This window comes from Rhizobium sp. RU35A (assembly GCF_900156005.1).
Lineage (GTDB): Bacteria > Pseudomonadota > Alphaproteobacteria > Rhizobiales > Rhizobiaceae > Neorhizobium > Neorhizobium straminoryzae.
In genome coordinates, this window is sequence record NZ_FTMR01000008.1 from 115,344 (window position 1) to 172,429 (window position 57,086).

Below are 57,086 nucleotides of genomic sequence, written 5' to 3' on the forward strand. Positions count from 1 at the left end.
CGCAGCGCTGCGATGGCAAAATCTACTCGCTTCGTCGGGCGGCAGCAATCGAATTTTCCACGCTATGTCACGTATTTGATGTAAAATAACGGTAATTTTGACTGTGACTATGCCATTCTGTCAGCTGTTTGTCGAAAAGCAGATTGGGCATTGCATTTATCAATCGTAGCGCTATGATCCGCGCCATCGGAATGCGGCAGGGGGAAGTTTGCCCTTTGCGTAGGGGAGGAACGAATGGCGTCTGTCAGCCTTCGCAAACTTGAAAAGAGCTACGGCTCGCTGAAAATCGTCAAGGGCATCGACCTGGAGATCCAGGATGGCGAATTCGTCGTGTTCGTCGGCCCGTCCGGCTGCGGCAAGTCCACGACGCTGCGCATGGTCGCAGGCCTCGAATCGATCAGCGGCGGCGAAATCCGCATCGGCGAGCGCGTCGTCAACAAGCTTGCCCCGCGCGAGCGCGACATTGCCATGGTGTTCCAGGATTATGCGCTCTATCCGCACAAGACCGTGCGCGAGAACATGGGGTTCAGCCTGAAGGTGCGCGGCGTCTCGATGAAGGATGCGGAAGGCCGCATCAACGAGGCGGCCGACATGCTCGGCATCGGCCACCTGCTCGACCGTCGTCCCGGCCAGCTCTCCGGCGGCCAGCGCCAGCGCGTGGCCATGGGGCGCGCGATCGTGCGTCGCCCGCAGGTTTTCCTCTTCGATGAGCCGCTGTCCAACCTCGATGCCAAGCTGCGCGGCCAGGTGCGCACCGAAATCAAGCGCCTGCATCAGCAGATCGGTACCACCATCATCTATGTCACGCATGACCAGGTCGAGGCCATGACGCTGGCGGACCGCATCGTCATCCTGCGCGGCGGCGATATCGAACAGGTCGGCACGCCGGATGAGGTCTACAACCAGCCGCAGAGCGTGTTTGTCGGCGGTTTCGTCGGTTCGCCGGCGATGAATTTCGCCAGGGCCAGGGTCGAGGGCGATGCGCTCTCCTTCGCCAATGGCGATCGCCTGCCGCTGGCGAAGCTTGCGCGCGGCCGGCAGGGCGCCATGGACGGTCGCGACCTGATCGTCGGCATCCGCCCGGAGCATTTCGTCACCGTGGCGGATCCGGCCATGACGCTGACCGCCAAGGTTCAGGTCGTCGAGCCGCTGGGCTCCGATACGCTCGTGCATTTCCTGATCGGTTCGGACATGCTGACGGCGCGCCTGCCGCCGGACATGCGCCCCGAGCCGGGCGCGGTTCTGCATCTCGGTCTTGATCCGTCGAAGGTTCACCTGTTCGATGCCGCGACCGAACGCGCCATCCACTGAAATCACGTCAGGCCGGGCGTCAAGTGCCCGGCCTGCACCTGATCTCGTCAATGCTCCGCACGCGGGGGAGTTGGAGCCCGCGCCAAGGCTGCCAAATCTGGGAGGTACCATGAAAAAGACAATGATCACCGGCCTGCTGCTGTCCGCCAGCATGCTTGCCCTGTCGGCTCCGGCTTTTGCCGAAGAACTGAAGGTCTATATTTCCAGCCAGCATCAGCCGCAGGTCTGGCGCCAGGTGCTTGACAAGTACGAAGCGGCCAATCCCGGCACCAAGGTGACCATCGAAACCGGCGGCAATACCTCTGAAGCGCAGGCCCAGTATCTGAACACCATCATGTCGGCGAAGGATTCCTCGCTCGACGTGCTGATCCTCGACGTCATCCGCCCGGCCCAGTTCGCGGCGGCCGGCTGGACGAGCCCGTTCGAGGGCAAGGACATGTCGGTCTACCTGCCTGCCTATGCCGAAGCCAATACGGTGGATGGCAAGGTCGTGGCGCTGCCGGCCTTCGCCGACTCCATGTTCCTGTACTACCGCAAGGATCTCCTGGAAAAATACGGCATCCAGCCGCCCAAAACCTGGGACGAGCTGAAGGCTGCCGTCAAGAAGATCAATGGCGGCGAGAACAATGCCGACCTGCAGGGTCTCTCCTTCCAGGGCAAGGCGATCGAAGGCGCGGTCTGCACCTTCCTGCTGCCCTACTGGAGCCAGGGCAAGTCACTCGTCCAGAACGGCAAGCTGACCTTCGACAAGGATGCCGCCGTCAAGTCGCTGAAGCTGTGGAAGAGCTTCGTCGACGAAGGCGTTTCCAAGAAGAACATTGCGGAAGTGGCGACCGACGATACCCGCAAGGAATTCCAGGCCGGCAACGTCGTCTTCGCCGTCAACTGGTCCTATGCCTGGGCACAGTCGCAGGGCAAGGATTCCGCCGTGGTCGGCAAGGTCGGCGTGACGCGTCTGCCCGCGATGACCGGCGGTGATCAGGCGACCTGCCTCGGCGGCTGGGAGTGGGGCGTGTCGGCCTATTCCAAGAACCAGGATGCCGCCAAGAAGCTGGTGCAGTTCCTCTCCAGCCCGGAAAGCTCCAAGTTCATGGCGATCAACGGTTCGCTGCTGCCGACCTATGCCTCGCTCTATCAGGATGCCGATGTGGTAAAGGCCGCGCCGTGGTTCGCCGATGCCAAGCAGGTCGTCGAAACCGCCAAGCCGCGCCCGGTCACGCCGCGCTACAACGAGGTCAGCGAAACGATCCGCACCACGGTCAATGCCGTTCTCGCCGGTGTCATGACCCCGGAAGATGGCGCGACGCAGATCGAAAGCCGCCTAAAGCGCATCCTGCGCTGATTGCCGCTGCCTGAACCATAACCGGAAGGGGCGCGGATAACTCCCTGCCCTTTCTCTCCTGGACATCGGACGACGCGGCGTTTTCGGCCGCGGCGGCGGATGTTTGTTGACTGATGACTCTAGCGCCGGAGTTGCGACGGTGACCACCTCCACCCTCACCACCACCCAACGGATCGAAAAAGAACCGCCCGCCTGGACCAGGATGCTGGACCTGAGCGACCGGGCGCTGGCCGTGCTGCTTCTCGCGCCTGCCGCGATCCTGCTGTCGCTGATCATCGTCTATCCCGTGGCGCGGCTGGCCTATACCAGCTTCTTCTCGCTGTCCCTGACGTCTGGCCTGCCGGCCGAATTCGTCGGTCTCGAGAACTACAAGCTGATGATCGACGATCCGATTTTCTGGGAAACCACCTGGAATACGGTGTTGATCACCTTGATCACGGTTCCCGGCGCGCTGGTGGTCGGCATGGCTCTGGCGCTGCTTGCCAACCTGCCCTTCCGCACGCAATGGCCGGTGCGACTGTCGCTGCTGATCCCCTGGGCGCTGCCGCTCTCATTCGCGGGCCTGATCTTCGCCTGGTTCTTCCACTCCGAATACGGCGTGGTGAACGATGTTCTGAACCGCTTCGGGATTCCGGGCGTCATCTGGTTCAACTCGCCCAATCTCGCCTTTGCCGCGATCTGTCTCACCATCATCTGGAAGACCTCGTCCTTCATGGCGCTGATCATTCTGGCCGGCCTGCAGACCATTCCCCGCTCGCTTTACGAGGCGGCCGACGTGGATGGTGCGGGGCGCCTGCGACAGTTCTTCGAGATCACGCTGCCGCTTTTGAAGCCGGCCATCGTCGTGGCGCTCATCTTCCGCACCATCACCGCGCTGCAGACCTTCGACATTCCCTACATGATGACCGGCGGTGGGCCCGGTACCTCGACGTCGACGCTTGCCATGTACATCCACCAGAACACGGTGTCCTTCCTCGACCTCGGCTACGGTTCGGCACTCGCGGTGGTGATGTTCCTGCTCTCCATGTGCGTCACCGTCGTCTATCTGCGCATCATCCGGACCAAGGGGTAAGCCATGAGCCACGTTACTGCAGAAGGTCCCGCCTCCTTCTTTGCCGGCAAGCCGCTGCGCTTCATCGCCGCCACCATTCTTCTGGTCAATGGCATGTTCCCGGCGCTGTGGATCCTGTTCACCTCGCTGAAGACCGAAGCCGAACTGACGGTGAAGCCGATCACCTGGTTCCCCCATGCGCCGACGGTTGCCAATTACATGCAGGCCTTTTCCGATCAGCCGCTGCATGTCTTCCTGTTCAACAGCTTCATGGTGGCGCTTCTCTCCACCTGCATGACCCTGCTGGTTTCGGTGCTTGCGGCTTACGCTCTCGCGCGCCTCAACCTGAAATATCGCGGCCTGATCCTGTCCGCCATCATCGCGGTGTCCACCTTCCCGCTGGTCACGCTGCTGGTGCCGCTGTTCGAGATCATGCGGGCGCTGAACCTGCTCAACACCTGGATTGCGCTGATCCTGCCCTATACGGTGCTGTCGCTGCCGGTCTGCACGCTGATGCTCGTCTCCTTCTTCGAGGGCATTCCGCGCGATCTCGAAAATGCCGCCATGATCGATGGCTGCACGCGGCTTGGCGCGCTGTTCAAGGTGGTCGTGCCGCTCTGCGCACCGGGCGTCTTCACCGCCGGCATTCTCGCCTTCGTCAATGCCTGGGACGAGTTCCTGCTGGCATTGTCCTTCAATTCCAATCCGGCGCTGCGCACGCTTCCCGTTGGCATCCAGCTCTATCAGGGCGAGTTCGCCTTCCCGTGGCCGGTGATTTCCGCAGCGCTCGTCGTCGGCATCGTGCCCGTCGCGATCCTGATCGTGATCTTCCAGGAGCGCGTGGTTTCCGGCCTCACCGCAGGCGGCATCAAGGGATAATCCAGATGACCAAGCGAAAAGAACTGTCCGAACTGCGCAGCCAGCGCTGGTTCGCTTCCGATGATATGCGCGGTTTCGCGCACCGCCAGCGCACCCAGCAGATGGGCATGCGGCGCGAGGAGTTCATGGGCCGGCCGGTGATCGGCATCATCAACACCTGGAGCGAGATGAGCCCCTGCCACGCGCATCTGCGCGACCGCGCCGAAGCGGTGAAGCGCGGCGTCTGGCAGGCGGGCGGCTATCCGGTGGAAATGCCCGCACTGTCCGTCGGCGAAGTCATGGTGAAGCCCACCACCATGCTCTACCGCAACTTCCTCGCCATGGAATGCGAGGAACTGTTGCGCTCGCATCCGATTGACGGTGCCGTGCTGCTCGGCGGCTGCGACAAGTCGACCCCCGGCCTGCTGATGGGCGCGTTTTCGATGGATATTCCGGTCATCTATTGCCCGGCAGGCCCGATGGCGAACGGCCAGTGGCGTGGCATCAAGACCGGTGCCGGCACGCACACCAAGAAATACTGGGACGAACTGCGCGCCGGCAACATCACCAAGGATGACTGGGTGGATCTCGAAAGCCGGATGACCCGCTCCGCCGGCACCTGCAACACCATCGGCACCGCCTCGACGATGACCTCGATTGCGGACGCCATGGGCATGACGCTGCCCGGCGCCTCCTCCATTCCGGCGGTCGATTCCGGCCATCCGCGCATGGCGTCCGCCTGCGGCGTGCGGATTGTCGAGATGGTCTGGGAAGATCTGAAGCCGTCGGACATTCTCAACAAGGCAAGCTTCGAAAACGGCCTCGTCGCCTATATGGCGATGGGCGGTTCCACCAATGCGGCCGTGCATCTGATCGCCATGGCCCGCCGCGCGGGCGTCGAGCTTTCGCTGGACGACATGTCGGCCATGGCAGCAAAAATCCCGGTGGCGGCCAATGTCTTCCCCTCCGGCGAATACCTGATGGAAGATTTTTACTTCGCCGGCGGCCTCAACGCGCTTCTGCGGAAGTTCTCGCACCATCTGGACCTCACGCGGCCCACGGTCAACGGCAAGACGATCGGCGAGAATATCGCCGGTGCCGAATGCTGGAACGACGAGATCATTCGCGACGAGAGCAATCCGGTCGTGCCGCTGTCGAAGGGCAAGACGCTGGAAGTGCTGCGTGGCAATCTCGCCCCCAATGGCGCGGTGATGAAATCCTCTGCCGCCAACCCGAAATTCCTGAAGCATGTCGGCCCGGCCATCGTCTTCGACGACCCGGCGACGATGAACAAGACGCTCGACAACCCGGATCTCGATATTACCGAGGATACGGTGATCATCCTGCGCAATGCAGGTCCCGTCGGCGCACCCGGCATGCCGGAATGGGGCAACCTGCCGATCCCGAAAAAGCTTCTCAAACAGGGCGTGCGCGACATGGTGCGCATTTCCGACGCGCGCATGAGCGGCACGCATTACGGCACCTGCATTCTGCATGTCTCGCCGGAAGCGGCCGTTGGCGGACCTCTTGCGCTCGTGAAGACCGGCGACCTCATCGAACTCGATGTGGCAGCCGGTACCATCAACATGAAGGTCAGCGACGAGGATCTGGCGGCGCGCCGCGCCGAATGGAAACCGACGGCGCGCATTTATGAACGCTCGTTCGCCGCTCTTTACCAGAGCCATGTCAGCCAGGCCCACGAAGGCTGCGATTTCGATTTCCTGAGCGGCCCGGCCAAGGTGCCGGATCCGGTCATTTTCTGAAGGATTTTTGTCCATGAGCACGCTGAACCCCTTCAAGTCCTGGCTGTCGGACAAGAGCCGCGCAACCCCGCTCGGCACCTGGCTGATGGCGGCTGCCCCTGCGAGCGCGGAAGCGCTCGGTTATGCCGGTTTCGACTTCCTCGTCGTGGACATGGAACATGTGCCGATCGAGGTGTCCGATCTCGCCCATATCCTGCGCGCCATCGGCTGCACGCCGGCGGACGCCGTGGTGCGCCTCGCCTGGAACGATCAGGTTCTCGTCAAACGCTGCATGGATGCCGGCGCTCGCACCGTGATGCTGCCCTTTGTGCAGACGGCGGAAGAGGCAAAGGCCGCCGCCTCCTACACCCGCTATCCGCCGCATGGCATTCGTGGCGTGGCGGCCGTTCATCGCGGCTCCAGGTTCGGCACGATCCCGAACTACCTGAAGAACGCGAATGACGATGTCTGCACCATCGTGCAGCTGGAAACGCCAGAAGCCATCGAGCGTCTGCCGGAAATCGCCGCCGTCGAAGGCATCGACGCGCTGTTCGTCGGTCCCGGCGATCTGTCGGCGGCCATGGGCCATATCGGAAATATCGCCCATCCGGAGGTGCAGGCGCTGATCGAAAAGGCCGCGACGGATGCACATGCCGCCGGCAAGCCCATCGGCATCGTCGGTCCCAACCCGGACATGGTGAAGCGCTTCATCGGTTATGGCTATGACTATGCCGCGATTGGCTCCGACATCGCCATGATGACCGGCCGCGCCAATGACTGGCTGGGTCAGATGAAGGGCGAGGCCAAGCCGGTCGCTGCTCCGACGGCAGCCTATTGAGGTGCGGGACGTGACAGCCGGTTTCGACCTCGTTCTCGATGCAAGGACCGCGCTGGGCGAATGCCCGCTCTGGTCCGTCGCCGAGCAGGTGCTCTATTTCGTCGACATCAAGCAGAGCCGTATCCATCGCTTCGATCCGGCGGACGGTTTGCTTCGCACGCTGGAGTTGCCGGAAGAGGTCGGCTGCATCGGGCTTGCCAAGGGTGGCGGTTTCGTCGCCGGCCTGCGCTCCGGCCTCTGGCTGATCGCATCGACGGGTGAACTGCTGCGCAAGCTGGCGGACAATCCGGAAGACCAGTCGATCAGCCGTTTCAACGACGGCATGGTCGATCCGGCCGGCCGGTTCGTTGCCGGGACCGTGGACGAGACGCGCGAACGCGGCATTGCCAGCCTTTACCGCTACGATGGCCGGGGTCTGGAAAAGCTCGCCGGCGGTCTGCTGACCTCGAATGGCGTCGCCTTCTCGCCCGATGGCAAGCGGCTCTATCATTCGGATACGCTGCGCTTTTCGCTCTACATCTACGACTATGACGTCGCGACGGGTACAGCGGACAATCGCCAGCTGTTTGCCAAGTTCGGCTCCGAAATCGACAAGGGCCGCCCGGATGGCGGCGCTGTGGATGCGGAAGGCTGCTACTGGACGGCGCTGTTCGAAGGGGGGCGCGTCCAGCGCTATGCGCCGGATGGAACGCTGATGGCCGAATATCCGGTTCCTGCAAAATGCCCGACCATGGTCACCTTCGGCGGGCCGGACCTGAAGACCCTTTACTGCACCAGCGCCAGCATCGGCCGCCCGGCCGAAGAGCTCTCCGAATACCCGCTCTCCGGTGCGCTGTTTGCCCTGCGCACCGATGTGCCGGGCCTTCCCAAACCGCTTTTCAATCCTGACCTCTGAGTAAAACCATGTCTGCCTCCTATGAAACCGTCCGTTACCAGTCCCTGACCGACCGCCATGTGCTCGTCACCGGCGGCGCGTCCGGCATCGGCGAGGAAATGGTCAAAGCCTATCGCGCCCAGGGCGCCCGCGTGTCCTTCATCGACATCAATGAGGCGGCGGGGGCTGCCCATGCCGCAGCGACGGGCGCTGCCTTCTACGCCTGCGATCTGACCGACATTCCGGCAACCCGCGCCGTCGTGGGCCAGATCGAGGCGGAGCATGGCCCGGTTTCGGTTCTCGTCAACAATGCCGGCAAGGATGATCGCCACGCCATGGACGAGGTGGAGCCTGATTACTGGCGTCGCGCCTTGGCACTGAACCTCGACCACCAGTTCTTCGTCACGCAGGCGGTGACCAAGGCCATGGCGCAAAATGGCGGCGGCTCGGTCATCATGTTCAGCTCGATTTCCTGGATGCGCGGGCGCCCCGGCATGGTGGGCTACACCACGTCGAAGGCCGCCATCAACGGCCTGACCAAGACACTCGCCCGCGAACTCGGCCCCTCCGGCATTCGCGTCAACTGCATCGTGCCCGGCGCCATCGTCACCGAACGGCAACTGGCGCTCTGGACCACGCCGGAGCAGAACCAGCAGTTCATCGATCTGCAGGCCCTGAAATTCCGCCTCGACGCCAGCCATGTGGCACGCCTTGCCCTCTTCCTCGGCTCTGACGAAAGCAATGGCTGCACGGGCGCCAATTTCGTCGTCGATGCCGGCCTGACCCAGAACTGAAAGTCTTCTCCATGCAACTCGATCTCATTCCCGGCGGCTTTACCCTCTCCCTCGAAGGTCGCGAAATCCTGCGTCATACGGAGGCCGCACCCGCTTTGTTCGTCGGTCACGGCGAAGAGCGGATGGACATGTATCGCGGCAACTTCGAGATCGAGGATTACGTGGTGGAGCGCACGGCCCTCCCCCATGTTGAGATTGAGGGCAATCGCGTCGAGTTTTCCGTGGCGCGCGGGCTTGCGCCCCGCTTCGCGCTGACGGTGGACGGTCATCACATGCTGACGCAGGCGCTTGATGCCTCGATCAATCGCCTGTGGATCCGCATCGTCGCCGAAAGCGACGAGCATGTCTGGGGTGGCGGCGAGCAGATGTCCTATTTCGACATGCGCGGCCGGAGGTTCCCGCTCTGGACTTCCGAACCCGGCGTCGGTCGTGACAAATCGACGGAGATCACCTTCAAATCCGACGTGACGGGCAAGGCCGGCGGCGACTATTACAACACCAATTACCCGCAGCCGACCTATATTTCGTCGCGCAGATATGCGCTGCACGTGGAAACCACGGCTTACTCCGTCTTCGATTTCCGCCGCGGCGGTTTTCACGAGATCGAAGTCTGGGCCGTACCGCAGCGGTTGGAAGTCTTCGCCGCCTCGACTTTCGTGGATCTGGTCGGCCAGCTGTCCGGGCGCTTCGGCCGTCAGCCGCAACTCCCGGAATGGGTCTATGGCGGCGCAATTCTCGGCTTGAAGGATGGCGAGAACTCGCTTGTCCGCATGGAAAAGATGCGGGCAGCCGGCGTCAAGGTGTCCGGCCTCTGGTGCGAGGACTGGGTCGGACTTCGCCACACCTCCTTCGGCGCGCGCCTGTTCTGGGACTGGCAGGCCAACGAGACCCGCTACCCCAACCTGCGCCAGAAGATATCGGAGCTGAAGGCCGAGGGCGTGCGCTTCCTCGGCTACGTCAATCCCTATCTCTGCGTCGACGGTCCGCTCTATCCGATTGCCGATGCCAAGGGCTATTTCGCCAAGGATGAGCATGGAAAGACGGCGCTCGTCGACTTCGGCGAGTTCGACTGCGGCGTGGTGGATTTCACCAATCCGCAGGCCGCCGACTGGTTTGCAGAAGAGGTCATCGGCAAGAACATGCTGGATTACGGCCTGTCCGGCTGGATGGCCGATTTCGGCGAATATCTGCCGATCGACGTCAAGCTCGCCAATGGCATCGATGCCAAGCTGATGCATAATGCCTGGCCGACGCTGTGGGCCGAAGTGAATGCGAGGGCGGTGGCAAGCCGCGGCCAGACGGGCGACGCGCTGTTCTTCATGCGCGCCGGCTTCACCGGTGTGCAGGCCCATTGCCCGCTTCTGTGGGGCGGCGACCAGTCCGTCGATTTTTCGCGTCACGATGGTCTCGTCACCGTCATTTGCGGTGCGCTGTCCTCCGGCCTTCTCGGCAATGCCTATCACCATTCGGATATCGGCGGTTACACCAGCCTGTTCGGCAATGTGCGCACCGGCGAACTCATCATGCGCTGGGCGGAAATGGCGGCCTTCACCGCCGTCATGCGCAGCCATGAGGGCAACCGTCCGCGCGACAATCTCCAGATCGATCAGGACGAGACGGTTCTGGCCCATTTTGCCCGGATGACGACGATCTATGTGCATCTGGCGCCCTATCTCAAGACGCTCTCTGCGGAAGCGGCCAGAACCGGCCTTCCCGTTCAGCGCCCGCTCTTCCTCCATCACGAGGAGGACCGCGACACCTATGCGATCCAGGATGCCTATCTCTATGGCCGCGACCTTCTCGTCGCGCCGGTGTGGCAGGCGGGCGAGAGCGAACGGACAGTCTATCTGCCGAAGGGCGAGACCTGGGTGCATGTCTGGTCCGGCGCGGCGTTTGACGGCGGCCAGACGGTCACGGTTGCCGCGCCGCTTGGAGAGCCGCCGGTCTTTGCCCGCAAGGGTGCTGAGCAAGCGGCCCTGTTCGACGCCTTGCGGACCCTCTGACCATGGCGCCTGGCAGTCTCGCCATCCTGCTCACGATCGCGGCCTTCGCGGCCTATACCCAGACGCTGACCGGCTTTGCACTGGGCCTCATCATGATGGGCGGCGTGGGCTTGAGCGGCGTCATTGCGCTTCCCGATGCGGCGGTGCTGGTCAGCATCCTCGTCATCGTCAATGCGGTGCAGGTGCTGGCCAAGGGCTGGCGGGACATCGCCTTTCGCCAGTTCGCGCCGGCGCTTGCCGCCAGCCTGCTGTTTCTTGGCCTGGGCTATGTCGTGCTGAACCTGATGGCGTCTGCCTCGCTCGACTGGTTGAAGGTGGTGCTGGGCGTGGTAATCGTGCTCTCCAGCATCCAGCTGTCCCTGAAGCCGGCGCCGCTCGAGACGATGTCCGGACCGCTTTCCTTTGCCGGGTTCGGGGCGGTGGCGGGCGTGATGGGCGGGCTGTTTTCCACGGCCGGGCCGCCGCTGATCTATCACTTCTATCGCCAGCCGCTGAGGCCCGCCTCGGTGCGCGAGACGCTGGTGGCGATCTTTGCCATCAATGCGGCAATCCGGCTTGTGATGGTGGCCGGTGCGGGGCAATGGCCCACCTCCGGTTTCTGGTGGGGCCTGCTGGCGATTCCGGTCGTGATGCTGGCCACCTGGGCGGCCAGGCGCTATCCGCCGCCGCTTTCGCCGCTCGCCATGCGTCGCCTTGCCTTTCTTCTGCTGTTTCTCTCCGGTCTTTCGCTGGCGGTACCCGCCATTCTGAAGCTCGCGGCCGGGCACGGGTGAGCAGCGTTTGGACGTCTGCAAAAGGGGCTTCGAACGGGCGCCAACTGTGATACCAAGAGGCCGGATATCGGGAGGAGACTGCGAGAAAGGACCGGTGTGACGACGGGGGCGGTGAGGCCGCCTTGCGCGGATCGTCCGGCTTGATCGCCTCTTCCCGGCCTTGACATGCCGGCCGCATCGATGGCCGGCGCCCATGATCTGAATGCCATGACGGAAACGGGATCTGCCGCATGAAGGACTTCATTCTCTCGATCGACCAGGGGACCACCTCTACCCGCTCGATCATCTTCGACCGCACCTACAAGAGCCGCGGCGCTGGCCAGCTGGAATTCCCCCAGCATTTTCCGCAATCGGGCTGGGTGGAACATGAGGCCGAAGACCTGTGGACGACGACGGTGGAAACGGCCCGCAAGGCGATGGCAGCCGCCGGTGTGACCGCAGCGCAGATCGCGGCGATCGGCATCACCAACCAGCGCGAAACGGCGCTCGTCTGGGACCGCCGCACCGGCAAGGCGATCCACAGGGCGATCGTCTGGCAGGATCGTCGCACCTCCGAACGGTGTGCGGAGCTGCGCGCGGCCGGCCATTCCGATCTGGTTGCGGAACGTACCGGCCTGCTGATCGATCCCTATTTCTCCGCCACCAAGGTGGCCTGGCTGCTGGACAACGTTCCCGGCGCGCGCGTAGCCGCCGAACAGGGGCATCTCGCTTTCGGCACGGTTGACAGTTGGCTGATCTACAAGCTGACCGGCGGGCGGCGGCATGTGATCGACGTCACCAACGCGTCGCGTACCATGCTGTGCAATATCGGCACCGCCGACTGGGACGAGGACCTGCTGAAACTGTTCAACATTCCGCGCAGCATGCTGCCGGAAATCCTGAGCAATATCGACGGTTTCGGCGAGACGGATCCGGAGATCTTCGGCGGTGCGATCGCCATCCGCGGCGTTGCCGGCGACCAGCAGGCGGCAGTGATCGGCCAGGCCTGCTTCACGCCGGGCATGATGAAATCCACCTATGGCACCGGCTGCTTTGCCCTGCTGAACACCGGCGCCGACCGTGTGGCCTCGAAGAACCGCCTGCTCACCACCATCGCCTATCGCCTGAACGGCGAGATCCATTATGCGCTGGAAGGGTCGATCTTCATCGCAGGCGCGGCTGTTCAATGGTTGCGCGACGGGCTGAAGATGATCGGCAAGGCCTCCGAGACCGCCGAGCTTGCCGCCAAGGCCGATCCCGGCCAGCGCGTTTATCTGGTGCCCGCTTTCACCGGCCTCGGCGCGCCCTGGTGGGATGCGGAGGCACGTGGCGCGATGTTCGGCATGACGCGCAACACCGGGCCTGCGGAATTTGCCCGCGCGGCGCTCGAATCGGTCTGCTTCCAGACCCGCGATCTGCTCGGCGCGATGCGCAAGGACTGGCCGGGAAATGCCGATATGCTGCTGCGTGTCGATGGCGGCATGTCGGCCAATGACTGGACGATGCAGCGGCTGGCCGACATTCTGGGCGTTGCCGTCGATCGCTCCGCCTCGACGGAAGTCACCGCGCTCGGGGCTGCCTGGCTTGCCGGCCACGGCGCCGGCATCTGGCCGGATCGCGACGGTTTTGCCGCCGAATGGCATCTGGAACGGCAGTTTGTGCCCTCCATGGCGTCGAGCGAGCGCGCGGACCTGCTGACCGGCTGGGATTCCGCCGTGCGCGCGACACTCGGCTTCGGCAAGTAAACGGGGGATAGGCGAGCGCCGTTCGCGCGGCTATGGTTCGCCGGTCCGCTGCCCGGTCGTCTGGCCGGGCCCGTTTGTCTGCAGGAGTGTTCGATGTTCAAGCCCAATCACCTGAAAGCCCGGCTGCTTGCCGGCGAAACCGCCTTTGGCTGCTGGGTTGGCGGCGGCACGCCGACCAATGCCGAGATCCTCGGCCATCTCGGCTTCGACTTCCTGCTTTCCGATCACGAGCACGGGGCGGGCGAAACCCGGGAAATCACCGAGGCGCTGAGAGCCATCGAGACCACGCCGACGCCGGCCGTGGTGCGCGTGCCTTGGAACGATCATGTCTTCCTGAAGCGCGTCATCGATGCGGGTGCGCAATCGGTGATGATCCCCTCCGTCGATACACCGGAGGCGGGACGCGATGCGGTGAAGGCCTGCTTTTACCCGCCGCAGGGCATTCGCGGCTATGCGGCAAGCGTGGTCCGCGCCTCCAGCTATGGCACCGAGCCGGGCTATGTGGAAAAGGCCAACGCCAACATGCTGGTCATCCTGCAGCTCGAATCCTACACGGCGGTGGAACATGCTGCCGAGATTGCCGCCATCGAGGGTGCCGACGTTATCTTCATCGGCATCAACGATCTGGCCGGCTCTATCGGTCGGCTGGGCCAGACCGGTCATCCGGAAGTGCAGGCGCTGGCGCGTCGCGCCGAACGCGAGATTCTCGCCGCCGGCAAGGTGATGGGTACGGTACCGAATGCCGGGGCCAACGTGCATGAACTGCTGGAGCGCGGCTACCGATTCATTCCCGGCCCCTATGACGTGGCGCTGCTCAGAGACGCAGGATTTGCGGCCATGGCGGAATACCGCACCATCCAGGAGGCCCGCGCCCGCGGCGAGGCACCGCCCGTGGTGAATGCCAGTTCCTATTGAGGCGCCGCAGCCTGCTGCGTCAGCGCCTGTCGTCTGAGCAGCATGCCGAACAGATCGCGCGGCTCGTCGGGATCGGCGAGCAGGTCGAGCGTGTCGAAGCGCCCGGTTTCGCTGAGCTTGTCGCGCACATAGCGCAGCGCTGAAAAATCCTCCGTTGCGAAGCCGACGCTGTCGAACAGCGTGATCTGGTCTGCCCGCGTGCGGCCCGGCGCGCTGCCTGCAATGACCCGCCAGAGTTCGGTCACGGGGTGATCCTTGTCGAGCTGCTGGATTTCGCCCTCGATCCGGGTCTGCGGGGGAAACTCGACAAAAATGTCCGAGCGCAGCAGAATGTCCCGGTGCAGTTCCGTCTTCCCGGGGCAATCGCCACCGACCGCGTTGATGTGCATGCCGGCGCCGATCATGTTGTCGGTCAGAATGGTCGCGTTCTGCTTGTCGGCGGTGACGGTGGTCACGATGTCGGCACCTTCCACGGCCTGTTCCGCCGAGCCGCAGATCTCGATCGAGAAGCCGAGCGCTGAGAGGTTGTCGCGGCAGCGTCGGCTGGCCGCCGGGTCGATGTCATGGAGACGCAGCCGGTCGACACCGAGCAGCGCCTTGAAGGCGAGCGCCTGGAATTCGCTCTGCGCCCCGTTTCCGATCAGCGCCATGCAGCGGGCATTGCTGCGGGCAAGATGGCGTGCCGCCACCGCCGAGGTGGCCGCCGTGCGCAGCGCCGTCAGGATGGTCATTTCCGAGAGAAGCACCGGATAGCCGCTGTCGACGTCTGACAGAACGCCGAAGGCGGTCACCGTCTGGCGGCCGCTTTTGGTGTTCTTCGGATGGCCGTTGACATATTTGAAGCCGTAGAGCCGGCCATCGCTGGTCGGCATCAGTTCGATCACACCGTCGCGGGAATGGGAGGCGACGCGCGGCGTCTTGTCGAAACTTTCCCAACGGTGAAAATCCGCCTCGATGTAACCAGCGAGTTCCCGCAGGAACCGTTCCGTGCCGATCGACAGCACAAGGTCCATCATGGCTTCGACGCTGACGAAGGGAACGAGGTTCAGGTTCTCAGGCATGATGTCTCCCAGGGGCTTCGGGTTTCAGTAACTTCGGGTGGGGCGATCCATGACCTTGCGGCCCATCAGGCTTGCGGTGAGATCCACCAGCAGGATGGCGGTGCGGCCGCGCTCATCGAGGAAGGGGTTGAGTTCCACCAGGTCGAGGCTGGTCACGAGGCCGCTGTCATGCAGCATTTCCATCACGAGATGCGCTTCGCGGAAGGTTGCGCCGCCCGGCACGGTGGTTCCGACCGCAGGTCCGACCGCGGGATCGAGGAAATCCACGTCGAGGCTCACATGCAGCAGGCCGTTGGCGGCGCTGACCTCGGCCAGGAAGCCGCGCAGCAGGGCGGCCACCCCATGCTCATCGATGGCGCGCATGTCGTGGACGGTCACCTCCGTGCGGGCAAGGGCTGCCCGTTCGGCGGGATCGACGCTGCGGATGCCGATCATGCAGACATGGGTGGCGGGTACAGTGGCGGCGAGATCCGGCAAATAGGGTGAGAAGCCGGGTTGCCCGGTGAAATAGGCAACCGGCACGCCATGCAGATTGCCGCTTCGCGTGCTGTCCAGTGTATGGAAATCCGTATGCGCATCGAGCCAGAGCACGAAGAGAGGCCGTCCCTCCTCGGCAGCCCGCCGGGCAATACCGCTGACGGAGCCCGCCGAAAGCGCATGGTCGCCGCCGAGGAAGATCGGCATGCCATCGACGCTCTCGCGATAGGCGGCCTCGGCAATGGCTTCGATCCAGCCGCGGATGAGAGGCAGGTTGCGCACGGCGGCGTTCGGGTGGGCCGGCGGATCGACGCTGAGGGGCGCGAGATTGCCGAGGTCCGACACCGTGTGGCCGAGCTCGCGTAATGCGCCGTCGATGCCGGCGGCGCGCAGCGCGCTCGGTCCCATCTCGCAGCCGAGCTGCGAAGCGCCGTCCTGCAACGGAACGCCGATCAGTTTGCAATGCATGGGCAATCTCCTTCCTGAACAGGAAACCATGGTGGGGTGGCAATTCGAAGTCTGTGAATTGTCAATTTCAGCAGTATAGCTTATCAATGTGGCAGTTATTTCTGCCAGAATGGGGAACGGGTTGGACGATCTGGACACACGACTGATCACCTTGCTCCGCCATGATGCGCGGCGCAGCGTGTCGGATCTCGCGATCGCGCTCGGCGTTTCGCGCGCCACCGTGCGGGCGCGGATGGAGCGTTTGGAGGCGAGCGGCCGCATTCTTGGCTATACCGTCATCCTGCGGGCTGATGCGGTGGATCTGCCGGTGCGTGGTATCATGATGATCGAGATCGAGGGGCGTGTGACGGATCGGGTCATCAATGCGCTTGGCGGATTTCCGGAAGTGTCCGAGATTCACACCACCAATGGTCGCTGGGACCTCATTGCGGAACTGGGGGCCGCAAGCCTTGCGGAATTTGATGCGGTGCTCCGGCGTATCCGTCTGGTGCCCGGCATCACGGCAAGCGAAACCAACCTGCTTCTGGCGACGCCCCGCAGCACGCGCGCGAGACTGTGACAGGATCCCCTTTGCCAAATATTGCTGTTCCTTATAATGGATGGGGAGCGCGGGGAGAGGCGCAATCCGGCAAGGAATGAGGTCTGCATGGAGATGGAGCGCAGGTCCGGCAGCAAGCGCGAGGAGAACCGACAGCGCAACAGGGAGGCCATCAAGGCGGCGGCCTGGACCGTGTTTGCCACAAAGGGTCTCGATGCCTCCACCGTGCGCGACATCGTTGCGGCCAGCGGCGTTTCCATCGGAACCTTCTATAACTACTATGGGACCCGCGAGGCGGTCTTCCACGAAATCCTCGATGATCTCGCCGACCAGATCCGCAGCCTGAGCGGTGAAGCCCGTGCCCACGAAAGCGAGATCGAGCCGATGTTGGCCCAGAGCTATCGCGGCTTTCTCGAATTCATCCTCGGGCTGGATGGCGCGCTCGATTTCTGCGCCCTCAACCAGCACCATATCCGGTCTCGCCTGTTCACGCTCACCAGCACCGGTGGCCTGTTAAGTGATATTGAAAGAGATATGGTCCGGGTCATGCCCGCAGCGACGCTCTCGGCCAGTGAACGCACGCAAGCCGCCTGTCTCATCGTGGCGAATGCGCTGGAAGTGCTGCTGCAGTCCCGCAATGGCCAGCCGCTGGATATCGATGACACCAGCCGCTTCATCACCCGGCTGATCGTGCGTGGCATCGGCAGCTGGGACCGCCAAGATTAAAATTGACGCATCCGTCATTTTTGTTAGCCTTGCCTGTGCGTGGGAGGACGCACGGATCATGAACGAGGCAGATTACATCATCATCGGCGCCGGACCCGCCGGGGCAGCGCTGGCTGCCCGGCTTGCGGCATCCCCATTGTCTCCACGGATCATCCTCGTGGAGGCGGGCGGTGGACGCCCGTCACTGCTGTCGCAGGTGCCGGCCGGCATCGCGCTCAGGGTTCCCTTCCGCAACGGCGAGAATTATGCGCTGCAGACAGTTCCGCAACCGGGGCTGCAGGGGCGGCGCGGGTATGTGCCGCGCGGCCGCGGCCTGGGCGGATCGAGCCTGATCAATGCGATGATCTACGTGCGCGGTCAGCCGGAGGATTACGACCACTGGGCTAGTCTCGGTTGTGCCGGATGGTGCTTTGCGGACGTCTTGCCGCTGTTCAAGCGGGCGGAGGCCAATCTGCGCGGTGCCGATGCCTGGCATGGGGCGGAGGGGCCGCTTGTCGTCTCCGATCTTGCCTCGCCAAGTCCGGTCTCGCAGGACTTTATCCAGGCCGCCCTTGCCTGCGGCCTTGACGAAAATCCTGATTTCAACGGTCCGCGCCAGGAGGGCATCGGTCTCTATCAGGTGTTCCAGAAGAAGGGCCGGAGGCTGAATGCCGCTCGTGCCTATCTGGGCAATCCACCCTATCCCGCACATCTGGAGGTGCTGACGAAGACACGGGCGCTGCGTATCGTGATCACCGAGGGACGCGCCACCGGTGTCGTGGTGCATGGGCCGGGCGGTGAACGCCGGCTTGAGGCCCGGCGGGAGGTGATCCTCTGCGGCGGTGCGATTGCTTCTCCGCAACTGCTGATGCTGTCCGGCATCGGCCCGGCGGCGCATCTCGTCCGCCATGGCATTCCGGTGATCCGCGATGTCCCGACTGTCGGCGAAAACCTGCAGGATCATCTGGATTATACGCTGAATGTGGCGCTGCGCGGCCGAGGCCTGCTGGGCTACACGCCGACAGTGCTCGGCGAAATTCTTTCCGGCGCCCTTCCCTACCTGCGGCGGGGCACCGGCATCCTGTCCAGCAATGTTGCCGAGGCGGGCGGTTTCATCCGCAGTCGCCCGGACATAAACCGCCCCGATCTGCAGCTGCATTTCTGTACGGGACTGGTAGATGATCACGGCCGCCGCTTCCATGCCGCAACCGGTGCGGCGCTGCATGTCTGCGTGCTGAGGCCGCAGAGCCGGGGAACGGTACGGCTTGCCTCCGCCGATCCGCACCACGCCCCCGAGATCGATCCACGCTTCCTGTCGGCACCGGCCGATCTCGATCTTCTGGCGGCAGGCGCCCGCATCGTCCACCGCATCTTTGCCGCCGAGCCGCTGGCCCGCCATCGTGGCCGCGTGCTCTATCCGGTGGATGTGAACGACGAGGCGGCGCTGAGGGCGATGATCCGGGCGCGGGCCGATACCATCTATCATCCCGTCGGCACCTGCAGGATGGGCGCCGACCCCGCCTCCGTCGTCGATCCCAGCCTGAGGGTCAGGGGCATCGCCGGGCTGCGGGTGGCCGATGCCTCGATCATGCCGACACTGATCAGCGGCAACACGCAGGCACCCACCGCGATGATTGGCGAGAAGGCGGCCGATCTCATTCTGGAAGGACAGCCATGAACGGGCAGACGACAATGCGCGCAATCTTCGACAGGCAGCATGCGGCCTCCCGGCGAGAGCCCGCGCCGGATCTTGCCGCGCGCCGTGCCGCGTTGCGGCGCCTGGAAAAGCGACTGGTCGCCAATGCCGATGCCATTGCCGGGGCCATCGCGCAGGATTTCGGGCACCGCTCCCATGACGAGACGCGGCTGCTGGAACTGCTCCCGGCCATTCGGGCCCTGCGCCACGCCCGGCGCCATGTGGCGGGCTGGATGCGGCCGAGGCGGCGCGCCGTCGATATCGTGTTTCAGCCGGCCCGCGCGGAGGTGCGCCATCAGCCGCTTGGCGTGGTTGGCATCATTTCGCCTTGGAATTACCCGCTGCTGTTATCCGTCACACCGCTCACGGATGCGCTGGCGGCAGGTAATCGCGTCATGCTGAAGCCGTCGGAACTGACGCCTGCCTTCTCGGCGCTGCTGTTCCGGCTGATCGACGAAACCTTTTCACCGGACGAGGTCGCCGTCATGACCGGCGGTGTGGAGGTTGCCGAAGCCTTTTCGGCGCTTCCCTTCGATCACCTGCTCTTCACGGGGTCGACGGGTGTCGGGCGTGCCGTGATGCGGGCCGCCGCCGAGAACCTGACGCCGGTCACCCTTGAGCTTGGAGGCAAGTCGCCCGCGCTCGTGGCACCGGATTATCCGCTGGACAAGGCCGCAGGCTCGATTGCTCTTGGCAAAATGCTGAATGCCGGCCAGACCTGCATCGCTCCCGATTATGCGCTGGTGCCGAAGCATCAGGTGCGGGCCTTTGCCGAGGCGATGATCCAAGCCATGCGCCGTCGTTATCCGACGCTTGCCGACAATCCGGACTACTCTGCACTTCTTTCCGCCCGGCAGCGGCAAAGGCTGGCAGCGGCGCTGGAGGAGGCGCTGAACGCCGGCTGCACGATCCTGACGCATGGAGAAACGGTCGACGCGGCTTCGGCAAAGATGGCGCCCTCGGTGGTGATCGAACCACCCGCCGGGAGCCTGCTGATGCGCGAGGAAATCTTCGGTCCCGTTCTGCCTGTCATCGGTTATTCGGATCTGGACGAGGCTCTCGACCATATCCGCGCCCATCCACGTCCGCTGGCCCTCTATCTCTTCACCCATGACCGGCAGGTGGAGGAGACGGTCCTGTCTTCGGCGATTTCCGGCGGCGTGACTGTCAACGGCACGCTGCTGCATGTCGCGCAGGACAATCTGCCTTTCGGCGGCATCGGCCCAAGCGGCATGGGGGCCTATCACGGGGAGGCCGGCTTTCGGCGCTTCAGCCATGCGCGCGCGGTGATGACGATCGGTCCGGTCAATATGTTCGAACGGCTTGGGCCGCCCTGGGGCGTGCTGTCGCGCTGGCTGGCCCGTGTGCTGGGCGGCATCCGTTAGCAACGCCATCAACGGCGTCATGCCGCCGGTGCCCCGGTCTCACGACCCCATGACAAGCTTCAGCGCGATCAGCCACATGACCAGCCCGATGCCGGCTTCCAGCACCCGCCAGCTTGCCGGTCTCTGGAACACGGGGCGCAGCCAGCCGGCGCCGAAGCCGAGGGAGAAGAAGAAGGTGAAGGAGGCCGCCGTTGCGCCCGCAGCGAAAGCGGCTTCTGCGCCGGCAAAGCGTGTCGAGACCGTGCCAAGCAGCACCACGGTGTCGAGATAGACATGCGGATTGAGCCAGGTCAGCGCCAGACAGGTGGCAACCGTCGGGCCGAAGGCGGTCTTTGCTGCTCCCTCCGGGCGGAGAACCGAGGTGGAGTGCCAGGCCGACCACAGGCTGCGGGCGCCATAGGCCAGCAGAAAGGCTGCGCCCCCCAGCCGCATGGCCGGATCGAGCCAGGGCAGCAGGGCAGCGATCTGCCGGAAGCCCGTCACGCCGATCGCGATCAACAGCGCATCGGAGAGCGCGCAGGTGAGGCAGACTGCAAGCACGTGCTGCCGCATCAGGCCCTGACGCAGGACAAATGCATTCTGGGCGCCGATGGCGAGGATCAGGCTGAGGCCGGTGCTGAAGCCGGTAACGGCGGCAGATATCATGAGGCAGTGTCTCCGTGGTGATGCCGCCATAGCGTCCGCACGGCTTTCGCGCTACTTAATCCTCCTAATCCTGATGAAGCGGAGCTAATGACATCATGCTCGACTATCTCTCGCTGCGCGCTGTCGCCGCAGTGATCCGCACCGGCAGTTTCGAGCGTGCCGCACGGCAGCTGCATGTCACGCCCTCAGCCGTTTCCCAGCGCGTCAGGCAGTTGGAGGATCGGCTGGGGACCGTGCTGGTGGTGCGGGGTACGCCCTGCACCGCGACGGAGAAGGGGGCCTGGCTCTGTCGGCACATGGATCAGGTGGCGATGCTGGAAACGGATCTTCTCGAGAAGCTGCCTGCTCTGGATGGTGGCAGCGTCGACACCCGACCGGTGACGGTGCGGATCGCCACCAACGCCGACAGCCTCGGCACGTGGTTTCTGGAGGCGGTCGCGAACTTCAGCCGCGAGACGGGTTATCTCGTGGATATCGCTGTCGATGATCAGGACCATACGGCCGCCTGGCTGGAGCGCGGCGAGGTGCTGGCGGCCGTGACGGGGATGAGCCGGCCGGTGCAGGGGTGCCGGCAGAGCCCGCTCGGCATCCTGCGCTACCGGGCGACGGCCTCTCCCGCCTTTATCAGCCGCCACTTTGCAGATGGGGTGACGCGGGAGCGTCTCGCGCGTGCCCCGCTTCTGACCTTCAATCGCAAGGACGGGCTGCAGCGCCGCTGGCTCGCCGAAACAATGGGCATAGACACCTCCCCACCCACGCACTGGCTGCCGTCGACGCAAGGATTTGTCGAGGCGTGCCTGAGTGGCATGGGGTGGGGCATGAATCCGGATCTGCTGACCGCCGCCCATCTTGCCTCGGGCCGTCTGGTGGAGCTTGTCGCCGGCACGCCCGTGGATGTGCCGTTGTTCTGGCAGGTGAGCCGGCTGGCGGCCGCGCCGCTGGAGGCGCTGACACGGCATGTGCTGTCTGTCGCCCGGTCGCGCCTGGTTGCGTCTGGCTGATCAGCTCAGCCGCTGGAGCGGCACAGGCGATGGCAGGCCCTGCCCGCTTCGGGCGTCGCAGATTGCCTCCGCCATCGAGAGCACTCGTTCCATGGTCTTCGGCAGTTCGAGCGGACGCGTGTCGTCGGTGAAGGCGCCATGCATGGCATCCGAGATGCGCACCGCCGTGCCGCTGACTTCGGCCACGAAGCGGGACAATCCATCGCGATCGATGCGTTCTCCGGAAAACTGCTGCGCAACTGCATAGGCAGCGATGTTTTCCAGTGCCATGATCCGTCCGACGAGCAACAGGTTCTGGCTGACCAGCCGCTCCATGATCTCGCTGGCGATCTCAAGGCGCATTTCGATGTCGTTCTGCATCTCCGTCCTTCTGCCCCGCCGCCGGGTGCTGTCGACGCCTTACATGGTGACGATGGGTGGGTATTATGCCGCCCGGCTGGAATAGGGGCCGGACGAGCGTGAAGGGCTGGAGGCGCCGTCCTGCGTCAGGCGGAACTGGCCAATCATCTGGCTGAGCTTATGGGTTTCCGAGGTCAGGGTCGAGGCGGAGGCGCTGCTCTGTTCGACCATGGCCGCATTTTGCTGCGTGGACTGGTCCATGCTGTTGACCGCGCCATTGACTTCGGTGAGGCCCGTCGACTGTTCACGCGCGGCGGTAGAAATGGCCTCCACATGATCGTTGATCTCGACGATCAGCTGGCTGATCGCCTTGAGAGCCCCGCCGGTATCGCTCACCAGTTTCACGCCGCTCGCCACCTCCGTCGTGGAGTTCTGGATGAGGTCCTTGATTTCCCGCGCCGCCTTGGCAGAGCGCTGGGCAAGTTCGCGGACTTCCTGCGCGACAACGGCGAAGCCGCGGCCTGCCTCGCCGGCACGCGCGGCTTCCACCCCTGCATTCAGCGCCAGAAGGTTGGTCTGGAAGGCGATTTCATCGATGACGCCGATGATTGAGGAGATCTTTCCGGAGGAATCCTCAATGCGGCTCATCGCATCGACGGCTCGCGACACCACGGCGCCGGATTGCTCGGCACTGATCTTCGCCTTGGAGGCCACGTCCCTGGCGTCCTGTGCGCGCTGGGCGGAGGAAGATACATTCTGGGTGATTTCTTCCAGCGCCGCCGCCGTTTCTTCCAGATTGGCAGCCTGGGATTCCGTCCGCTTGGAGAGGTCCGCAACGCCCTGGCTGATCTCCCGCGTGCCATTGCCGATCAGCATGACGCTTTCGGAGATGCGCTGGAAGGTTTCGCACAATTGCCGCACCGACCGGTTGAGGTCATGCCGGAGAAACTCGAACTCCGGCGCAAAGGGCTCGTTCAGCTGGAAGCCGAAATCGCCGGAGCAGAGACGCTTCAGGCTTTCCCCAAGGGCAGACACGGTGTTGACGCGCTTGGTCACGTCGGTGGCGAATTTCACAATCTTCACCACCTTGCCCTCAAGATCGAGGATCGGGTTATAGGAGGCGGCGATGATGATCTCGCGCCCGTCGCGCGTCACGCGCTTGAACTCGGCGGCCTGGTAGCGCCCTTCCACGAGTTCCTTCCAGAACGCCGCGTATTCGGCGCTGGCGGCGAATTCCCGGGTCACGAACATGCTGTGATGCTTGCCGCGGATTTCGTCCACCGAGCCGTACCCCATGGTGTCCAGGAAGTTGCGGTTTGCACCGATGATCTGACCGTCGACGGTAAATTCGATGATCGCCTGCGAGCGGCTGATTGCGGCAATCTGCGCGGCGTAATCGAGGTTCAGCAGGCGCTCCTTCGCATCGGCCCATTCCACGACGAAACCGATGGTCTTGCCACCCTTCTTCAGGGGGGTGACGAGCAGGTCAAACATGCGGTTGGCGATACGGATGGTGGCGGCGTGACGCTCCCGCAGGCTCGCCAGCATGGAGCGCTGGTGCGAAGGGTTCTTATGGAAGACGTCGATATTGCTGCCGATCAGGGTGGCAACGGAAAAGCGGGGCAGATCTTTCTTGAGATCATTCTCCGCCTCCTGAAGGAGATCGACCACGGCCGGGTTCATGTAGATGATGTTGAGCTGGGCATCGGCCACCATCACATTGGCCTTCAACGCATCAAGCGCCGAGAGCTTTGCCGTATTCCTGCTTCCGATGATCGATTCCAAACCCATGCCCTACCTCCGGCCGACCTGACGCGCACGGGCACACCTCGCCCGTCAGAGCCAGAAATATAGACAAAATGAAAACAAGTCCCTAATTTAGGTATATCTTGTATATTTATCCGGCGGTTTTACGCCTGCGCCGGTGGAGATGCCCCGTAGCTGCGTTTCGATCCTGCAAGGATGAGATCGCGCTGGCACAGAAGGACGCGGTGCTCGGCCTGCATGGCTCTTTCCAATGGAACATCCAGCAGGCGTCGCGTCCTCCCCGAAGGAATGGCGCTGCGCCCTGGGGGTAATGCGCTGTTTGCCTTGAACTGGATTTCAGTCCGTCAGCTGTGCGCGTTGCGCTGCGGCGCGCGCTGCGTCTTCGAAGCTTGCCACATCGGTGAAATGGCGAACGCCGTCCATTTGGCGAATGTCGGTAAAGCCCGGGCCGCCGATCCAGAGTTCCACCGTGTCGTCCAGCTTGCTGCGCAGCGCCACAAGCTTGGGTTCCAGCACCCTTAGCCGACCGTAAAGGCTGCTCAGGCAGATGATGCCGGCCTTCGAGGCGCAGGCGGCGCGAATGATTTCTTCGACCGGCAGGTCCGGACCAAGGTAGAGCGCGCCAATGCCGGCCTGCCGGGCGAGCAGGGTGATGAGCATGGAGCCGATCTCATGCTGCTCTCCCTCCATGGTGGAAACCACGGCCCGCACCGGCATCTGGTCCGGCGGCAACGCGTCGAGGCAGGCGGCCAGCATGGTGCGAACCTCGGCGGAGACCATGTGTTCGGAGGCAATCGACAGCGAGCCGTCGCTCCACTGGCGACCGACTTCCCGCATCAGGGGCGCGATTGTCTCCTTGGCAAACTGGGCGGGGCCTTCCGCCGCCAGATGCGCGGCAAGCTGCGCCTTCATGCCGGCGGCGTCCATCTGCAGGATGGCGTCCATCAGCGGAGCAAGTGACGCGCGCTTTTCATGGGCGCGCACCAGCGCCGCCAGTTCCGCCGGCGGAAGATCAATGATCGAACCGATCCGGTGCCCGGCATCCGTGCACTGCTTCAGGAGCTTCAGATGTTCGACCTGCCTCGGGGTGAAGTAGCGGCGTCCGGTATCGGTGCGTTCGGCGAGCTGGCGCTCATAGCGCCGCTCCCATGCATGAAGTACAAGCTTGCTGATGCCGACCATCCGCAATGCATCCGACATGCTGATGCGGGACATCACTCTGCTGCCGTAACCGGCGGGCCGTCCCATTTCGGGCTCGTGCACGCGAATTCCCCCGAACTTCATGCTGCTTCCAGACATGCTTATTAAGATAAACGACTGATATTAAAAACGAATAATGGTGACTATCAACAGGTCTCAACCGCTGCTGGTCCGTTTGATGCGACAAGAGGCGGCAGCCATGCCGGCTTCCGAAGGCCCCAAACGCGCAAGGCCGCCGAAGGTTTCACAGCCAGTATAACTTTTTTGGATAAAATGGGCAGTGGCATGGTTCGAGACTCGGCGCGGTCCAGGCGGCGTCGAGCGGTCGGTGGCCCTGAAACGAAGATCGCCGCCGGCATGAGAACCGGCGGCGATCCATTCTGATGGGCTTCGTCAGGCTGGCCGCCGTGGCGACCATGGCTGCGTGTCAGCTGCGCGACTTGTCGTAGGCGCCGAGGCCCGGCTTGTAGCTCTTCTCATCGATGAACTGGCGGATGCCTTCCTTGCGGCCCTCCGGGTCATAGGAATTGGCGGCTTCCTGGGCCCGCACGAGATAATCCTCGGCATCGTCATAGGTCATGACGCCGACGCGGCGCACGGCATCCTTGGTGGCCTTGAGGGCGACCGGGTTTTTCTCAAGAAGCTTTTTGGCGACCTCCGTCACCCTTGCCTCGAGGTCCGCCAGTGGCAGGCTTTCGTTCACGAGCCCCCAGTCGGCGGCTGTCTTGCCGTCGATCGGCTCGCCGAGCATGGCGTGATACATGGCCTTGCGGAAGGGAAGGAGTTCGACAGCCACCTTGGTGGCACCACCGCCCGGCAGGATGCCCCAGTTGATTTCGGAGAGGCCGAACTTGGATTCATTGGCGGCAAAGGCGAGGTCGCAGGCAAACAGCGGGCCATAGCCGCCACCGAAGCACCAGCCATTGACCATGGCGATCGTCGGCTTCTGGTACCAGCGCAGGCGGCGCCACCAGCCATAGCTTTCCCGCTGCGAGCGGCGGACGCCCTTCAGACCCTCGCCTTCGCTTTCGCGAAAATATTCCTTGAGGTCCATTCCGGCGGTCCAGGCGCTGCCCTCGCCCGTCAGCACCAGTACGCCCACATCCTCGCGGAATTCCAGTTCGTCCAGCACCTGCATCATGGTGCGGTTCAGCGTCGGGCTCATCGCATTGCGCTTGTCCGGACGGTTGAAGCGTACCCAGGCGATGTTATCGCGCACTTCGTAGGCTACGGTATCGACGTCATTGGCCATTGTCGTGTTCCTTGGTCATCTGTTCGGTTGCTAGGCATCGCTTTTCTTGCAGCGGATGCCCGGGCCGCCGGCAAAGAAGCGCGGCCCTGTTTAAGACGGACCGAAGGGCGGTAACGATGTGGCACGCAAAAGCTGCGATCGATCCGCCGGCGATCCTTGAAAATCCATTCCATCCCGTGAGACATAGGTCTCGCTATGCGTGCCGCTCCTCCCCAGGCTCGGGTCGCCCGACGCAGCTGCCATATCGGTTGCCGCGTCGATTGACTGCTATGTTGCATAACAATATTGTCGAGTAGGGAAGCGGCGTCAAGAGGAGAAACGATGGACGAGACAACTTCGCGGCTGAAGCGCGCGCCGGTGCCGGATACGAAGGCCGCTCTGGAGGATATCCGCCAGACGCTGAGCCAGCTGGTCGGCTATCACCTGCGCCGTGCCTCCGTCTATGACATGAATGGCGCAGTGGCGGCGCTGGAAGCCGTGGACGCGCGTCCGATCACCATGAGCGTTCTGGTCTCGATCGTCGAGCAGCCGGGCCGGACATCGGCCGACATCTGCCGTATCCTGGCGATCAAGCGCGCCAACATTGTCGGTCTCCTGCAGGCGCTCGAATCGCGCGGCCTGTTTACCCGTCGCGACGACCCGGCGGATCAGCGCCTCCAGCGCCTCTATCCGACGCCGGAGGGCATCGAGGCCGCGCGGCACTGGCTGAGCCTGGTGCAGGCGCATGAGGATCGTATTCTCGCACGCCTGTCGGCCGGCGAGCGGGCGGAACTGCGCCGCCTGCTGGCGCTGGTCTGGGCAGACGAGCGGACGGAAGACGGCTGAAGCGGCGAGCGCGGTGCTGCGGCACGATCAGGGGGGAACGGAATGGCGGTCATGCACCCCGATGATTTCCTGGCGATGCTGGAGGCGCTGGACCGCGGCACGCTGCGCGGTCTGCGTGATCGCGCCATGCTATCGCTGGTCTTTGCCGGCGGCTTCACGGGTGGCGAGGTGGTGGGACTTGATGCGGGACGGGACCAGACGCGTGACGGCCGGGGCTGGATCGAGGCGCGTGACCGCGGGTTGCTCGTCACGCTTCTGGACAGACGAGGCCTTCGCCGCGTGGAGATCGCCCGCACGGCATCTGATGCCAGCTGCCCCGTTCATGCGGTTGAAAGCTGGCTGTCCTTTGCCCGCATTGCGCGGGGTCCGCTGTTTCGCCGCGTCACGGGCGAGGGCCGTAAGGTCGGATCCGAACGCCTCGGTGAACGCGAGGTGGCGCGTCTCCTCACGCGCCTGACGACTGTGGCGGGTGTCCGGATGCTGCCGCGCCCACCTTCATGACGCCTGCGACTTGCCGTGGGTGATAGGCTCTTCCATGAGCGCCGTGGCTGACGCGCCATTTCAAGTTTCATGATCGCTTGACAGAAAACCACCGGCTGGCCTACAACACGCATATTGGTATGACCACTTGGCCACCTGATGTCTTGGCCGGTCGATTGCGTGCGGGATCAAAGGGACCATGATCTTCTCTGCCGTGGAGTCGCGCCGCCTGTATCGGCAGGTGGCGGACCAGATGCGAAGCCTGATCGAGAGCGGCGAGCTTGCCGAAGGCTCGCGCTTGCCGGCCGAACGGGAGCTTGCGCAGATGCTGGGCGTATCGCGGCCGACGGTGCGTGAGGCGCTGATCGTTCTTGAGGTGGAAGGTTTCATCGATATCCGCATGGGGTCGGGCATCTATGTCAATCCGCGCAAGCGGATCGGGCTCGACGTGCCGCCGGATGATTTCGAAGGCCCCTTCGAACTGCTGCGCGCCCGTGCCGTGGTGGAATGCGCCGTGGCGGAAGAGGCCGCACGGCTTGCCCAGCCGGACCATGTGGCGGCGCTCGATGCCAATCTGGCGGCGATGGCGGCGGCGCTGGAGGATCGTCGCGAGGCCCTTGCGCTCGACCGGGGCTTCCACGTGATCGTGTCGAGCATCATCGCCAACGCCACGCTGAACCGTTTCATAGGCGACATCCACGACATGCGCATGACCCCCTATTTCGAAAAGCTGGCCAGCTATTTCGAGAACGGCGACACCTGGCGCGCCGCGATGGAAGAGCACCGGGCGATCCGCGATGCGATTGCCGCACATGATCCGGCCGCCGCGCGTGCCGCCATGCGCGCGCATCTCGACCAGTCACAGATCCGTCTGTCGAAGAGTTTCGAGGAGGAAACCGTCGACAGTTCTATACCGGCCGCATGGAGGCGCGCCGGGGGCGGCTAGACCGTCCACACGACATCACCATGGGAGGAGAGAGTGATGAAGTTCAGTCTGACAGCAGCATTGGGGGCAACCGCCGTCATCCTGGCATCCGCGTTTGGTGCGCAGGCCCAGACGGCGCTGAAATGGGCGCATGTCTATGAGACATCCGAGCCGTTCCACACGGAATCGGTCTGGGCGGCCAAGGAAATCGAAAAGCGCACCAATGGTCGCTACAAGATCGACGTGTTTCCCGCGTCGCAGCTCGGCAAGGAGGCCGATCTCAACCAGGGCCTGAAGCTCGGCACGGTGGACCTGATCATCTCGGGCTCCAGCTTCGCCGCGCGTGAATATGCGCCGATCGGCGTCACCTATTACCCCTATACCTTCCGCAGCCCCGAGCATCTGATCGCCTATACCAAGAGCGATGTGTTCAAGCGGCTGGCCGCAGGTTACGAAAAGGCCTCCGGCAATCACATCACGGCGGTCACCTATTATGGCACGCGCCACACCACCTCGAACCGGCCGATCAGCAAGTGCGCCGATCTGGCCGGGCTGAAGATGCGCGTGCCCGACGTGCCGGCCTATCTCGCCATGCCGCGCGCCTGCGGTGCCAACACCACGCCGATCGCCTTTGCCGAGGTCTATCTGGCGCTGCAGAACGGCACGGTCGAGGCCCAGGAAAACCCGCTGACCACCATCGAGGCCAAGAAGTTCTACGAGGTTCAGAAGCACATCGTGCTGACCGGCCACATCGTCGATCATCTGAACACGCTGGTCTCCAAGTCGCTCTGGGCAAAACTTTCCGACGAGGACAAGGCGATCTTCACGCAGGTGACGCAGGAGGCGGCCGAGCGCAGCACGAAGATCATCGAGGAGCGTGAGAAGGGGCTGGTTGCCACCTTCAAGGAGAAGGGCATCTCGGTGACCGAGGTCGACAAGGCCGATTTCGAGGCCAATGTCCGCGAAAAGGTTGCGCTGAAGGATTTCGGCTACAAGCAGGAGGATTGGGAAGCGATCCGCGCCATCAAGTGAGCCGTGCGTGCCGGCCGCTGCCACGTGCCGGCACGCATTTCCCTTCGATTTCCCATTTGCCGGAATTTGATCATGACCAATGAGGTTCACACGCCGGTCACGGCGGAGGAGCTGGCGCATTCCTTCGAGGACGCTGCGCCGGCGGCTGATATTTCGGGCTATGCCGTCGAGGATTGGGTGGCGCTGGCCATCTTCTGGATGATGACGGCCTGCGTCTTCCTGCAGTTCTTCACCCGCTATGTGCTGAACAATTCCTATGCCTGGACAGAGGAGATCGCCATCAACTGCCTGATCGGCGTCGTCTTCATCGGCTCGGTGATGTGCGTGCGCATCTCCCGCCATATCCAGGTGGACGTGCTCTATCATTACCTGCCGAAGACGTTTGCACGCGGGTTGTCGATCATGGTCGATCTCGTGCGCATCGCCTTCTTCGCCTATGCCTGCTGGCTGATGTGGCGCTATGTCTCGATCGTTGCCGATGAGCGCATGGTCACCGTCGATCTGCCGCGCAGCGTCGTCTTCTACAGCGTGATGGCCGGCTTCGTGCTGATGCTGGTGAGGTCCGTGCAGGTGTTCGTCGAGAACCAGCGCCGCGGCTACTCGGTGCTGGAACGGCCGGACGCCTTCCTGCCGCAGGAGGATTGAGCCATGCTGCTGCTTGTCGGATCCTTCCTGGCCTTCATGCTGGTCGGCGTTCCCGTGGCGATTGCCATGGCGGTCGCCTCGCTGCTTTACCTGGTCTTCTATGGCGTGGCACCCGACATCATCGCTGCCCAGCGCATGATCGCCGGTGTCGAAAGCTTTCCGCTGCTGGCGGTTCCCTTCTTCATCCTGGCCGGCAATCTGATGAACACGGCCGGGGTGACAGGCCGCATCTATGCCTTCGCCGTTGCCCTTGTCGGCTGGATGAAGGGCGGCCTCGCGCAGGTCAACATCATCGGCTCGGTGATCTTTTCCGGCATGTCCGGCACGGCGCTCGCCGATGCGGCCGGCATCGGCACCATCGAGATCAAGGCCATGAAGGATCATGGCTATCCGGTGGATGCGGCCGTCGGTGTCACGGCCGCCTCGGCGACGCTCGGGCCGATCTTTCCGCCGAGCCTGCCCTTCGTGATCTACGGCATGATGGCCAATGTCTCGATCGGCGCGCTGTTCATGGCCGGCATTCTGCCCGGCATCGTGATGACGGCGCTGATGATGCTGACGGTGGTGTTGTTTGCCTATCGTCGCGGCTGGGGCTCGGATGCGCCTTTCGAGCGCCGTCGGCTGTTGTCCGCCGGGCTGGAGGTCGTGGTCGTCCTCTCCTTTCCGCTCGCCGTCTATCTTCTGATGGCGGCAGGGCTTTCGATGAATATCGCGGTCGGTCTTGCGCTTCTTGCGCTTCTCGCGCTCGACTGGCACTTCGATTTCTCGGCCGTGATGGCGCTGATGACGCCGGTGATCCTGATCGGCGGCATGACCATGGGCTGGTTCACGCCGACGGAAGCGGCGGTCGCAGCCGTGCTCTGGTCGCTGTTCCTCGGGCTTGTCCGCTACCGGACCATGACGTTTGCGAGCCTTGCCCGCTCGACCTTCGACACCATCGAGACGACGGCCTCGGTCCTGTTCATCGTGACGGCCGCCTCCATCTTTGCCTGGCTGCTCACCGTCAGTCAGGCGGCGCAGCTGCTGTCCGATGCCATCCTCAGCATCACCACCAACAAATGGGTCTTCCTGCTTTTGGTGAACCTCCTGATGCTGTTCGTCGGCTGCTTCCTCGATACGATTGCCGCGATCAGCATTCTCGTGCCGATCCTGCTGCCGCTGGTGCTGAAATTCGGCATCGATCCCGTGCATTTCGGGCTGATCATGACGCTGAACCTGATGATCGGGCTGCTGCATCCGCCGCTCGGCATGGTGCTGTTCGTGCTGTCGCGCGTGGCGCGGCTTTCGGTGGAGCGGACGACCATGGCAATCCTGCCCTGGCTTGTGCCGCTTTTCGTCGCCTTGCTGCTCATCACCTTCGTGCCGTCGATCACGCTCTGGCTGCCGAAGGAAATGGGGCTGATCCGCTGATGGGGGCAATGGCGACAGAAACCCGTATCGCGCGGCTTCACGGTGTCCGCGACATTCGCGTGGAAACCATGCCGCTTGCCTCCCCCGGTCCGGGGGAGGTTCTCCTGAAGATGGCGGCCGGCGGCATCTGCGGCTCCGATCTCCATTATTATCAGGATGGCGGCTTCGGGCCGATCCGCGTGCGCGAGCCGATCATTCCAGGCCACGAGGCGGCCGGCCATGTGGTGGCGCTGGGGGATGGCGTCTCGCATCTGGCGCCGGGGGATCTGGTGGCCGTCAATCCGAGCCAGCCCTGCGGTCACTGCCGGTTCTGTGCGAAAGATCTTCCCATCCATTGCCTCGACATGCAGTTCATGGGCAGCGCCATGCGGCTGCCGCATGCGCAGGGGCTGTTCCGCGACTGGATGGTGGTGCCGGCGCGTCAGTGCCTGCCGGCCGGGACGCTGGTCAGCCCGCAGGAGGCGGCCTGTGCCGAACCGCTGGCGGTCTGCCTACATGCAGTGTCGCGCGCCGGCGATCTCTCCGGAAAGCGGGTCCTCGTCACCGGCTCCGGTCCCATCGGCGCGCTGGTGGCGGCGGCGGCGCGGCATGCGGGGGCGGCCGAGGTCATGGCGACCGATCTTGCCGATGCGGCGCTTGCCCGGGCGGCCGCCATGGGGGCGACCGCCACCATCAACGTGGCCGAGCGGCCGGACCTCCTCTCCGCCTACGAGGCCGACAAGGGGCAGTTCGATGTTGCCTTCGAGTGTTCTGCGGCCGAGCCGGCGCTGCGGTCCGCGATTGCCACGGTTCGCCCGCGCGGCACCATCGTGCAGGTGGGCGTGACGGGCGACATCCGGCTGCCGCTCAATGCGCTGGTCGGCAAGGAGATCACGATGATCGGCTCGCAGCGTTTCGACAGCGAGTTTGCCGAGGCCGTTTCCCATATCGCCACGCGCCGTATCGATGTGCGCCCCATTCTCACCCACAGTTTTCCGCTGGAAGAGGCTGATGCCGCCTTCCGGCAGGCGGGCGACCGCATGGTCGCCTGCAAGGTTCAACTGCATTTTCTCTCCTGAGGTTTTTGACATGAGACATACCTGGCGCTGGTTTGGCCCGATCGATCGGGTGAGCGTGACGGATGCCGCCCAGGCGGGGGCGGTCGGCATCGTCAGCGCCCTGCACCACATTCCGACCGGCGCGGTCTGGCCGGTCGAGGAGATCGCCCGCCGGCAGGCGGAGATCGCCGCCGCCGGCCTCGTCTGGGACGTGGTGGAAAGCGTGCCGGTGTCTGAAAGCATCAAGACGCAGACCGGCGACTGGAAGACCCATATCGCCAACTGGCAGGAAACCCTGCGCCGGCTGGGCGAGGCCGGCATCCGTACGGTTTGCTACAATTTCATGCCGATCCTCGACTGGACGCGGACGGAACTGCGCTGGAGCGCCCGGCATGGCGCCAAGGCAATGCGCTTCGACCGCATCGACTTCGCCGCCTTCGACCTGCACCTGTTACAGCGCCCCGGCGCCGAAGGCGATTACGATTCGCAGACGCGGGCGGCGGCGGCGGATCGTTTCCGCGCCATGGACGATGACCGTCGGGCCGCCCTGTCGCGCAATATCGGCGCCGGCCTGCCGGGTTCTGCCGATGGCTACAGCCTGCCGCAACTGCTCGGCCTGCTCGAAACCTATGCCGGCATCGATCGGCAGCGCCTGAAGCAGAATCTCTTTGATTTCCTGGCCGAGGTCGTGCCCGTCGCCGAACAGGCCGGCATCAACATCTGCGCGCATCCGGACGATCCGCCATGGGCGCTGCTTGGCCTGCCGCGCATTCTCTCCACCGCCGAGGATTATGCCGACATGCTGGCGGCGGTGGATCACCCGGCCAATGGCATGACCTTCTGCACCGGCTCGCTCGGTGCGCGCGCCAACAACGATCTGCCGGCCATGGCGCGCCGGTTCGCATCGCGCATCCACTTCGTGCATCTGCGCAATGTGCGCCGCGAGGAAGAGCGTACCCCCTGCTCCTTCTTCGAGGACGAGCACCTGGAAGGCGATACGGACATGGTGGCGGTGATTGCCGAGTTGCTGGCCGAGGAGGCCCGGCGCAGGGCGGAAGGCCGCGCCGATCACCAGATTCCCATGCGCCCCGACCATGGTCAGGAAATTCTCGACGATCTCACGCGCGGCGCGCAGCCCGGCTACCCCGCCATCGGCCGCCTCAAGGGGCTTGCCGAACTGCGCGGCATCGAACGCGCCCTCTCCCACCAGACCTTCGGCCTCGCCGCCACCGGCCAAACCGCATCAGGATTGTCATGAGCATGCAGCCCCTCACCTCCGCCACGCCCCTGCCCGCCGGCGTCCTTTCCCCCGGCTTCGACCGGCAGCGCTTGAAGCCGGGCATCGTGCATCTCGGCTTCGGTGCCTTTCACCGCGCCCATCAGGCCGTCTACACCGATCTCGCGCTTGCCGAGGAATTTGGTGACTGGGGCATCATCGGGGTCAGCCTGCGCTCGCGGCAGGCGGTGGAGGATCTGCGCCGGCAGGACCATCTGTTCACCGTGACGGCGCGCGATGCGAGCGGCCCGCAGATGCGCCTCGTCGGCTGCGTCATCGGCGGCATCTCCGCAGCCGATGAGCGTGACGCGCTGCTTGCCCGCCTCGAAAGCCCCGACATCCGGATCGTGACGCTGACGGTGACGGAAAAGGCCTATGGCCTCGATCCCGTGACCGGCGGCCTTGACCTCACCCATCCTGCCATCGCCGCCGATCTTGCCCATCCGCAGGCACCGATCGGCGCGATCGGCTTTCTGGTCGAGGGATTGGCGCGGCGCCGGGCGGCGGGGCTTGCCCCCTATACCGTTCTCTGCTGCGACAACCTGCCGACCAATGGTCGTGTCGTACGGCGGCTCGTGCTGGAGATGGCGACCCGGCGCGACCCTGCTCTGGCCGACTGGATTGCCGCCGAGGGCGCCTTCCCCAGCACCATGATCGACCGCATCGTGCCGGCCGCCACCGCGGAGACGCTGTCGCGGGCGGCCGAACTGCTGGGCGCCGAGGACCGGCTGGCGCTCGATACCGAACCCTTCCTGCAATGGGTGATCGAGGACCGCTTCGCCTGCGGCCGGCCCGCCTGGGAAAAGGCCGGTGCGCTGTTCGTGGAGACGGTCGAGCCCTATGAGAAGATGAAGCTCCGGCTTCTGAATGGCGCCCATTCGATGCTTGCCTATCTCGGCCAGGTGAAGGGGCTGCCCTTTGTGCGCGACGTGATGGCGGTGCCGGAATATGCCGCGCGGGTCCGTCGCCACATGGCGGCTGCCGCCCGCACGCTCGATCCGGTGCCGGGCATCGATCTCGAGGCCTATCAGGCGGAACTGATCGCCCGCTTCAGCAACCCGACAATCGCCCACAAGACCAAGCAGATCGCCATGGATGGCAGCCAGAAGATGCCGCAGCGGATCTTTGCCGCCACCGTCGATGCGCTTGCGCAGGGGGATCACGCGCTGGAGTTCGCCGAGGCAACGGCCTTCTGGATCGCCTATATCCGCACCACCGACCTCCTGGAGGATCCGCGGGCGGACGAGCTTCGCGCCGCCGCTCGCCTGTCAGCCGAGACCGGATCCCCGGATGCCTTCTTTGCCTTGCCGGGCCTGTTTCCGGAGGCGCTGGTGCAGAACGCCGCCTGGCGCGCGCGCGTGGCAGAGGCGCTGAAGGCCATCTGACCACCGATCACCGACGGCGCGCAGAGATCACGCGCCGTCATGCTCCCGGATCAGGTCGAGAAACGTCTCGCCATAGCGTTCCAGCTTGGAGGGGCCGACCCCGGAAATGCCGAGCATCGCCTCCGGCGTCATCGGCCGTTCCCGGGCAAACGCGACGAGGGTGGTATCCGGAAAGATCAGATAGGGCGGCACGGCAAGTTCGCGCGCCAGTTCCATGCGGGCGCTGCGCAGCGTCTCGAACAGCGCCATGTCGTCGCCCTCGAGCGCCGAGCGGGCATGGGCGGAACTGGCAGATGCAGTGCGGGCAGCCTTGCCCTTGGTCGGGCGGTCGACGCGGAAGCGCACCTCCCGTTCCCGCTTGAAGACGGCGCGGGCGGTTTCCTCAAGCTTCAATGCGCCGAAGGCCGCGTGGTCGACGCTGATCAACCCGGCTGCCAGCAATTGTCGGAACACCGATTGCCAGGTCTTCGACGCCAGATCCTTGCCGGCGCCGAACACCGGCATGTCCACATGGCCGAAGCGGGTGGTCTTGTCGTTGACGGTGCCGAGCAGCACGTCGATCAGGTGGCCGGTTCCGAAGCGTTCGCCGGTGCGATAGATGGCGGCGAGCGCCTTGATCGCGGCCTCCGTGCCGTCCCAGGTCTCGACCGGTTTCAGGCAGGTATCGCAATTCCCGCAGCGGCCGGCATGCGCTTCGCCGAAATGCGCGAGGATCGCCTGTCGCCGGCAGCCGGGTGTCTCGCAGATGGCAAGCAGCGCATTCAGCTTGGCGCGCTCCACCCGCTTGATGTCGTCGCTCGATCCGCCTTCGTCGATCATCCGTCCGCGCTGGATGACATCGGCCATGCCATAGGCCATCCAGACTTCCGAGGGCAGTCCGTCACGGCCGGCGCGGCCGGTTTCCTGGTAATAGGCCTCCACCGAGCCTGGCAGGTCGAGATGGGCGACATAGCGTACGTTGGGCTTGTCGATGCCCATGCCGAAGGCGACGGTTGCCACGAGGCAGAGATCTTCTTCCTTCAGGAAGGCATCCTGATGCGCGTCGCGCTTCTCACGCTCCATGCCGGCATGATAGGGCAGCGCCCGGATGCCCTGCTCGTTTAGCCAGTCGGCGGTGTCTTCCACCTTGGCGCGCGACAGGCAGTAGACGATGCCGCTCGATCCCTTGTGGCGCGACAGGAAGCGCAGCAATTGCTGGCGCGGCTGGTCGCGCTCGACGATCTCATAGGTGATGTTCGGCCGGTCGAAGGAGGTGGTGAACACCTCCGCGCCCTGCAGCCCCAGACGCTCGATGATATCCTCGCGGGTGTGCGGATCGGCGGTGGCCGTCAGCGCCACGCGCGGCACGCCGGGATAAAGCGTCGCCAGCTGGCCGAGTTCGCGATATTCCGGCCGGAAATCATGGCCCCATTGCGAAACGCAATGCGCCTCGTCGATGGCAAACAGGGCAATCTTCGTCTGGTCGAGCATCTCTCGGAAGCCCGGCGTCACCGTGCGCTCGGGCGTCACGTAGAGCAGGTCGAGTTCCCGGCGATCGAGCGCGCGCCGCACCGCGACGTAATCCTCGCGGGTCAGCGAGGAGTTCAGCGCTGCCGCCCGAACCCCGAGCTGTTTCAGCGCCTCCACCTGATCGCGCATCAGCGCAATCAGCGGCGAGACGACGATGCCGACGCCCTCCCGGCAGAGCGCCGGGATCTGGAAGCAGAGCGATTTGCCGGCTCCCGTCGGAAACAGCACCACGGCATCGCGACCGGCCGTCACTGTGGCCACCACCTCCGCCTGCCGCCCGCGAAAGGCCGTATAGCCATAGACCTCGCGCAGCACTGCGAGCGGATGCCGGCCGCCTTCGGTCTCGAAAAGACGGTCGGTATGGGGCATGGATCGAGGCATGGCTTCGCTTTCGTGACGAGTCAGTGTTTATCTACAGGGCAAACAGCAAGGGAGGAAAGAGATGTTTGATGCCTGCGAATGGCTGAACGCACCACAACGGTGGTCGCTGACGGAAAAGGGCCTGCAGGTCACGACCGATGCGAAGAGCGATTTCTGGCAGAAGACCTATTACGGTTTTGCGCGCGACAGCGGGCATTTCTTCGGTCTCGCCCGCACCGGCGGCTTCACGGCCCAGATGCGGATCCGGGCGCGTTATGACCAGCTCTACGATCAGGCCGGCCTGATGGTGCGCATTGACGAGAACCACTGGCTGAAGGCGGGCATCGAGTTTTCCGATGGCGTGGCCTGCCTCGGCAGCGTCCTGACGCGAGGCCAGTCCGACTGGGCGACAGGCCCCTATGCCGGCGATCCGTCCGACCTTTATCTGCGGGTGACGGTCGATGCGGGCTGGCTGCGGCTGCAATATTCCGCCGATGGACACCACTGGCCGCTGATGCGGCTCTCGCCTTTTCCGGTGGCCGAAACCTATCGGGTCGGTCCGATGTGCTGCACGCCGGAGCGAGAGGGTCTCGAGGTTCTGTTTTCCGATTTCACGGTCACCGCACCGTCCGGCAAGGACCTGCACGATCTCACCTGAGTGAGGGAGAAGCCGGCGGCAAAGGCCGCCGGCTTGCGAAAGGCATCGATCAGGCAATGGCCTTCTTGCGCGCGATGCGGGCGCGGATCGACTCCACGTCCGCCCTCGGCGTTGCGGCAAACAGGGTGCGCGTATAGGCGTGGCTGGGTGCCTCGAACACCGCGTCGCGGGTGCCATATTCCACCGCCTCGCCATAATACATCACCATCACCTCGTCGGCGATGTATTTGACCACCGAGAGGTCGTGACTGATGAAGACATAGGTCAGGCCGAATTCTTCCTGCAGGTCGGCGAGCAGGTTCAGCACCTGCGCCTGCACCGAAAGGTCCAGCGCCGACACCGGCTCGTCCAGCACGAGAAGTTTCGGGTTCAGCATCAGCGCGCGGGCAATCGCGATGCGCTGGCGCTGGCCGCCGGAGAACATGTGCGGATAGCGGTTGTAATGCTCTGGACCAAGGCCGACCTTGACCAGCATGTCGGTCGCCCGCTCGCGCCGTTCGGCCGCCGACATCGTCGTGTTGATCGCCAGCGGTTCCCCCAGTACGTCGCCGATCTTCTGGCGCGGATTGAGCGAGCCATAGGGGTTCTGGAAGACGATCTGCACCTTGCGGCGCATCTCGGCCGAGAGATGCCCGGGGCGGGTATCGACCGGCTTGCCCTCGATCAGCAGTTCGCCGGCCGTCGGCTGGTCGATGAAGGTAAGGATGCGCGCCAGCGTCGACTTGCCACAACCGCTTTCGCCGACGATGGCGAGCGTCTTGCCGGCGTCGAGCTTGAAGGAAACGCCCTTCACCGCATGCACGACCTTCTCCGGTTTGAAGAGGCCCTGCGGCACGTGGTAGTCCTGCTTGATGTTGCGGATTTCCAGCATGGGAACCGCGTTGTTTTCCGTCGCCGTCATCGTGCGCCTCCGGCCAGTTCGTCTGCCGTCATGAAATCCGAGACCGTGCTCAGCCGCTTGCCGGTGGCATTTTCCGGCAGGGCGGAGAGCAGCGCGCGGGTATAGGCGTTTTTCGGCGCCTCGAAGAGCGAGAGCACATCGGCCTCCTCCATCTTGCGGCCCTTGTACTGCACGATCACGCGGTCGGCGGTTTCGGCCACCACGCCCATGTCGTGGGTGATCATGATCAGACCCATGCCGTGCTCGGCCTGCAGCGACATCAGAAGGTCGAGGATCTGCTTCTGGATCGTCACGTCGAGCGCGGTGGTCGGCTCGTCGGCGATCAGCAGTTTCGGATTGCAGGCAATCGCGATTGCGATCATCACGCGCTGGCACTGGCCGCCCGACATCTGGTGCGGGAAGTGGTTGAGCCGCTCTGCCGGGTTCGGCAGGCCGACCTGGGTGAAGAGTTCGATGGCGCGCGCGCGGCGTTCTTGTCTCCCCATCCCCATGTGGATGCGCAGCACTTCCTCGATCTGGAAGCCGACGGTGAAGCAGGGATTGAGGCTGGCGATCGGCTCCTGGAAGATCATCGCCATGTCCTTGCCGATCAGCTTGCGCCGTTCGCCATCGGAGAGCGCCCGGATGTCGCGCCCCTGGAAGAGCATGCGGTCCGCGGTGATCTTCGCGGTCCAGGGCAGAAGACCCATGACGGCGAGCATGGAGACCGATTTGCCGGAGCCGCTTTCGCCGACGATGGCCAGCACTTCGCCCTCGTCGACCGAGAGCGACACGCCGTCCACGGCCTTGAACCAGCCGGTCGCGGTTTCGAATTCGACGGTGAGGTTTTGAATGTCGAGAAGCGCCATGATCAGGACCTCTTCATTTTCGGATCGAGCGCATCGCGCAGGCCGTCGCCCATCAGGTTGATGGCGAGAACGGTGATCAGGATGGCAAGGCCGGGGAAGGTGACGACCCACCAGGCCCGCAGGATGAATTCGCGCGCTTCGGCGAGCATCGTGCCCCATTCCGGCGCCGGCGGTTGCGCGCCCATGCCGAGGAAGCCGAGCGCTGCCGCGTCGAGGATGGCGTTCGAGAAGGAAAGCGTGGCCTGCACGATCAGCGGTGCCGTGCAGTTCGGCAGGATGGTGCGGAACATCAGGCGGAACGGACCCGCGCCGGAAATGCGGGCGGCAGTCACGTAGTCGCGGGTCTTCTCGGCCATCACGGCGGCGCGCGTCAGACGCACGAAATGCGGCTGCAGCGTCAGCGCGATGGCGATCATGCCGTTCGTCAGGCTGGGGCCGAGGATGGCGACCAGAACGAGGGCAAGCAGCAGCGAGGGAAAGGCGAGGATGATATCCATCAGGCGCATGATGACGGTATCGACCCAGCCGCGATAATAGCCGGCGATCAGGCCGACCAGGATGCCGCCGGTCAGCGACAGCGTTGTCACGAAAAGACCGATGAACAGCGAATACTGCGCGCCGTAGATGAGGCGCGAGAGGATGTCGCGGCCCACCGCATCGGTGCCGAGCAGATAGCTGGCATTGCCCTTCTCCACCCAGACCGGCGGCACGAGGACCGCGTCGCGATATTGCTCGAACGGCGAATGCGGGGCGATGAAGGGCGCGAAGACCGCGACGATCACCAGCGCGATGAAGACGAAGAGACCGATCACCGCGCCGCGGTTTTCGGAGAAATAGAACCAGAATTCCGCGAGCATCTGGCGGCGAAGGGCCGCGCTGCTCACGGGCTGGGCCTTGGTCGTGTCTGCCATGGGATTTCTTCCTTCTTAGTGGCGGATGCGCGGGTTGATGAGGCCGTAGAGCACGTCCACGATCAGGTTCACCACCATGATGATGCCGGCGATCAGAAGCAGGCCGCCCTGGATGACGGGATAATCGCGGCGGAACACGCTATCCACCATCCACTTGCCGATGCCCGGCCAGGAGAAGATGGTTTCGGTCAGGATGGCGCCGGCGAGCATCACGCCGATCTGCAGGCCGATCGTGGTGATGACCGGGATCATGGCGTTGCGCAGCGCATGCAGGCTGACGACGCGAAACGGCGAAAGGCCCTTGGCGCGCGCCGTGCGGATATAATCCTCCGACAGCACTTCCAGCATGGCCGAACGCGTCTGGCGGGCGATCACCGCAAGGGGAATGGTGGCCAGCACGATCGAGGGGAGGATCAGGTGGCTGACGGCAGAGGCGAAGGCCCCCTTCTGGCCGGACAGCAGCGAATCGATCAGCATGAAGCCGGTGACCGGCTTGAAGAAATACATCAGCGAAATGCGGCCGGAGACCGGGGTCCATTGCAGGATGCCGGAAAACAGAATGATCAGCAGCAGGCCCCACCAGAAGATCGGCATGGAATAGCCGACAAGCGCAATGCCCATCATCGACTGGTCGATGGCCGAGCCGCGCTTGATGGCGGCAATCACGCCGGCGGGAATGCCGATCGCGATAGCGATCAGAATGGCGCAGAATGAAAGTTCAACGGTCGCGGGAAACAGCGCCATGAACTGCTTGAGGATCGGCGTCTTGGAGACGATGGACGAGCCGAAATTCCCCTGCAGCACGCCGCCGAGATAATCGAGATACTGGATGACCATCGGCCGGTCGAGGCCGAGCTGGGCGCTGATCTGCGCGTGGCGCTCCGGCGACATGACGCGTTCGCCGGACAACAGCGCGACCGGATCGCCCGGCAGCAGCCGGATGAAGGCGAAGGCGATGATCGACACCCCGATGAAGGTCGGGATCAGCACGGCGAGGCGCCGCAAAAGGAAGCCAAACATGGATGGACCTGTTCTTTTTTCTGAGAGCTGGGTCTGGTCGGCCGGCATATCGCCAGCCTTTGTCCAGCCCCGGACCGCACGCCTTTCCCTGAGCGCCGGCCCTTGCGGAAAAGCCGCGGAATGTCGCCATTCCGCGGCCCGTCTTTGTCCGGTAAAACCGGATTACTCGGTGATGTCGACGTTTTCGAAGGTGAAGTCGCCGAGCGGGCTCTGGGTGAAGCCGGTCACGCCCTTGCGCATCGGAACGACCGAGAGCGAGTGATCGAGCGTGGCCCAGGGGGCTTCGCGCTTGAAGACGACCTGTGCTTCTTCGTAGAGCTTGGTGCGTTCGGCCTGGTCGGAGGTGACCTTGGCCTTCTTCACGAGCGCGTCGAACTCCTTGTTGCACCACTGCGCGCGGTTGTTGCCGCCGACGGCATCGCAGCCGAGCAGGGTGTCGAGGAAGTTGTCCGGGTCGCCGTTGTCGCCGGTCCAGCCGAGCATGGCGGCACCGTCACGGTCCTTGGCCTTCGAACGCTGCAGGTATTCCGCCCATTCGTAGGAGACGATCTCGACCTTCACGCCGATCTTGGCGAAATCATCCTGGATGATTTCAGCGGCGCGGCGCGCGTTCAGCATGTAGGGACGCGACACCGGCATCGCCCAGACCTTCATCGACAGGTCCTTCACGCCGGCATCCGCCAGCATCTTCTTGGCCGCGTCGAGGTCGTAGCTGTCGTCCTGGACCTTGTCGTTATAGGACCACATGGTCGGCGGGATCGGGTTCTTGGCGGGCTTCGCCATGCCCTGGAACACGGCGTCGACGATGGCCTTCTTGTTGATGGCCTTGTTCAGCGCCTTGCGCACTTCCGGCTTGTCGAACGGAGCCTGGGTCGTGTTGTAGGCGAGGTAGGCGATGTTGAGGCCTTCCTGCTCCATGACCTTCAGGTTCGGATCGGCCTTCATCGACTGGACGTCGGCAGCGTTCGGATACGGCATCAGGTGGCATTCGCCGGCCTTCAGCTTCTGGTAGCGAACGGCGGCATCCGTGGTGATGGCGAAGACGAGATCGTCGATCTTCGGTGCCTTGCCCCAGTAGTCGGCATTCTTCTGGTAGCGGATCACCGCGTCCTGCTGGTAGCCGACAAAGGTGAACGGACCGGTGCCGACCGGCATCTGGTTCAGCTGTTCCTTCTTGCCGGCCTTGTCCAGGCTGTCGGCATATTCCTTCGACATGATCGAGGCGAACGGCATCGCGATGTTGGCGAGGAAGGGAGCTTCCGGACGGTTCAGCACGAACTTCACCGTCAGGTCATCGACCTTTTCCACCGACTTGATCAGCTCCGGGAAGCCCATGCCGGCGGCATATTCCCAGGACGTGCCGGGCACGTACTGGTTCCACGGGTTGTTCTTGTTGATCTGGCGGTCGATCGAGAAGACGACGTCATCGGCGGTCAGCGTGCGGGTCGGCTTGAAGAAGTCGGTCGTCTGGAACTTCACGCCCTTGCGCAGCTTGAAGACATATTCCTTGCCGTCCGGCGACACGGTCCAGCTTTCGGCGAGCGCCGCAACCGGCTTCGTCGTGCCCGGTTCGAATTCGAGCAGGCGGTTATAGACCGGGTGCGCCGAGGCGTCGAAGGTCGTGCCGGCGGTGTAGAGGCCGGGATCGAAGCCTTCCGGAGAGCCTTCGGAGCAGAAGACGAAGGTCTTGGCGCTCGCGGCGGTGGACAGGAAGGATGCTGCCAGCAGGGCGGCAGCGAAACCGAGTTTGTATTTCATGAAGTTGTCTCCCATCGGCCGTGGGGTACAACCCGCCCGGACCGTTTATGTGGATATTGATAGCGCGCAGCGTTCGGTGTTCTTGTTGTTTCCCTGGGTGCTGGCTCACCAAATGACTTCTTTTCAGCCATGTCTGCGTTCGAAAACCGCTCCAGGCGGACCTCCCGTTCGCTGACAGGCTTTTCTCATACGATTAGACGAGCCTTGTAAAGACGGCATGGCAGGTTCCCGCCAGCGAATAGTATTATTTTTTTGGGTACTTTCCAGATCGGAAAAAATTTGACGCTTCGAGGAAATAAAATTTCGTACTTTTCCGCGCTGCAGCAAAAACATCCTGTCCTTGATCTGCAATTGGAAATGGAAGCATGATCTGGATGCTGCTGCCAGAGGCAGGTTTTCGGCAGCGCTTCGCGTCAACCGCCTTGCGCGACGCCGGGTCCGCGGCTCTTTCCGTCCGAGATCGAAATCTCCCCCCTTCTTTCAAAGCCCTCTTCCGTGGTGCCATCCTCATGCGCTATGGGAACAGCTTGGGAAAAATTTACTAAACGCGCTGCTGCCTGCCGCGTGTAGCCTGCCGGACAAGATCATGGTGACGATCAAGGAGATTGCGAAGGCTGCGGGCGTCTCGCCCGCCACGGTATCGCGCGTGTTGAACTACGATCCCTCGCTCTCCATCTCCGCAGCCAAGCGCCAGGCGGTGATCGAGACCGCGGAAGCGCTGAACTACGATACGCCGCGCAACCGCAATCGCACGCAGGCCGGGCCGCTGCAGCTGCCGAACCGCGTTCTTGCGATTCCCCGCGTGGCGATCGTCCATTTTCTCGAACCGGCCGAGGAACTGGCCGATCCCTATTACATCGGCGTGCGCCTTGGCATCGAGAACCGTTGCCGCGAGCTGCGCATCGAGCCCGTGAAGGTCTTCCACTCGCAGACGCTGGCCGCCGATGCGCTGCTGCAGAGCGTGTCGGGAGTGATTGCCGTCGGACGTCATTCGAGCTCGGAGATCGACTGGCTGACCCAGCATTGCGGGCATCTGGTATTTGCCGATTTCGTGCCGCGCCGCGCCGAGATCGACCATGTCTGCTGCGACCTCGGCCTTGCCACCCGCAAGATCCTCGACGGACTGCTTGCCGCCGGCTATCGGCGCATCGCCTTCATCGGCGCGCATGATCCGGTCAGTGCCGACGGGCGGCGCTTCGGCGAGCGGCGATGCAGCGCCTATATTGCCTGGCAGCGTGAGCATGGCCTGTTCGACGCCCGCCTGATGGCGCTTGCCGATCATGGCGACCACGGCCAGAACCTGAAACTGGAAGCGGGCTACGAACAGGCGAAAGTGGTGCTTGCCCAGCCGGAGCGGCCGGATGCGCTGATCACCGCCAACGATAACATGGCAATTGGCGCCTATCGCGCCATCCAGGAGGCGGGGCTTTCGATCCCCGGCGATATTGCCGTTGCGTCCTACAACGATATTCCGGTGGCTCAGTTTCTGAGCCCGCCGCTGTCGACCATGCGCATCCTCAGCGAAGCCATCGGCGAGACGGCGGTCGATCTGTTGATCGAGCGCATCCAGGGGCGCAGCTATCCCAAGCATGTTGTCATCCCTGCCGAAATGATCTGGCGCGACAGTTCTCGCGCGCCCTCGCAGCCGGTCTGACCGGCGCTTTCTGTTGCCTTGGTTCCTGCCTTTGGCAGCCTCTGATGCGGTGCTTCACAGGCGCCGCCGGCATCGCCGTATGCCTTCGCATCTGCAAAAAATATTTAGTAAAAGTTTTCTTGCGTCTGCTCACCTTTTGCGATTAGGTCTCGTGTGACGGGCGAAAATTCCGTCGCTGGGAGTTTTCTGGGAGGGAAACATGGACAATCTGACTTGGCGCGGCCTTGGCCTGCGCGCGGCGCTGGCATGCGCCGGCCTGATGGCGGCGGCACCGGCCTTTGCCGCGGAAATCACCATCTGGTGCTGGGATCCGAACTTCAACGTCGCCATCATGCGCGAGGCCGGCCAGCGCTATACGAAGACGCATCCGGATGTCACCTTCAACGTGGTGGATTTCGCCAAGGCGGATGTGGAGCAGAAGCTGCAGACGGCGCTGGCCTCCGGCACCACGAGCGCACTGCCGGATATCGTGCTGATCGAGGATTACGGCGCACAGAAATATCTGCAATCCTTCCCCGGCGCCTTCGCGCCGATGAGCGGCAAGGTCGATTACAAGGGCTTTGCGCCCTACAAGGTCGAGCTGATGACCGTGGACGGCAAGGTCTACGGCATGCCCTTCGATTCCGGCGTGACCGGCCTTTTCTACCGCCGCGACTATCTGGAACAGGCCGGCTTCAAGCCGCAGGACCTGCAGGACATCACCTGGGATCGCTACATCGAGATCGGCAAGGCCGTCGAGGCCAAGACCGGCAAGAAGATGACGACGCAGGAACTGAACAATGGCGGCATGACGCGCATCATCATGCAGTCGGGCAATGCCTGGTACTTCGACAAGAAGGGCAAGCTCGCGGTCAACGACAATGCCGCGCTGAAGGGTGCGCTCGAAACGCAGGCCAAGATGATCAAGGCCGGCCTCATCAAGCCGGCGACCGGCTGGAACGATTATGTGAAGGCCTTCACCTCCGGTGACGTTGCCTCCGTGGTCACCGGCGTCTGGATTACCGGCACCATCAAGGCGCAGGCCGATCAGGCCGGCAAGTGGGGCATCGCGCCGATCCCGAAACTCGACATCCCGGGCGCCGTCCATGCCTCCAACCTCGGCGGCTCCAGCTGGTATGTGCTGGCAAGCTCCAAGCAGAAGGACAAGGCGATCGACTTCCTCAACGAGGTCTATGCCAAGGATCTCGATTTCTACCAGAAGATCCTGACCGAGCGCGGCGCCGTTGGCTCGCTGATGGCGGCCCGCACCGGTGCGGCCTATCAGCAGGCGGATGCCTTCTTCGGCGGCGACAAGGTCTGGCAGAACTTCTCCGACTGGCTCGGCAAGGTGCCGGCCGTCAACTACGGCATCTTCACCAACGAACTGGACACCGCCGTGACCGCCAACCTCCCCGCGCTGGTCGACGGCAAGCCGGTGGATGCCGTGCTGAAGGCGATCAACGACCAGGCAGAACTGCAGATCCAGTAAGCAAGATCCGGCGGCCTCCGTGCCGCCGGCTCCTCCCGGGACATGCGGCGCGCGTGCTGCCTGTCCCGGCCGAAGGGCAAAGATCCGGCAGGGGCGGTGACAGGACGTTTCGATGGCAATGACAGGATCCGGGACACGAACCGGCGGCTTGAGGCGGTATTATGACGTGAACGGGTGGCTGTTCGTGGCCCCCGCCCTCCTCCTCATCGGCACGCTGATGCTCTATCCGATCGTCAGTTCGCTGATGCTCTCGGTCTATTCCGGCCGTGGCATGATGATGCGCTTCGTCGGTGCCGGCAATCTGGTGCGGCTCTACAGCGATCCCGTCTTCTGGACGGCGCTGTCGAACACCATCGTCTTCTTCGTCATCCAGGTGCCGATCATGATCGTGCTGGCGCTCGTCATGGCCAATGCGCTGAATGATCCGCGCCTCAGGTTTTCCGGCCTGTTCCGCACGGCGATCTTCCTGCCCTGCATCACCTCGCTGGTGGCCTATTCCATCCTGTTCAAGAGCATGTTTTCCGTCGATGGCATCGTCAACCGCACCATGATGGCGATCGGCGTGATGGACCAGCCGATCAGCTGGCTGACCGACCCCTTCTGGGCCAAGGTTCTGGTGATCATCGCGATCACCTGGCGCTGGACCGGCTACAACATGATCTTCTATCTGGCGGCGTTGCAGAACCTGGACCGTTCCGTGGACGAGGCGGCCCGGATTGATGGCGTGCCCGCCTGGGGGCGTTTCTTCTTCCTCACGGTGCCGATGCTGAAGCCGGTGATCCTGTTCACCACCATCACCTCCACCATCGGCACGCTGCAGCTGTTCGACGAGGTCTACAGCCTGACCGAAGGGACCGGCGGACCCTCGAATGCAACGCTGACGCTGTCGCTCTACATCTACAATCTCACCTTCCGCTTCATGCCGAATTTCGGCTACGCGGCCACCCTGTCCTATGTGATCGTGGTGCTGGTGGCGCTTCTCTCCTTCCTGCAGTTCTATGCCGTGAGGGAGCGTCGATGAGCCCGCGTCTTCTCCGCCGCGCCGGCAGTGCCCTGCGCTATCTGCTGCTTTCGCTGGCGGCCTTCCTGTCGGTCTTTCCGTTCTTATGGATGGCGATCGGCGCGACCAACACCACGGCCGACATCAACAAGGGCAAGGTGAGCCTCGGCTCCGCGCTGTCTGCCAATATCGCCTCCTTCGTCGCGGCCGTCGACGTGCCGCTGATTCTCTGGAACTCGGTGAAGATTGCCGTATTCGGCACGGCGCTGACGCTGCTGGTCTCGTCGCTGGCCGGCTACGGCTTCGAGATGTTCCGCTCGAAGCTGCGCGAGCGCATCTATGCGGTTGTGCTTCTGACGCTGATGGTGCCGTTTGCCGCGCTGATGATCCCGCTGTTCATGATGATGGCGTCAAGCGGCCTGATCGATACCCATATCGCGATCATCCTGCCATCGATCGCTTCCGCCTTCATCATCTTCTATTTCCGTCAGGCGTCGAAGGCTTTCCCACGCGAACTGCGGGACGCCGCCAAGATCGATGGCCTCAGGGAATGGCAGATTTTTCTGTTCATCTACGTGCCGGTGATGCGCTCCACCTATGCGGCAGCCTTCGTCATCGTCTTCATGATGAACTGGAACAACTATCTGTGGCCGCTGATCGTGCTGCAGTCGAACGAAACCAAGACGATCACGCTGGTCGTCGCCTCGCTCGCCTCCGCCTATTATCCCGATTACGGCACGGTGATGATCGGCACCATTCTCGCCACCCTTCCCACCCTTTTTGTGTTCTTCGCCATGCAGCGCCAGTTCGTTCAGGGCATGCTTGGCTCGGTGAAATAGGAATATCCTCATGCGCATGACCACGCTTTTCAACGACAACTGGATTTTCAGCCACGGTTTCGAGCCGGCCGCCCGCACTGCCCTTCTGGCGGGCGAGGCGATCCGCCTGCCGCACAATGCGGTCGATTTGCCCTTCAACTATTTCGACGAAACCATCTACCAGCGGCCCTTCACCTATCAGAAGATCCTTGCCTGGCAGCCGGAGTTCGAGGGCCGCGAGGTTTCCGTGGTCTTCGATGGCGCAATGGCCAATGCCGAAGTGTTCGTCAACGGCGAGTCCGTCGTGGCGCACAAGGATGGCTACACACCTTTCGAGGCGCGCCTGACCGGCCGGCTGCAACCGGGCGACAACCTGATTACCGTGAAGATCGACGGCAGTGAAAACCCGGAAATCCCGCCCTTCGGCGGGCGGATCGATTACCTCACCTATGCCGGCATCTATCGCGATGCCTGGCTGAAGGTCACGACGCCGGTGTCGATCGGCGCCATCAAGGTCGAGACGCAGGAGGTGCTGAGCGAGAAAAAGGGCGTGACCGTCCGCGTCGATCTCGCTCATTCGGCCGGCACGGCGCTCTCCGGCACGCTGCATGTCGCACTGAAGGATGGTGCGCGCCTCATCGCCGAGGCCTCGGCTCCGGTCGAGGGCGCGCGCCAGACCGTCGCCTTCGCCGGGCTGGAAGGGCTTTCGCTGTGGGAGCCTGAAAACCCGCAGCTCTACACGGCCGAGGTCCGGCTGGAAACGGAGCAGGGCATCGACACCCTGACCGCCACCTTCGGTTTCCGCACGGCGGAATTTACCGTCGATGGCTTCAAGCTGAACGGCAAGCCGCTGAAGATCCGCGGCCTCAACCGCCATCAGGCCTGGCCCTATTCCGGTTATGCCATGGGCCGCCGCGCGCAGGAGCGCGATGCGGAGATCCTGAAGAACGACCTGAAGTGCAATCTGGTGCGCACCTCGCATTATCCGCAGTCGCCGTGGTTCCTCGATCATTGCGACCGCATCGGTCTCCTGGTGTTCGAGGAAATTCCGGGCTGGCAGCATATCGGCGGCGAGGCCTGGAAGGCCGAAGCCGTGCGCAATGTCGAGCGAATGATCACCCGCGACTGGAACCACCCCTCGATCATTCTCTGGGGTGTGCGCATCAATGAATCGCAGGACAGCCACGATTTTTACGTGGAGACCAACCGCGTGGCGCGCGAGACGGATCCGACGCGCCAGACCGGCGGCGTGCGCTTCATCACCGAAAGCGAATTCCTCGAAGACGTCTACACGATGAACGACTTCTATCTCGGCAGCGAGGAGATGCCGGGCGCCAATCATTCCCGCACGCCGCTGCGCGACCAGCAGGTCTGCACCGGACTGCCGACCAAGGTTCCCTACATCGTGACCGAGTTCAACGGCCACATGTATCCCACCAAGCGGCATGACCAGGAACAGCGCCAGGCCGAGCATGTGACGCGCCATCTGCAGGTGCTGAACGCCATGTATGGCGATCGCTCGATTTCGGGTGCCATCGGCTGGTGCGCCTTCGACTACAACACCCACAAGGATTTCGGCTCCGGCGACCGCATCTGCCATCACGGCGTGATGGACATGTTCCGCGAGCCGAAATTCGCCGCCTTCGCCTACGCCAGCCAGTGCGAACCGGAAGACGGTGTGATCCTGAAGCCGGTAACCTTCTGGGCACGCGGCGAGCGCAACATCGGCGGCATCATGCCTCTGATTGTGCTGACCAATTGCGATGAGGTGGAATTCGTCTATGGCCCGAACATCCGCAAGCGGGTCGGTCCGGATCGCGAGACCTATCCGCATCTGCCGCATCCACCCGTCATCATCGACCGCCGCCATTTCTCCGCGCAGGAGCTGGGCAGCTGGGGCATGGCGTGGGAAGGCGGCGAGATCACCGGCTACCTGAACGGCGAACCCGTCGCTTCGGTGAAATTCGCCGGCGGCGCGGTTCCCGCCACCCTTGACGTGAAGGCGGACGAGCATAGCCTTCCCGCCGCCACCAAGGATCAGGTGCGCGTCCTCGTTCGGGCGCTCGACCAGATGGGCAATCTCCTGCCCTTCCTGGATGAGCCCGTGACGGTGAGCGTGACGGGGCCCGCAAAGATCCTCGGGCCCGCCACGCTGGTTCTGACCGGCGGGGCTTCCGGCTTCTGGCTGGAATCGACCGGCGGCGCGGGCGAGATTGTGGTGACGGTAACCTCGCCGCGCTTTGCCTCCCAGGTTCTTCACCTGACGGCCGCGTGAGGGAGAGACGCACCATGGCCGAGCTGTCGCTGAAGGGCATTCGCAAGACCTACGGCTCGCTCGAGGTGATCAAGGGGATCGACCTCGAGATCGAGCCGGGGGAATTCACCGTCTTCGTCGGCCCCTCCGGCTGCGGAAAGTCGACGCTGCTGCGGATGATTGCCGGTCTGGAGGATATCTCTGCCGGCGATCTGACCATCGGCGGCGCGCGGATGAACGAGGTCGATCCCTCCCGGCGCGGCATTGCCATGGTCTTCCAGTCCTATGCGCTCTATCCCCACCTGACGGTGCGGCAGAACATGGGCTTTGCCCTGCGCTTCGCGGGCGTTCCAAGGTCCGAAATCGACCGGCAGGTGATGGAGGCGGCGCGCATTCTGGAACTGGAACCGCTTCTGGAGCGCAAGCCCGGCCAGCTCTCCGGCGGCCAGCGGCAGCGCGTCGCGATCGGCCGCGCCATCGTGCGCCATCCGAAGGTCTTCCTGTTCGACGAGCCGCTTTCCAACCTCGACGCCGAACTGCGCGTCCATATGCGCTTCGAGATCGCCAAGCTGCACAAGAAGCTCGGCACCACGATGATCTATGTGACGCATGACCAGGTGGAGGCGATGACGCTGGCCGACAAGATCGTCGTGTTGCGTGCCGGCGTGATCGAGCAGGCCGGCACGCCGCGCGATCTCTATGCCGATCCGGACAACCAGTTCGTCGCAGGTTTTATCGGTTCGCCCCGGATGAATTTCCTGCCGGCGGAAATCGTTACGCAGGGCGCTCAGTTTGCATTGCGGCTGCAGGGAATGGAGGCATTGTTTCCTCTGCCGGCGCTGAGCGCCTCTCTTTCTGCTGGTCAGCGCGTCACCGCCGGACTGCGTCCCGAGGCCTTCCACCGCGACGGCGACACGACGGTGTCGCTTGCGGTCGAGATGCTGGAATATCTGGGGGGCGAGACGCTGGTGCATGGGCGTATCGCCCCGACGGGCGACATCATCACGGCCAAGGCAGATGCGAAAGACATGCTGGCCGGGCAGGAACGGGTTCGCGTCGCCTTCAACGCGGCAGATATCCTGCTGTTTGACGCAGACGGCGCCCGTATCCGCTGACAGGCGTCAGCGAACCTTTACCCGCCTGCATCCACATAAAATTTAGAATGTTATGGAATAGCGGCCGATGCCACCTCTGGCCTATTGCGGGCTACGTTCTTATTGGTCACAAAATGCGTCATCGGGCTTGCTGGCTGTAAACGTGGATGCGTGCCTGTGGTATAAGTTGAAACCCTGCTTCGCGCAGGACGGGAGACACGGCCGGAAGGATTGCGCAGGGCTTGGTGACACGGGGGAACCAGACGAACGGCTTTACCGCCACGTCCATTGATGAATGGGTGGACGCGCATCTTCTTCGGCTGGCATTCCGCAACAATCTGGCCAACATCAGCGTCAATCTGGCTGCAGCCATCGGTCTCTTCCTGATTGTCATGCCGTCTGCAGACAAGGGTTTCAGTGCCAGCTGGCTTTCCGCGATCCTTGTCCTGTCCGCCTTGCGCTATGTCCATTCTCTCTGGGTCATGCGGCGTCTGCGTGAGGAGCCGCTTCTTTTCGGCGACCCGCAGCAGTTCTATCTGGCCGGCTATGCCGCGGGCCTTTTGACGGCGGTTGCCCTGTGGGGCGCGATGACCGGCGTTGCGATCAGCAGCAATGTCGACGAGATCCGCTATGCCGTGCTGGTTATCATTTCAGCGCTGGCTGCGGGTGCGACGGGCATTCTGGCGCCGCAACTGGTCATCGGTCGCATCTATATCGCGGCCATGCTGCTTCAGGGGTCGGCCGCACTCACGTTCAGCACCGCCCCGAATTACCTGCTGGCCATCCTGGGCGCGATCTTTGCAGTGGTGATGCTGATTGCCCACCGCAACAACCATCAGGTTCTGCGCCAGAGTTTCGAGCTGCAGTATCGCAACAACGAACTGGTGGCGCGGCTGGAAACCGAGCGCAATCTTCTGGAGGATCTCAACGCCACGCTGGAGACGCGCGTGCGCGAACGCACGGTCGAGCTGAAACAGCTTGCCGAGCAGGATCCACTGACCGGCGTGCTGAACCGCAATGGCCTGATGCGCTGGTGCGATGATGCCGAGACGATGGCGACCAGCGATGTCGACCCGGATCTGGTGGCGATCTTCATCGATCTGGACCGCTTCAAGCAGATCAATGACGGTTTGGGCCATACCATCGGCGATAAGGTGCTGGTCGAGATTGCCAGACGGCTGCAGGTGTCGCTGGGGGATAACGGGGCGCTCGGGCGCTGGGGCGGCGACGAGTTCGTGGCGATTGCCACCGCACCGCCCGGCCATCCGCTCGACTGGGCAAGCGAGCTTGCAAGCCGCATGCGTTATGCCGTGGAAGAGCCCATTCATGTGGCGGGCCGCCAGTTGCAGATCGGCTTCAGTGCAGGTGTGGCTGTCACGGCCAAGGGACGCACCAGCATCAGCGACGCCATCCACTATGCCGATCTTGCCGCCGGCGACGCCAAACGCAAGGGGCGCGGCCTGACGCAGGTCTACAAGGAAAAGTTGCTGGCCGAGCAGGAGCGGAACTTCGCGATCTGCCAGGCGCTGAAGACGGCCATTGCGCAGAATGAACTCTCCGTGCTGTTCCAGCCTGTGGTGGCGGCTGAGTCGCATGCGGTCGTCTCCTACGAGGCGTTGCTGCGCTGGAACAGCCGTGACTATGGCCCGATCAGCCCCGACGAGTTCATTCCGATTGCCGAGGATACCGGGGAGATCGTGCCACTTGGCAATTTTGTGCTCGACGCAGCCCTCGGGCAGTTGGTCCGCAGCGGCTATCACGACAATCCACTCAAAATGGCCGTCAATGTCTCGCTGCGGCAGCTGATTGCGCCGGGCTTTCTCGAAGCCGTACGCAGCAGCCTCGCTCGACACGATGTCCGACCCGGCGATCTCGTTCTGGAAGTCACCGAGTCGATCTTCGACACGCGCCAGCAGCCGATCATCAGCTTCGTGCTGCATCAACTGGATTCCTACGGCGTCGAAATCCATATCGACGACTTCGGTACGGGTTATTCGTCGCTCTCGCGTCTGCACGAATTGCCTATCCATGCCCTCAAGATCGATCGCTCCTTTGTCCATGCGCTTGATACGCATGGCAAGGCGATCATCGAGGGAACAGCACTGATTGCCCGAAAGCTCGGTATACACATCATCGCTGAAGGGGTGGAAACGCCACTTCAGGCGCGGCAGCTGGAAGAGCTGGGGATCGAATACCTGCAGGGCTACCTGTTCGGCCGGCCAAGTCCGAAGCTCATGGAAAGCCATCGCATCCAGAGCGCCTGAACGGCTCTTTTCTTCCCATTGAAAGATCTCAAAACGAAAAAGCCTGCCGCGGGAGGAGGTGCGGCAGGCTTTCCGAAAAGAACCGAACAGCGACTGGGAGGAGGAGTGTCGCTGTTCCCCGGGCGTCCCATGGGAGGAGGAGGAGTGGGTTGCCCGGACCCGAAGCGCTTCGGGAGGAGGAGTGTCGCGCTTCGTTGAAAGGAGTAATATCCCCGATCCCGCTGCTTTCCTAGGCGTAATGCTGCAGTGCAGCTATGCGCCAGGCGCAAGCCTGCTTCACTGTGTCCCGAAGCGGTACAGTGCGAGCGCCGGATGGCCCTTGGGAAACGCAAAACGCCCGCACGGGATGTGCGGGCGTCGGGCGAAAATGCGAAATGAGATGGCGCAGATCAGAAGGCGACCGAAGCGCGGGCGACACGGTGGATATCGCTGCGGGCGATGCCGAGATCGTTGAGTTCGCGGTTCGACATGCGGCCAAGTTCGGTTACGGTCTGGCGATACTTGCGCCAATTGTTCAGGGTGCGTGCTACGTTCATGATGATCCCCTTTCCTGAGGTTCGATTGACGTCAGCAACTCGTTTGGTTCCGGCGTCGTTTGATGTCCCTGATATAAACCTTTCCTGTGCCCAAAACAGACACGATCCCTCATGACACCCATGCGCAAGCTGCAACCCTTGAGACATTCCTGTCTCAATCTGCATCGCGATGCAGCAGATGCTGCCCTGTATGGGTGAGTGGAGAGGATCAGCCCTGCTGGGGATAGGAGATGATCGAGAGGTAGCGCGCGGGAAGCTTCACCAGCACTTCCGGTCCATGCGGGGCATCGGCATCGAAGAACAGGCTGTCGCCGGGCTCCATGCGGTAGAGGCTCTCGCCGTGTCGGTACACGACTTCCCCCTCCAGCATGTAGAGGAATTCCATCCCGGCGTGCTGGAAGGTGGGGAAGATGTCGGATTCGGCATTCAGCGTGATGAGATAGGGTTCCACCGTGACCCCGGCCGTGTTGTTCTCCACATAGCCCAGCAGACTGTAGTGATGGCCGGCGCGGGTGCCGCGTCGCTCCAGGTGAACCCCCTCGCCCGCCTTGACGAAACTTGCGCTCTTCGGCTCCTCGAAGCCGCGGAAAAAGGCTGTGATCGGCACGCCGAGAGAGCGGGAAAGCGCCTGCAGGGTGGTGAGCGACGGTGAGATATTGCCGTTCTCGATCTTGGACAGCATGCCGGCCGACATGCCGGTGGCTGCCGCAAGATCCGACACCGTGATGCCCAGCGTCTTGCGATAGCTGCGGACCTCGTGACCGATGGCCATCTCCAGCGTATTGGCACGCGGCTCGCGCACGGCGTGCGGATCCTGCGCCAATGCGGCTGTCGCGGCAAGACCGCCGCCCTTCATGCGCTTGGCCATGCGTTTCCTTCCCCCCGAGTGTACGCCTCACGAACCTGCCCTTCTGGCACGAGCATCTTCCGAAGGCACATTCTTAAGCATGGTGCACATGCAAAGTGCAAGTCACGGTCCGATCAGACGTGATTGGCAGTGTGCGCGACCTGTGTTGGTGAGGGCTGTCTACACATCCAGCGTGTTCTCATGCTCCCAGCGGCTGAAATGGGCGCAATAGCGGCTCCATTCCTCGTGCTTGAGCCTGAGATAGGCCGCACACAGATCCCGTCCGAGAGCTGCCTGCAAAGCGGTATCCGCCTCGAGCGCCCGCAGCGCATCGAGAAGGTTGAGTGGCAGGCGCGGTGCATCCGTGACCAGATGTCCGTCGCGATACATGTCGATGTCGTGGTGCGGGCCGGGATCGGCCGCAATCTCGAGGCCGCCGAGACCGGCCGCGATGATCACCGCCTGCAGGAGATACGGATTGACCGCGCCATCCGGCAGCCGCAACTCGAAGCGACCCGGGCCCGGCACGCGCACCATATGGGTGCGGTTGTTGCCAGTCCACGTCACGGTGTTGGGAGACCAGGTGGCGCCCGAAAGCGTGCGCGGCGCATTGATGCGCTTGTAGGAGTTGACGGTGGGATTGGTGATGGCGGCCATGGCGGTGGCATGGCGCATGATGCCGCCAAGGAAGGTCTTGCCCTTGGCCGACAGGCCGAACGGCATGGCGGGGTCGGCAAAGGCATTGTCCCGGCCCTGGGCATCCCAGACCGATACATGGCAATGGCAGCCATTGCCCGTCAGTCCCTGAAAGGGCTTGGGCATGAAGGTGGCGCGCAGGCCATGCTTTTCCGCGACCGATTTCACCATGAATTTGAAGAAGGAATGCCTGTCGGCCGTCTTCAGCGCATCGTCGAATTCCCAGTTCATTTCGAACTGGCCGTTGGCGTCCTCGTGGTCGTTCTGGTACGGCTTCCAGCCGAGTTCGAGCATGTAGTCGCAGATCTCGGCGATCACGTCATAGCGGCGCATCAGCGCCTGCTGGTCGTAGCAGGGTTTTTCCGCCCGGTCGAAGCCATCGGAGATCCGGTCGCCGTCTGCAGCAATCAGGAAGAACTCGGCCTCCACGCCGGTCTTGACGCTGAGGCCCAGCGCGGCCGCCTTCTTGACCTGGTTCTTCAGTGCCACGCGCGGTGCCTGTTCCACAGATCTTTCGTCCATCACGCAATCGGCGGCAACCCAGGCAACGTCACGCTTCCATGGCAGCTGGATGACGGAGGCAGGATCGGGCAGTGCAAAGAGATCCGGGTGGGCCGGCGTCATGTCGAGCCAGGTGGCGAAGCCCGCAAAGCCTGCACCGTCCCGTTGCATGTCGGCGATGGCCGCGCGCGGCACCAGCTTGGCGCGCTGGGCGC

At 63.5% G+C, this 57,086-nt stretch carries 49 protein-coding genes and 1 pseudogene (1 of these 50 only partly in view); 34 read left to right on the plus strand and 16 right to left on the minus strand.

The features are described 5' to 3' along the window. Window positions 1-234 precede the first annotated feature (234 nt). The 12 genes from ugpC (F3H95_RS18200) to F3H95_RS18255 all read left to right on the plus strand — a co-directional run bounded on the left by ugpC (F3H95_RS18200) (window position 235) and on the right by F3H95_RS18255 (window position 14,225). The gene (gene ugpC / locus F3H95_RS18200) at window positions 235-1,311 is read left to right on the plus strand and encodes a sn-glycerol-3-phosphate ABC transporter ATP-binding protein UgpC (RefSeq protein WP_143127469.1); all 1,077 of its coding nucleotides are present in this window, start codon (window positions 235-237) and stop codon (window positions 1,309-1,311) included. A 109-nt stretch (window positions 1,312-1,420) separates the two neighbouring features. After that, on the plus strand, window positions 1,421-2,653 hold the full coding sequence (locus F3H95_RS18205; RefSeq protein WP_143127470.1) for an ABC transporter substrate-binding protein: 1,233 nt from the start codon (window positions 1,421-1,423) through the stop codon (window positions 2,651-2,653). A gap of 202 nt (window positions 2,654-2,855) precedes the next feature. Next, window positions 2,856-3,725, plus strand: a complete 870-nt coding sequence (locus F3H95_RS18210) for a sugar ABC transporter permease (RefSeq protein WP_143127477.1) — start codon at window positions 2,856-2,858, stop codon at window positions 3,723-3,725. Between the two features lie 3 nt (window positions 3,726-3,728). Continuing rightward, the gene (locus tag F3H95_RS18215; RefSeq protein ID WP_149747033.1) at window positions 3,729-4,583 is read left to right on the plus strand and encodes a carbohydrate ABC transporter permease; all 855 of its coding nucleotides are present in this window, start codon (window positions 3,729-3,731) and stop codon (window positions 4,581-4,583) included. Between the two features lie 5 nt (window positions 4,584-4,588). Next, window positions 4,589-6,325, plus strand: a complete 1,737-nt coding sequence (gene araD / locus F3H95_RS18220) for an L-arabinonate dehydratase (protein WP_185969961.1) — start codon at window positions 4,589-4,591, stop codon at window positions 6,323-6,325. Between the two features lie 13 nt (window positions 6,326-6,338). Continuing rightward, window positions 6,339-7,142, plus strand: coding sequence for an aldolase/citrate lyase family protein (locus F3H95_RS18225; protein WP_149747034.1), 804 nt, complete (start codon window positions 6,339-6,341; stop codon window positions 7,140-7,142). A gap of 10 nt (window positions 7,143-7,152) precedes the next feature. Then, window positions 7,153-8,037 (plus strand): SMP-30/gluconolactonase/LRE family protein, encoded by an 885-nt coding sequence (locus F3H95_RS18230; RefSeq protein WP_149747035.1) that lies wholly within the window; start codon window positions 7,153-7,155, stop codon window positions 8,035-8,037. A gap of 8 nt (window positions 8,038-8,045) precedes the next feature. Then, entirely contained in the window at window positions 8,046-8,810 is a 765-nt protein-coding gene (locus tag F3H95_RS18235; RefSeq protein ID WP_143127474.1) for an SDR family oxidoreductase, read from the plus strand. An 11-nt stretch (window positions 8,811-8,821) separates the two neighbouring features. Then, window positions 8,822-10,813 carry an alpha-glucosidase gene (locus F3H95_RS18240; RefSeq protein ID WP_149747036.1) on the plus strand — a complete coding sequence of 664 codons (1,992 nt, stop codon included), beginning with the start codon at window positions 8,822-8,824 and terminating at the stop codon, window positions 10,811-10,813. A gap of 2 nt (window positions 10,814-10,815) precedes the next feature. Further along, window positions 10,816-11,586 (plus strand): TSUP family transporter, encoded by a 771-nt coding sequence (locus tag F3H95_RS18245; RefSeq protein ID WP_149747037.1) that lies wholly within the window; start codon window positions 10,816-10,818, stop codon window positions 11,584-11,586. A 230-nt stretch (window positions 11,587-11,816) separates the two neighbouring features. Further along, window positions 11,817-13,310 (plus strand): glycerol kinase GlpK, encoded by a 1,494-nt coding sequence (glpK, locus tag F3H95_RS18250; RefSeq protein WP_149747038.1) that lies wholly within the window; start codon window positions 11,817-11,819, stop codon window positions 13,308-13,310. Between the two features lie 93 nt (window positions 13,311-13,403). Further along, window positions 13,404-14,225, plus strand: a complete 822-nt coding sequence (locus tag F3H95_RS18255) for an aldolase/citrate lyase family protein (protein ID WP_149747039.1) — start codon at window positions 13,404-13,406, stop codon at window positions 14,223-14,225. Here the strand turns inward: F3H95_RS18255 and F3H95_RS18260 are convergent. Then, the gene (locus F3H95_RS18260; RefSeq protein ID WP_210245842.1) at window positions 14,219-15,289 is read right to left on the minus strand and encodes an ornithine cyclodeaminase; all 1,071 of its coding nucleotides are present in this window, start codon (window positions 15,287-15,289) and stop codon (window positions 14,219-14,221) included. The genes F3H95_RS18255 and F3H95_RS18260 overlap by 7 nt on opposite strands. A 21-nt stretch (window positions 15,290-15,310) precedes the next feature. Next, window positions 15,311-16,231, minus strand: coding sequence for an arginase (gene rocF, locus F3H95_RS18265; protein WP_149747040.1), 921 nt, complete (start codon window positions 16,229-16,231; stop codon window positions 15,311-15,313). Window positions 16,232-16,352: 121 nt separating this feature from the next. Between rocF and F3H95_RS18270 the strand changes: the two genes are divergently transcribed. The 4 genes from F3H95_RS18270 (at window position 16,353) to F3H95_RS18285 (ending at window position 20,555) form a co-directional block, all read left to right on the plus strand. Continuing rightward, on the plus strand, window positions 16,353-16,790 hold the full coding sequence (locus F3H95_RS18270) for an Lrp/AsnC family transcriptional regulator (RefSeq protein ID WP_149747041.1): 438 nt from the start codon (window positions 16,353-16,355) through the stop codon (window positions 16,788-16,790). An 87-nt stretch (window positions 16,791-16,877) separates the two neighbouring features. Beyond that, complete coding sequence (locus F3H95_RS18275) at window positions 16,878-17,495, plus strand: TetR/AcrR family transcriptional regulator (protein ID WP_185969685.1); 618 nt, start codon at window positions 16,878-16,880, stop codon at window positions 17,493-17,495. Window positions 17,496-17,553: 58 nt separating this feature from the next. Further along, window positions 17,554-19,152, plus strand: coding sequence for a GMC family oxidoreductase N-terminal domain-containing protein (locus F3H95_RS18280; RefSeq protein ID WP_149747043.1), 1,599 nt, complete (start codon window positions 17,554-17,556; stop codon window positions 19,150-19,152). After that, entirely contained in the window at window positions 19,149-20,555 is a 1,407-nt protein-coding gene (locus F3H95_RS18285; protein WP_149747044.1) for a coniferyl aldehyde dehydrogenase, read from the plus strand. The genes F3H95_RS18280 and F3H95_RS18285 overlap by 4 nt, the downstream gene beginning before the upstream one ends. Before the next feature lie 39 nt (window positions 20,556-20,594). On the opposite strand, the gene F3H95_RS18290 is transcribed toward F3H95_RS18285, so the two are convergent. Then, window positions 20,595-21,200 (minus strand): LysE/ArgO family amino acid transporter, encoded by a 606-nt coding sequence (locus F3H95_RS18290; RefSeq protein WP_142880618.1) that lies wholly within the window; start codon window positions 21,198-21,200, stop codon window positions 20,595-20,597. Window positions 21,201-21,295: 95 nt separating this feature from the next. On the opposite strand from F3H95_RS18290, the gene F3H95_RS18295 reads away from it, so the two are divergent. Then, entirely contained in the window at window positions 21,296-22,201 is a 906-nt protein-coding gene (locus F3H95_RS18295; protein ID WP_149747045.1) for a LysR family transcriptional regulator ArgP, read from the plus strand. Here the strand turns inward: F3H95_RS18295 and F3H95_RS18300 are convergent, their stop codons facing one another. From F3H95_RS18300 to F3H95_RS18315, 4 genes are all read right to left on the minus strand, one after another. Further along, entirely contained in the window at window positions 22,202-22,561 is a 360-nt protein-coding gene (locus tag F3H95_RS18300; protein ID WP_149747046.1) for a hypothetical protein, read from the minus strand. It abuts the gene before it with no gap. A gap of 63 nt (window positions 22,562-22,624) precedes the next feature. Beyond that, window positions 22,625-24,331, minus strand: a complete 1,707-nt coding sequence (locus tag F3H95_RS18305; protein ID WP_149747047.1) for a PAS domain-containing methyl-accepting chemotaxis protein — start codon at window positions 24,329-24,331, stop codon at window positions 22,625-22,627. Window positions 24,332-24,643: 312 nt separating this feature from the next. Next, the gene (locus tag F3H95_RS18310) at window positions 24,644-25,591 is read right to left on the minus strand and encodes a MerR family transcriptional regulator (RefSeq protein WP_185969684.1); all 948 of its coding nucleotides are present in this window, start codon (window positions 25,589-25,591) and stop codon (window positions 24,644-24,646) included. Between the two features lie 343 nt (window positions 25,592-25,934). Next, window positions 25,935-26,759 carry a p-hydroxycinnamoyl CoA hydratase/lyase gene (locus F3H95_RS18315; RefSeq protein WP_149747048.1) on the minus strand — a complete coding sequence of 275 codons (825 nt, stop codon included), beginning with the start codon at window positions 26,757-26,759 and terminating at the stop codon, window positions 25,935-25,937. Between the two features lie 321 nt (window positions 26,760-27,080). On the opposite strand from F3H95_RS18315, the gene F3H95_RS18320 reads away from it, so the two are divergent. From F3H95_RS18320 to F3H95_RS18360, 9 genes and pseudogenes are all read left to right on the plus strand, one after another. After that, window positions 27,081-27,584 carry a MarR family transcriptional regulator gene (locus tag F3H95_RS18320; RefSeq protein WP_149747049.1) on the plus strand — a complete coding sequence of 168 codons (504 nt, stop codon included), beginning with the start codon at window positions 27,081-27,083 and terminating at the stop codon, window positions 27,582-27,584. Between the two features lie 45 nt (window positions 27,585-27,629). After that, window positions 27,630-28,061 (plus strand): annotated as a pseudogene (locus tag F3H95_RS18325) (integrase); the annotation flags it as partial. 202 nt (window positions 28,062-28,263) lie between these two features. Next, window positions 28,264-29,010, plus strand: coding sequence for a FadR/GntR family transcriptional regulator (locus tag F3H95_RS18330; RefSeq protein WP_142880610.1), 747 nt, complete (start codon window positions 28,264-28,266; stop codon window positions 29,008-29,010). A 36-nt stretch (window positions 29,011-29,046) separates the two neighbouring features. After that, window positions 29,047-30,021 carry a sialic acid TRAP transporter substrate-binding protein SiaP gene (locus tag F3H95_RS18335; protein ID WP_142880609.1) on the plus strand — a complete coding sequence of 325 codons (975 nt, stop codon included), beginning with the start codon at window positions 29,047-29,049 and terminating at the stop codon, window positions 30,019-30,021. Window positions 30,022-30,093: 72 nt separating this feature from the next. Next, window positions 30,094-30,666: a TRAP transporter small permease gene (locus F3H95_RS18340; protein WP_149747051.1), complete on the plus strand. Its 573-nt coding sequence runs from the start codon at window positions 30,094-30,096 to the stop codon at window positions 30,664-30,666. Window positions 30,667-30,669: 3 nt separating this feature from the next. Beyond that, entirely contained in the window at window positions 30,670-32,076 is a 1,407-nt protein-coding gene (locus F3H95_RS18345) for a TRAP transporter large permease (protein ID WP_142880607.1), read from the plus strand. Between the two features lie 8 nt (window positions 32,077-32,084). Further along, a complete protein-coding gene (locus F3H95_RS18350; protein ID WP_188134421.1) occupies window positions 32,085-33,134 on the plus strand; it encodes an L-idonate 5-dehydrogenase in 1,050 nt (349 codons plus the stop codon). Window positions 33,135-33,144: 10 nt separating this feature from the next. Next, window positions 33,145-34,371, plus strand: a complete 1,227-nt coding sequence (gene uxuA / locus F3H95_RS18355; RefSeq protein ID WP_149747053.1) for a mannonate dehydratase — start codon at window positions 33,145-33,147, stop codon at window positions 34,369-34,371. Beyond that, a complete protein-coding gene (locus F3H95_RS18360; RefSeq protein ID WP_149747054.1) occupies window positions 34,368-35,774 on the plus strand; it encodes a mannitol dehydrogenase family protein in 1,407 nt (468 codons plus the stop codon). The genes uxuA and F3H95_RS18360 overlap by 4 nt, the downstream gene beginning before the upstream one ends. A 27-nt stretch (window positions 35,775-35,801) precedes the next feature. Here F3H95_RS18360 and recQ read toward each other — a convergent pair whose 3' ends face one another. Further along, window positions 35,802-37,664, minus strand: a complete 1,863-nt coding sequence (gene recQ, locus F3H95_RS18365) for a DNA helicase RecQ (RefSeq protein WP_149747055.1) — start codon at window positions 37,662-37,664, stop codon at window positions 35,802-35,804. 61 nt (window positions 37,665-37,725) lie between these two features. Between recQ and F3H95_RS18370 the strand changes: the two genes are divergently transcribed. Further along, window positions 37,726-38,301 (plus strand): DUF1349 domain-containing protein, encoded by a 576-nt coding sequence (locus F3H95_RS18370; protein WP_149747056.1) that lies wholly within the window; start codon window positions 37,726-37,728, stop codon window positions 38,299-38,301. Window positions 38,302-38,350: 49 nt separating this feature from the next. On the opposite strand, the gene F3H95_RS18375 is transcribed toward F3H95_RS18370, so the two are convergent. The 5 genes from F3H95_RS18375 to F3H95_RS18395 form a co-directional block, all read right to left on the minus strand. After that, on the minus strand, window positions 38,351-39,202 hold the full coding sequence (locus F3H95_RS18375) for a dipeptide ABC transporter ATP-binding protein (RefSeq protein ID WP_149747057.1): 852 nt from the start codon (window positions 39,200-39,202) through the stop codon (window positions 38,351-38,353). Next, window positions 39,199-40,050 (minus strand): ABC transporter ATP-binding protein, encoded by an 852-nt coding sequence (locus F3H95_RS18380; RefSeq protein WP_142880600.1) that lies wholly within the window; start codon window positions 40,048-40,050, stop codon window positions 39,199-39,201. Before F3H95_RS18380 ends, F3H95_RS18375 begins: the two co-directional genes overlap by 4 nt. A 2-nt stretch (window positions 40,051-40,052) precedes the next feature. Next, window positions 40,053-40,961 carry an ABC transporter permease subunit gene (locus F3H95_RS18385; RefSeq protein ID WP_142880599.1) on the minus strand — a complete coding sequence of 303 codons (909 nt, stop codon included), beginning with the start codon at window positions 40,959-40,961 and terminating at the stop codon, window positions 40,053-40,055. Window positions 40,962-40,976: 15 nt separating this feature from the next. After that, entirely contained in the window at window positions 40,977-41,981 is a 1,005-nt protein-coding gene (locus tag F3H95_RS18390; RefSeq protein ID WP_142880598.1) for an ABC transporter permease subunit, read from the minus strand. 162 nt (window positions 41,982-42,143) lie between these two features. Next, the gene (locus F3H95_RS18395) at window positions 42,144-43,739 is read right to left on the minus strand and encodes an ABC transporter substrate-binding protein (RefSeq protein WP_142880597.1); all 1,596 of its coding nucleotides are present in this window, start codon (window positions 43,737-43,739) and stop codon (window positions 42,144-42,146) included. 586 nt (window positions 43,740-44,325) lie between these two features. On the opposite strand from F3H95_RS18395, the gene F3H95_RS18400 reads away from it, so the two are divergent. The 7 genes from F3H95_RS18400 to F3H95_RS18430 all read left to right on the plus strand — a co-directional run bounded on the left by F3H95_RS18400 (window position 44,326) and on the right by F3H95_RS18430 (window position 54,291). Next, window positions 44,326-45,393: a LacI family DNA-binding transcriptional regulator gene (locus F3H95_RS18400; protein WP_149747058.1), complete on the plus strand. Its 1,068-nt coding sequence runs from the start codon at window positions 44,326-44,328 to the stop codon at window positions 45,391-45,393. A 259-nt stretch (window positions 45,394-45,652) separates the two neighbouring features. After that, a complete protein-coding gene (locus F3H95_RS18405; protein WP_244618072.1) occupies window positions 45,653-46,861 on the plus strand; it encodes a sugar ABC transporter substrate-binding protein in 1,209 nt (402 codons plus the stop codon). A 112-nt stretch (window positions 46,862-46,973) separates the two neighbouring features. Next, the gene (locus F3H95_RS18410) at window positions 46,974-47,882 is read left to right on the plus strand and encodes a sugar ABC transporter permease (RefSeq protein ID WP_149747060.1); all 909 of its coding nucleotides are present in this window, start codon (window positions 46,974-46,976) and stop codon (window positions 47,880-47,882) included. Continuing rightward, window positions 47,879-48,700, plus strand: coding sequence for a carbohydrate ABC transporter permease (locus tag F3H95_RS18415; RefSeq protein ID WP_149747061.1), 822 nt, complete (start codon window positions 47,879-47,881; stop codon window positions 48,698-48,700). Before F3H95_RS18410 ends, F3H95_RS18415 begins: the two co-directional genes overlap by 4 nt. A 10-nt stretch (window positions 48,701-48,710) precedes the next feature. Beyond that, window positions 48,711-50,954, plus strand: coding sequence for a glycoside hydrolase family 2 TIM barrel-domain containing protein (locus F3H95_RS18420; RefSeq protein ID WP_149747062.1), 2,244 nt, complete (start codon window positions 48,711-48,713; stop codon window positions 50,952-50,954). A gap of 14 nt (window positions 50,955-50,968) precedes the next feature. After that, the gene (gene ugpC, locus F3H95_RS18425) at window positions 50,969-52,048 is read left to right on the plus strand and encodes a sn-glycerol-3-phosphate ABC transporter ATP-binding protein UgpC (protein ID WP_149747063.1); all 1,080 of its coding nucleotides are present in this window, start codon (window positions 50,969-50,971) and stop codon (window positions 52,046-52,048) included. A gap of 224 nt (window positions 52,049-52,272) precedes the next feature. Beyond that, complete coding sequence (locus tag F3H95_RS18430) at window positions 52,273-54,291, plus strand: bifunctional diguanylate cyclase/phosphodiesterase (RefSeq protein WP_244618073.1); 2,019 nt, start codon at window positions 52,273-52,275, stop codon at window positions 54,289-54,291. A gap of 389 nt (window positions 54,292-54,680) precedes the next feature. Here F3H95_RS18430 and F3H95_RS18435 read toward each other — a convergent pair whose 3' ends face one another. The 3 genes from F3H95_RS18435 to glnT form a co-directional block, all read right to left on the minus strand. Further along, window positions 54,681-54,827 (minus strand): DUF1127 domain-containing protein, encoded by a 147-nt coding sequence (locus F3H95_RS18435; protein WP_149747065.1) that lies wholly within the window; start codon window positions 54,825-54,827, stop codon window positions 54,681-54,683. Window positions 54,828-55,035: 208 nt separating this feature from the next. After that, entirely contained in the window at window positions 55,036-55,695 is a 660-nt protein-coding gene (locus F3H95_RS18440; protein ID WP_142880588.1) for an XRE family transcriptional regulator, read from the minus strand. A gap of 159 nt (window positions 55,696-55,854) precedes the next feature. Further along, window positions 55,855-57,086: the 3' portion of a type III glutamate--ammonia ligase gene (glnT, locus tag F3H95_RS18445; RefSeq protein WP_149747066.1), read on the minus strand. The gene runs 76 nt beyond the window's last position; 1,232 of the gene's 1,308 nt are visible here — the last part of the coding sequence; its start codon lies off the right edge, out of view; the stop codon is at window positions 55,855-55,857.

Excerpts from the sequence above, each read along its gene's own strand:
- ugpC (WP_143127469.1), top strand. The coding sequence starts at position 235 with ATGGCGTCTGTCAGCCTTCGCAAACTTGAAAAGAGCTACGGCTCGCTG.
- F3H95_RS18205 (WP_143127470.1), top strand. The coding sequence starts at position 1,421 with ATGAAAAAGACAATGATCACCGGCCTGCTGCTGTCCGCCAGCATGCTT.
- F3H95_RS18210 (WP_143127477.1), top strand. The coding sequence starts at position 2,856 with ATGCTGGACCTGAGCGACCGGGCGCTGGCCGTGCTGCTTCTCGCGCCT.
- F3H95_RS18215 (WP_149747033.1), top strand. The coding sequence starts at position 3,729 with ATGAGCCACGTTACTGCAGAAGGTCCCGCCTCCTTCTTTGCCGGCAAG.
- araD (WP_185969961.1), top strand. The coding sequence starts at position 4,589 with ATGACCAAGCGAAAAGAACTGTCCGAACTGCGCAGCCAGCGCTGGTTC.
- F3H95_RS18225 (WP_149747034.1), top strand. The coding sequence starts at position 6,339 with ATGAGCACGCTGAACCCCTTCAAGTCCTGGCTGTCGGACAAGAGCCGC.
- F3H95_RS18235 (WP_143127474.1), top strand. The coding sequence starts at position 8,046 with ATGTCTGCCTCCTATGAAACCGTCCGTTACCAGTCCCTGACCGACCGC.
- F3H95_RS18240 (WP_149747036.1), top strand. The coding sequence starts at position 8,822 with ATGCAACTCGATCTCATTCCCGGCGGCTTTACCCTCTCCCTCGAAGGT.
- F3H95_RS18245 (WP_149747037.1), top strand. The coding sequence starts at position 10,816 with ATGGCGCCTGGCAGTCTCGCCATCCTGCTCACGATCGCGGCCTTCGCG.
- glpK (WP_149747038.1), top strand. The coding sequence starts at position 11,817 with ATGAAGGACTTCATTCTCTCGATCGACCAGGGGACCACCTCTACCCGC.
- F3H95_RS18255 (WP_149747039.1), top strand. The coding sequence starts at position 13,404 with ATGTTCAAGCCCAATCACCTGAAAGCCCGGCTGCTTGCCGGCGAAACC.
- rocF (WP_149747040.1), bottom strand. The coding sequence starts at position 16,231 with ATGCATTGCAAACTGATCGGCGTTCCGTTGCAGGACGGCGCTTCGCAG.
- F3H95_RS18275 (WP_185969685.1), top strand. The coding sequence starts at position 16,878 with ATGGAGATGGAGCGCAGGTCCGGCAGCAAGCGCGAGGAGAACCGACAG.
- F3H95_RS18280 (WP_149747043.1), top strand. The coding sequence starts at position 17,554 with ATGAACGAGGCAGATTACATCATCATCGGCGCCGGACCCGCCGGGGCA.
- F3H95_RS18285 (WP_149747044.1), top strand. The coding sequence starts at position 19,149 with ATGAACGGGCAGACGACAATGCGCGCAATCTTCGACAGGCAGCATGCG.
- F3H95_RS18290 (WP_142880618.1), bottom strand. The coding sequence starts at position 21,200 with ATGATATCTGCCGCCGTTACCGGCTTCAGCACCGGCCTCAGCCTGATC.
- F3H95_RS18295 (WP_149747045.1), top strand. The coding sequence starts at position 21,296 with ATGCTCGACTATCTCTCGCTGCGCGCTGTCGCCGCAGTGATCCGCACC.
- F3H95_RS18300 (WP_149747046.1), bottom strand. The coding sequence starts at position 22,561 with ATGCAGAACGACATCGAAATGCGCCTTGAGATCGCCAGCGAGATCATG.
- F3H95_RS18305 (WP_149747047.1), bottom strand. The coding sequence starts at position 24,331 with ATGGGTTTGGAATCGATCATCGGAAGCAGGAATACGGCAAAGCTCTCG.
- F3H95_RS18310 (WP_185969684.1), bottom strand. The coding sequence starts at position 25,591 with ATGAAGTTCGGGGGAATTCGCGTGCACGAGCCCGAAATGGGACGGCCC.
- F3H95_RS18315 (WP_149747048.1), bottom strand. The coding sequence starts at position 26,759 with ATGGCCAATGACGTCGATACCGTAGCCTACGAAGTGCGCGATAACATC.
- F3H95_RS18320 (WP_149747049.1), top strand. The coding sequence starts at position 27,081 with ATGGACGAGACAACTTCGCGGCTGAAGCGCGCGCCGGTGCCGGATACG.
- F3H95_RS18330 (WP_142880610.1), top strand. The coding sequence starts at position 28,264 with ATGATCTTCTCTGCCGTGGAGTCGCGCCGCCTGTATCGGCAGGTGGCG.
- F3H95_RS18335 (WP_142880609.1), top strand. The coding sequence starts at position 29,047 with ATGAAGTTCAGTCTGACAGCAGCATTGGGGGCAACCGCCGTCATCCTG.
- F3H95_RS18340 (WP_149747051.1), top strand. The coding sequence starts at position 30,094 with ATGACCAATGAGGTTCACACGCCGGTCACGGCGGAGGAGCTGGCGCAT.
- F3H95_RS18345 (WP_142880607.1), top strand. The coding sequence starts at position 30,670 with ATGCTGCTGCTTGTCGGATCCTTCCTGGCCTTCATGCTGGTCGGCGTT.
- F3H95_RS18350 (WP_188134421.1), top strand. The coding sequence starts at position 32,085 with ATGGCGACAGAAACCCGTATCGCGCGGCTTCACGGTGTCCGCGACATT.
- uxuA (WP_149747053.1), top strand. The coding sequence starts at position 33,145 with ATGAGACATACCTGGCGCTGGTTTGGCCCGATCGATCGGGTGAGCGTG.
- F3H95_RS18360 (WP_149747054.1), top strand. The coding sequence starts at position 34,368 with ATGAGCATGCAGCCCCTCACCTCCGCCACGCCCCTGCCCGCCGGCGTC.
- recQ (WP_149747055.1), bottom strand. The coding sequence starts at position 37,664 with ATGCCTCGATCCATGCCCCATACCGACCGTCTTTTCGAGACCGAAGGC.
- F3H95_RS18370 (WP_149747056.1), top strand. The coding sequence starts at position 37,726 with ATGTTTGATGCCTGCGAATGGCTGAACGCACCACAACGGTGGTCGCTG.
- F3H95_RS18375 (WP_149747057.1), bottom strand. The coding sequence starts at position 39,202 with ATGACGGCGACGGAAAACAACGCGGTTCCCATGCTGGAAATCCGCAAC.
- F3H95_RS18380 (WP_142880600.1), bottom strand. The coding sequence starts at position 40,050 with ATGGCGCTTCTCGACATTCAAAACCTCACCGTCGAATTCGAAACCGCG.
- F3H95_RS18385 (WP_142880599.1), bottom strand. The coding sequence starts at position 40,961 with ATGGCAGACACGACCAAGGCCCAGCCCGTGAGCAGCGCGGCCCTTCGC.
- F3H95_RS18390 (WP_142880598.1), bottom strand. The coding sequence starts at position 41,981 with ATGTTTGGCTTCCTTTTGCGGCGCCTCGCCGTGCTGATCCCGACCTTC.
- F3H95_RS18395 (WP_142880597.1), bottom strand. The coding sequence starts at position 43,739 with ATGAAATACAAACTCGGTTTCGCTGCCGCCCTGCTGGCAGCATCCTTC.
- F3H95_RS18400 (WP_149747058.1), top strand. The coding sequence starts at position 44,326 with ATGGTGACGATCAAGGAGATTGCGAAGGCTGCGGGCGTCTCGCCCGCC.
- F3H95_RS18405 (WP_244618072.1), top strand. The coding sequence starts at position 45,653 with ATGGCGGCGGCACCGGCCTTTGCCGCGGAAATCACCATCTGGTGCTGG.
- F3H95_RS18410 (WP_149747060.1), top strand. The coding sequence starts at position 46,974 with ATGGCAATGACAGGATCCGGGACACGAACCGGCGGCTTGAGGCGGTAT.
- F3H95_RS18415 (WP_149747061.1), top strand. The coding sequence starts at position 47,879 with ATGAGCCCGCGTCTTCTCCGCCGCGCCGGCAGTGCCCTGCGCTATCTG.
- F3H95_RS18420 (WP_149747062.1), top strand. The coding sequence starts at position 48,711 with ATGCGCATGACCACGCTTTTCAACGACAACTGGATTTTCAGCCACGGT.
- ugpC (WP_149747063.1), top strand. The coding sequence starts at position 50,969 with ATGGCCGAGCTGTCGCTGAAGGGCATTCGCAAGACCTACGGCTCGCTC.
- F3H95_RS18435 (WP_149747065.1), bottom strand. The coding sequence starts at position 54,827 with ATGAACGTAGCACGCACCCTGAACAATTGGCGCAAGTATCGCCAGACC.
- F3H95_RS18440 (WP_142880588.1), bottom strand. The coding sequence starts at position 55,695 with ATGGCCAAGCGCATGAAGGGCGGCGGTCTTGCCGCGACAGCCGCATTG.